Source organism: Variovorax sp. PDC80 (genome assembly GCF_900115375.1).
GTDB lineage: Bacteria > Pseudomonadota > Gammaproteobacteria > Burkholderiales > Burkholderiaceae_C > Variovorax.
Map to the genome: position 1 here is coordinate 281644 of NZ_FOWG01000005.1, position 56535 is coordinate 338178.

A 56535-nucleotide genomic window follows, 5' to 3' on the forward strand; every position below is an offset into this window, starting at 1 on the left:
TGCCGACACGCTCGAGCAGAAGCTGATCTGGGTCGAGCTCGACAAGAACAACGTCAGCGCGAGCGACCGGCAGAGCCTCAACATCCGCGTGGCGAAGAACCTCGAATGGGGCCATCGCTACATCGTGGCGATGCGCAACATGAAGGATGCCGCCGGCAAGACCATCGAGGCCGGGCCCGCGTTCCGCATCTACCGCGACCGCCACGAGAGCGCGCTGGGCTTCGTGAACGATCGCCGAGCGCACATGGAGAGCATCCTCTCGACGCTGCAGCGCGCGGGCGTGGCGCGCGAGCCGCTCTACCTGGCCTGGGACTTCACGGTGGGTTCGCAGCGCAGCATCACGGGCCGCATGCTCGCGATCCGCGATGCCGGCTTCGCGGCACTCACGGACGGCACGCCCGGCTTCAAGGTGACGACGGTGCAGGACCTGACGCCCGCGCAGGACGCGCGCATCGCGCGCCACATCGAGGGCACGCTCACGGTGCCGAGCTTCGTGGCGGCCCCCACGGCCGGCACGGCCGACATCACGCCGGTGATCGCCGCGGTGGCGCCCTACCTGGGCGGCGGCGCGCTGTCGGTGCCGGCCGTCAAGGCCGCCTTCGACACGCTCGGCGACAAGCCGCTGCCGCTGGAGACCTTCCGCTACGCCTCGGCCACGCCGGGCGTGTACGACACGCCGGTGTGGGACGGCCATTCGACGCTCACCGTGCCCTTCATCTGCAACATCCCGCGCGCCGCACTCAACCCCGACGGCAGCATCAACCCCGCGCGCATCTCGCTCTACGGCCATGGCCTGTTCGGCAAGCCGACCGAGGTCAATGCCAGCAACGTGAAGGACATGAGCAACGAGCACAACTTCGTGTTCTGCGCGACCAACTGGTACGGCTTCTCGCAGACCGAGATCGTGCCCTCGGTGTTCGGCTTCTTCGACCTGTCGAACGCACGCGTGCCCTTCGACACCACGCAGCAGGGCGTGCTCAACATGCTGATGCTGGGCCGCGCGATGCAAAGCGCCAAGGGCTTCGGCAGCAATGCCGCCTTCCAGATGGGCACCACGCCGCGCAGCGTGCTCGACACCAGCGAGCTGTTCTACGACGGCAACAGCCAGGGCGGCATCCTCGGCGGCATGCTGATGAGCGTGGCGCAGGACATCCACCGCGGCGTGCTCGGCGTGCCCGGCATGAACTACTCGCTGCTGCTCGAGCGCAGCGCGGACTTCCCCGAGTTCGCGACCATGGTCTACGCCGCCTACCCCGACAGCCTCGACCAGCAGTTCATCTTCTCGCTGTGGCAGACGCTGTGGGACCGCGCCGAGGCCAGCGGCTATGCGCAGGCGATGACCGACAAGCCGCTGCCCGGCACACCGGCGCACAAGGTGCTGATGCACGTGGCCTTCGGCGACCACCAGGTCACGATGTGGTCGGCCGAGGTCGAGGCGCGCACCATCGGCGCCAAACTCTTCTGCCCGGCCACGGCCAGCGGCCGCCATCCCGACGCGCTGCCCTACTTCCAGCTCTCGTGCATGGACCTGGGCGCCGGCGGCTACGACGGCTCCGCGATGGTGGTGTGGGACAGCGGCCCGGGCCGCCTGCCGCCACCGCCGCAGGACAACCTCGCGCCCACGGCCGGCAGCGATCCGCACGAGGATCCGCGCGCCACGCCGGCCGCGCGGCAGCAGAAGTCGGAGTTCCTGCGCAGCACCGGCAAGGTGGTCGACGTCTGCGGCGGCGCGCCCTGCCGCTCGGCGGCCTACGCGCCCTGAGCTCGCGAAGAGGACGCGGCGCGCTCAGGCCGCCGCGCCCTCGCGGTACGCGAGCGCGGTCTTCGCGGGCCTCGCCTCGCGCGCGAAGCTGCGCTCCATCGCTTCGCCCCCTTCGCGGTAGTCGCCCGGCGTGCCGCCGGTCCAGCGCCGGAACGCGCGATGGAAGGCGGCCACGCTCGAGAAACCGAGGTCCGAGGCGATCGAGATCAGCGGCTCGGAGCCGCGCGTGAGCCGCTCGATGGCGACGTCGCGGCGCAGCGCGTCCTTGATGTCCTGGAAGGTCGCGCCTTCGGCCTGCAGATGCCGCACGAGGGTGCGCGCCGACAGGCCGAAGGCACCCGCCACATGGGCGATGTCGCAGTCCTCGCCCAGCCGTGCCTGCAGCCAGCCGCGCACGCGGTGCGCGGCGCTGTCGGCGCTCGGCGGCACGAACAGCCAGTCGAGCGGCGCGCGATGCAGCAGGTCGCGCAGCTCGAGGCCGGAGCGGCGGCGCACCGGCCGGTCGAGGTACTTCGGGTCGAAGACCATGGCCGTGACGGGCTGCCCGAAGCGCGCGGGGCCGGGGAACATGAAGAGGTAGTCGGCGGCATCGTCGGGCCGCGCGAAGCCGAAGTCGATGCGCTCGAGTTCGATGCGCGCGCCGATGATCCACGAGCACAGGCCGTGCACCAGCTTCATGTGCAGCTCCTGCACCAGGCGCGCGCTGCGGGCTTGGCGCGGATAGGCATCGATGCGGATCACGGCCTCCTGCTCGTCGCGATGCAGGGTGAACACCGAGCCGTCGTCGAGCACGCGGTTGAACTGCATCCATCGCTTGATGGCGACCTGCAAGGTGGGCGCATCGAGAATCAGGATGCTCAGCACCTTGAGCGTGCCGCAGCGCAGCGGCCGCGCATAGAGCCCGGGCATCTCGTCGTCCATGTGCAGCGCCACGCTGCGGAACAGCTCGGCGAACTGCTCCTCGGTGACGCGGCCATGCCGCTGTGCGAGCAGCGTGGGCGAGATCGTGGCCAGGTGCAGCATGCCGTGCAGGGTCGGCGCATCGATCGGCAGTCCCGCGAGGAAATCCCTGACGTAGGAGATCGGCAAGGTGGGCCGGCCCGCGAAGGCCGTTGAAGCGGATCCCGCGGCGGAAGGCATGGGCATGGCGTGAGACATGGCGTGATTGGCAAATGAAGTTGGCGCGATCGGAGAACACGGGACCGCATGCGCTGCATAGAGTGAAGCCGACGCCGTGCGGCGAGGGCTCGATCAGGCCGTGCGCGTCGACATCATCCGTCCCACGAAAGAAGAACACCATGAGACAAACGCTCGGTTCGACGCGAACCGCGCCGCCGCTTGCGCGGCCGGCACGCATCCTTTCCCTCGGTATCGCCTGCGCGGCGCTGCTGGCCGCCTGCGGCGGCGATGGCGGCGGCGGCGGGGGCTTCATCCCCGTCGTGCCGGCCTCGCCGCCGCCCTCGGCGCCGGCGGCGCTCGACCAGGCCTCGATCACGGTGCTGTCGTCCAAGCCGCAGTTCGTGAGCGGCGGCGATGCGCTGGTCGAGGTGAAGGCGCCCGCGGGCGCGACGGCCTCGGGACTGGAGCTCACGCTGAACGGCAAGCCGGTGACGGCCCAGTTCGCGCGCGATGCGAACGGCAACCTGCGCGGCATGATCAAGGGCCTGGCCACGGGCGCCAATACGCTGGCGGTGAAGGCGAGCGCCGAGGGCCGCGCGTCCTCGAATGCCGAACTGGTGCTCACCAACTATCCCGACACCGGCCCGATCCTCGCGGGCGCGCTGCTCACGCCCTACGAATGCCGCACCGTCGAATCGAACATGGGCACGCCGCTCGATGCGAACTGCTCGGCGACGCGGCGCTTCGACTACTTCTACCGCACGCCGGCCGGCAGCTTCAAGCCGCTGGCCGATCCGCTCGCGCGCCCGTCCGACCTGGCGCAGACCACGACCATCGAGGGCAAGACGGTGCCCTACATCGTGCGCGTGGACTCGGGCACGGTGGGCCGCACGATCTACCGCATCGCGCTGCTCGACGATCCCACGGCCGAGACCGCGGTACCCACCGGCTACAAGCCCGCCGCGGGCTGGAACGGCCGGCTGGTGGTGAGCTTCGGCGGCGGCGCGGGCACGCAGTACAACCAGGGCGTGAACCAGGCCACCGATGCGCTGAGCGACCTGCACCTGTCGCGCGGCTTCGCCTACATGATCTCGACCGAACTCGTGAACGGCCAGCGCGGCAACGCGGTGCTGCAGGGCGAGACGCTGATGATGCTGAAGGAGCGCTTCATCGAGACCTACGGCGTGCCGCGCTGGACCGCGGGCTCGGGCGGTTCGGGCGGCGCGATCCAGCAACTGGTCATCACGCAGATCTACCCGGGCCTGCTCGACGGCCTGCAGCCCTCGCTGACCTTCCCCGACGGCAGCCTGCACGTGGCCGACTGCCGGCTGCTGGAGAACGTCTACAAGGCCGACACCGCGACCTGGACCAATGCGAAGCGCACGGCCGTCGACGGCTTCACCAACGGCACCTGCCGCGCCTGGGACCTGAGCTTCGTCAACACCATCGTCGCGACCAACGCGGCCGGCTGCGCGCTCAAGGACGTCTCGAAGGTCTACGACCCGATCAACAACCCGACCGGCGCGCGCTGCACCACCTCCGACATGCGCACCAACATCATGGGCCGCGACCCGATCACCGGCTTCGCGCGCAGCCCGCTCGACAACGTCGGCGTGCAGTACGGGCTCGAGGCTTTCAACAAGGGGGCGATCAGCGCCGAGGAGTTCGTGACGCTCAACGAGAAGGTCGGCGGCTACGACAAGGACGGCAAGCCAGTGCCGCAGCGCACCGTGGGCGATGCGCTCGCGCTCGAGCGCGCCTATGCGAGCGGCCTGGTCAACTCGGGCGGCGGCGGCCTGGCCTTCGTGCCGATCCTGCATTCGCGCACCTACAACGATGCCTCGGGCGACATCCATTCGCACGAGCGCGACCTGGTGGTGCGCGCGCGGCTGCAGCGCGCCAACGGCCGCATCGACAACCAGGTGATCTGGGTCGGCCCGCGCACCGGCTATCCGCTGGCCGCGCTGTCGCTCGACGTGATGACGCAGTGGCTCGACGGCATCGCCGCCGACCCGGCGCCGCTGACCACCGACAAGGTGGTGGCGCACAAGCCCCGGGCCGCGGTGGACGCCTGCTTCGACGGCAGCGGCACCAAGTACGAGGAATCGCCGGCCTATGGCGCCACCGGCACCTGCGCCACGATGTACCCGCTGCATGGCGAGCCGCGCCAGCAGGCCGGCGCGCCGCTGACGAACGACATCAACAAGTGCCAGCTGAAGCCGGTGCTGGCGTCGGACTACGCCCAGACCCTCACGCCCACGCAGCTCGCCCGGCTGCGGACCGTGTTCTCCAGCGGCGTGTGCGACTGGACCAAGCCGGGTGTCGGGCAGGTGCCGCTAAAGGGCACCTTCCAGAGCTACGCGGTCGCGCCGGGCTGATCGGGCCGCGGCAACGAGGCGGCGTCGATCGGGTCCGCGGGCCCGGTCAGCCGCCCTCGCCCTGCGCCGCCGCGCGCAGCACGGGGTCCGACAGCAGGCGCCCGGCCTGCTGCAGCCGCTCGAACTGCGCCTCGCTGAGACTCTGGCGCACCAGGTCGAAGTGGCACAGCGTGCCGGCCAGCCGGCCGTCGCCATGGGTCAGCGGCACGCCGTGGTAGGCGATCACCATGCCCTGGTAGGGGCTGCCGTCGAGCAGCCGCTCCTCGCGCGAATCCTCGGTGCACAGAAGGCCGTCGCGCAGCACGAACTGGCAGAAGCTGCTGCCCAGCGGCACCACGGCGAGCTGTTCGGGGCGCGCCTCGCCGAGCTTGTCGACCATGTAGAGGTTGCGCAGCAGGTCGCCGTCGAGCACGAAGACGGCGGTGTAGCGGTGCGGCACCTCGGCGTTGAGGCAGCGCAGCGCCTCCTGCACGCCGCGCTGGCGAAGCACTTCGCCCAGGTCCTGGTACGGGGCGGCCGCGGCGTCTGTCGTGAGATTCATCGACGAAATGTAGCAAAAAGAATTCATTTCCAGCCACCGACCGAGGGGTCGGGCGGCGCCGGAAGCGCGTCAGGCGCGGCGTGCGGAGGCCGCGTCCTCGGCCAGCGCGGGGCCGTCGTAGGACACGCGGTAGTTGCCCAGGCCCGTGAGGTCGAGCACGGTGAGCCCGCGCTTCTCGAGCCGGATCAGCCCCAGCGCCTGCAGCCGCTGCAGCGCGACGTTCACGCGCTGGCGCGAGACGTTGGCGAGCAGGCCGATCTCGGTCTGCCCCACCTGCAGGTGGCGCGGCGCATCGGGATAGAGCTCGGGATTGAACAGGCTCGCGAGGCAGTTGGCCACGCGCGCGTCGGTGTCGAGCAGGCGCTCGTGCGCGAGCGCGCCGATGAACAGGCTCAGCCGCGCGTTGAGCAGCTCCTGCAGGTAGTGGTTGAAGGGCACGCTGGTCTCGCGCAGCCAGTCGAAGGTGCGGCGCGGCATCAGCGCCACGCGCGTGGGCCGCAGCGCGAACACGTCGTAGCGGCGCGCCTCGTGCTTGAACAGCGAGCCCTCGCCGAACCACACACCCGCCGACACGCCCGTGAGCGTCGACACGCGGCCGTCCTCGGAGGCCACCGACATCTTCGCGAAGCCGTCGATCAGCGCCATCCAGTGCTCGACCACCTGGCCCGCGCCCGCGATGCAGGCACCGCGCGCGTACTGGCGCTCCTGCATGCCGCCCAGCACGCGCTCGAGATCGGAAGAAGAAAGACCGGCCGCCCACCGGGAGCGCCGCACCATGCCCTCGAGGCACGCCGCGGCCTGCGGGGAATCAGGGATTACCTGTAGCAATTCACGCCTCATCTGTCGTCGCAACGACCGTGGTGCCGCGTGCCGCTCCTTAATCTTTGTGGAGATCGACACCAACACAGGAGACATCATGTTCGCCATCCCCCACGCACCGCGCAAGCGGGTTTCTCCGTGGCCGGCCCTTCGCGCCGGCTCCGTCGCGGCACTGGCCATTGCCGCGGCCGCGCTGCTCGCCAGCTGCGGCGGCAGCTCGGACAGCGGCGCGGTGTTCCTGCCGGTCGCGCCGCCACCGCCCGCGCCGCCGCCCGCCCCGGCCGCCTTCGACGTGCGCACGCTGTCGTCCAGGCCCGAGATGGTGAGCGGCGGCGACACGCTGCTCGAGGTGCGCGCGCCCGAGGGCGTGGCGACCGACAAGGTGCGCGTGAGCCTCAACGGCAAGGACGTGAGCGCGCAGCTGAGCACGCGCGATGCCGCCACGCGCACGCTGCGCGGCCTGGTCACGGGCCTCGCCGAAGACCCGGCCTCGGCCACCGGCAAGGAGAACCTGATCGTCGTGACCAACGCCGACAAGCCCGAGCAGCGCACCGAGCTCAAGCTGGTCAACTACCCGATCACCGGCCCGATCCTCTCGGGCCCGCACATCACGCCCTACGAATGCCGCACGGTGCAGAACGGCCTGGGCGTGGCGCTCGACGCCAACTGCTCGGCCACCACGCAGGTGGTCTGGTACTACCGCAGCAAGACCGGCAGCTTCAAGCCGCTGGCCGACCCGACCGGCACGCGCCCGGCCGACCTGGCCGACACCACCACCAACGACGGCGTCACCGTGCCCTACATCGTGCGCGTGGAGTCGGGCACCATCAACCGCGGCGTGTACCGCCTCGCGGTGCTCGACAACCCGGCGAAGGACGCGCCCGCCACCTGGAAGCCCGGCAAGGGCTGGAACAGGAAGCTGGTGCCCTACTTCGACTGCTGCGGCTCGGCCCAATACAACCAGGGCGTGCACCCGATCGAGTCGATCCTCGACCCGATCGCCGACATCTACCTGTCGCGCGGCTTCGCCTTCGTCAACTCGACCGAGCTGTGGAACAACCAGCACGCGAACCCGCACCTGCAGGGCGAGACGCTGATGATGATCAAGGAGCACGTGATCGAGGAATTCGGCGAGGTGCCGAAGTGGACCGCGGGCATCGGCGGCTCGGGCGGCGCGATCCAGCAGTACCTGATCGCGCAGCTCTACCCGGGGCTGCTCGACGGCATCCAGCCGATCGTCTCGTTCCCCGAGACGCTGATGCCCGAGGTGATGGAGTGCCGGCTGCTCAACAACGTCTACGGACTCGACATGGCGACCTGGACGCCGGCCAAGCAGGTCGCGGTCAATGGCTTCAACCAGGGCACCTGCGGGGCCTGGGACGCGTCTTTCGCAAGCATCATCAAGTCCGACAACGCGGTGGGCTGCGGCTTCCTCGAGCCCGGCAATGCGGCCAACGTGTTCAACCGCGCGACCAACCCGAACGGCGTGCGCTGCGACCTGTTCCAGACCAACCTCAACCTGCTGGGCAAGCGCCCCGGCACGCAGGAAGCGCGTCGCCCGATCGACAACGTCGGCGTGCAGTACGGCCTGGCCGCGCTCAACAAGGGCACGATCTCGGTGAAGGAGTTCCTCGACCTCAACGAGAAGGTCGGCGGCTACGACCGCGACGGCAACGTGCAGGCGGCACGCTCGCAGGCCGATGCCGGCGCGCTCGAGGCGACCTATTCGGGCGGCTTCAAGAACAGCTTCTCGGGCCCGGGCCTCGCGAACATCCCGATCATCACGCAGCGCGGCAATGCCGATGCGACCGGCGACATCCACGACACGCTGCAGGACCTGATCATCCGCGCGCGGCTGCAGCGCGCCAACGGCCGCAGCGACAACCAGATCATCTGGACGCTGGGTTCGTCGACCTCGATCCTCAGCTACGTGGGCGATTCCATCGACCTGATGAACAAGTGGCTCGACAACATGGCGGCCGACAGCGCCGCGGCCTCGACCGACAAGGTGGTGCGCAACAAGCCCGCGGGCGCCAACGACGCCTGCTGGGACAAGAGCAACAAGCGCATCGACGAGGTCGCGTCGCAAGACCCGGCCGCGAAGTGCAACGTGGTCTATCCGCGCTTCAGCACGCCGCGCATCGTGGCCGGTTCGCCGCTCGTGAACGACGTGCTCAAGTGCCAGCTCAAGCCGGTCGCGATGGCCGACTACACGGCGACCTTCAGCGGTGCCGAGGAGACGCGGCTCAAGACCATCTTCCCGGCCGGCGTGTGCGACTGGAGCAAGCCGGGCGCGGGGCAGCAGCCGCTGAAGGGAAGCTACCTGCGCCTGCCGCTGGGCTGACAAGATGTGAATAAACCTGCTGCGCGCCCCGATCTCGCACCTGCGGTCCTCACCGTACAAGGTACGGCTCCGGTCCTCGGCGCGACCTCGGGGCGCTCGCTACGGTTTCTTCACACCTTGTGAGGGTTTCACGATGGGGATTTCGGGGCTCTTCGGAGCCCCTTTTTCGTGGCGCGGCGCGGGGCGTTCGCGCGATAGGAATTCCCCATCCGCGACGGCTTCGGGCAAGGAGTTTTAACTGTACGTCCATACAGCATTTCTCTAGAATGCCTCGTCTCCAAGAACAACTTCGAGGCGACCGCATGACCACCGCCAATCCGCCCGCAGCCGCTGCGCGCATCCTCTTCTTTTCACGCCCCACGCAGACGCAACCCGCCCCGCGGCTGCGTGCCACGGGACGCCTCTCGACCTGGCCGTTCCGCGTGCTGCGGCACAACGAACAGGGCGATCCGCACGACATCAAGGCGCAGGCTGCGCGGGTGTTACGGACGACGGCGCAGCAGTGGTGGCCGAAGGTGGACTGAATCACTCATCGTTCGAAAGTGCCAGATGACATTCGACATGACCCAGGATCACGCAACGAGCGACAACCGACTGCTGGTCGGACTGTTTCCGAACGGAGCCGTGTCAACGGCCATCGAATTGCACCGCAGGCAATGGTGGTGGCCGAAGGGCTGCCACTTTCCGCCGCTGAGCCGATTGCATCTCACGCTGGGCTATCTCGATGAGCACGAAGAGCGCTGCGAGGAACGACTGCTCGAGGCACTGTCGCAAGTGCGGATGAAGGCATTCGGTCTGATGCTCGATCAGTCCGGCACATGGTCCAACGGTGTCTCCGTGATTCAGCCTGCTCCGCACGGACAGTTGTTCGAATTGCGAGAAAGAATCTGGTCGGCTCTCCAACATGCGGACCTGATGGATCTCGCCAAGACCTCGGGATGGAAACCCCACATCACGATCGCCCGCGCTTCCGAACGCGCCGCCTGCCCTACGATGTCGCCCATCCCTTGGGCCGTGAGCGAAATCCGCGTCGTCCGCTCGCACTTCACGACACCGTTTCGTCACGAGCACCTGGCATCGATCTCCGCACGCCACGGGCTGCGCCGTCTGACTGCTTCACTTCACTGAACCGGCAACCATCGCGCCGGCTCGGCAGGCCTCACACCAGCAAGTCCTGCACGTCCTCATCGAACCCCGCCATCGGCTGCGCCTTCGCGAGCGCGAGCCACACCGCGAACGGAATCCGCTCGAAGCTGCGATGCACCGCGGCACGCGCGACCACGAGGCGTTCGCCCTCGAGCACCATCACGCCGCATTCGGCCGGCACCTCCTCGGGCGTGGCGATGCAGCGGCCGCGCGCGTCGTTGCCCAGCACGTACCAGCACTCGCCGCCGAGGTCGAGGTAGGCCGCGCGCTTGTCGGGCTTGCGCAGGTCGCCCAGCAGGTCGGCGCGGCTCACCTTCACCTCGTGCACGATCGGATGCGCATAGGCCTCGACGCTGGTGTTGCGGATCGAGAAGACATCGGGCCTGGCCATGCACCAGCGCGCCTTGCCGCCCTCTTCCGCCGGCGGCAGCTTCGCGCGCAGGCTCAGGCCGCGCCAGGCGATGCGGCCGCCGCGCGTCATCTCGCGCGCCACGCGTTCGACCAGCGCCTCGTGCGGCGACAGCGCCGCGCGGTTGATCGTGAGCGTAGTGGCGATGCGCGCGAGGCCGGCATCGGTCACGCGCAGGGTCTCGTGGCCCTGCGCCGACCGCACGCGTTCGAGGAAGCCGCCCGCGAGCAGCTCGACCTCGATCGCGTCGCAGCAGGGCCAGCCGGCCGAGCGGTACATCTCGCGCAGGCGCCGCGCATGCAGCTTGCCGAAGGGCACGCCGCCCGACGCCGATGCGATGGCCAGCGAGGCCGCGAGCGACACCGCGGTCTGCATCGGTGGTTCCTCCACCGGCGGCGGAAAACCGGGGTCGGTGACCGGCGGCATCGCGGGCGGCGGGTCGCCCTCGGGCAACGGCCCCGGCGGCATGACGGGCGGTGGCGGCACCACGGGCACGTCGGGCGCGGGTGGCGGCGGGCCGATGGGCATATCGACGATGGGATCGAGTGCGAGTGCGGACATGGTGAGGAACAGGTTAGCGAAATCCGATGGATGAGGCGAGGACTCGAACGAACGGTTGCGATCGGTTGCAGAGACGGACAGAACGCGCGGATGCCGCCGTCGCGTCAGTGGAAATCCCGGCTGCTGTTGCTCTGCGCGAGCCGGCCCATCAGCGGCGTCAGGTCCTTGAAGCCGGTGGCGATCAGGTGCTGCACCTTGCCGCCGCTGTCGTCGTCGCGCTGCCAGGTGCCCTGCACCGCGAGCAGGTGCGATTTCAGCAGCGGCTCGCGCCAGGCCTCGATCACGTGGTTCCAGACGATCACGTTGACGTTGCCGGTCTCGTCCTCGAGCGTGACGAAGATGGTGCCGTTGGCGGTCTGCGGCCGCTGCCGGCCCTTGACGATGCCGCAGGCGCGCACCACGTGGCCGCTGGGCATGCCGCGCAGCTGCTCGGCGCTCAGCAGGTTCATGCGCGCCAGCCGCGGGCGCAGCAGCGCGAGCGGATGGCGCCGCAGCGTGAGGCGCATCGACGCATAGTCGCCGACGATCTCCTCGCCCTCGGGCGCCGCGGGCAGCGCCAGCGCCTCCTCGTGGATCGGCACGCCCTTGAGCAGCCCCGGCGCGCGCCGCTGCGCCGTCGCATCCCACATCTGCTGGCGCCGATGGCCCGACAGCGAGATCAGCGCATCGGCCGCGGCCAGCGCCGCCATGTCCTTGCCGTCGAGCTCGGCGCGCAGCGCAAGGTCTTCGGTGCTGGTGAAAGGCGACTGCGCGCGGGCCTCGAGCAGGCGCTTCGCGCCGCCCTTGCTGAGGCTCGCGATGCGGTTCAGGCCCAGGCGCACCGCGGGCTGGTCGTCATGGCCCAGGCGCTCGGCATAGCGTGCGTCGGTGCCCGGCGGCACGCGTGGTGCATCGGCCGCGCGCGGCTCGAGCGTGGTGTCGATCTCGCTGCAGGTCACGTCGACCGGCCGCACCTCCACGCCATGCCGGCGCGCGTCCTGCACCAGCTGCGAGGGGCTGTAGAAGCCCATCGGCTGCGAGTCGAGCAAGGCGGCGAGGAAGCAGGCGGGCTCGTGGCACTTGAGCCAGCTGCTGACCGTGACCAGCAGCGCGAAGCTGGCGGCGTGGCTTTCGGGGAAGCCGTAGTCGCCGAAGCCGAGGATCTGCTTGAAGATGGCTTCGGCGAACTCGGCCTTGTATCCGTTTCCAGTCATGCCCTGCACGAGCTTGTCATGGAAGCCCTCGAGTCCCCCTTTGCGCTTCCACGCGGCCATGGCACGGCGCAACTGGTCGGCTTCGTCGGCGGAGAAGTCGGCCGCGATCATCGCGATCTGCATCACCTGTTCCTGGAAGATCGGGATGCCCAGCGTGCGCTCCAGCGCGGGCCGCAGTTCGTCCTTCTCGTAGACGATGGGCAGCCCCTTGGCGATTCGTTCGCGCTGCTTCAGGTAGGGATGCACCATGCCGCCCTGGATCGGTCCGGGCCGCACGATCGCGACCTCGATCACCAGGTCTTCGTAAGTGCGCGGCTTCAGGCGCGGCAGCATCGACATCTGCGCGCGGCTCTCGATCTGGAACACGCCCACGGTGTCGGCGTCGCAGATCATGTTGAAGACGTCCGGGTCGTCGTTCGGGACCTGATGCATCTGCGTGGAACAGCCCCGCCAGCGGTTCATGTGGTCGAGTCCCCGCCTGATCGCACTGAGCATGCCGAGCGCCAGCACATCGACCTTGAGCATGCCGATGGCCTCGAGGTCGTCCTTCTCCCACTGGATCACCGAGCGGTCCTTCATCGAGGCCTTCTCGACCGGCACCAGCCGCGTGAGCTTGGTGTGCGTCAACACGAAGCCGCCGACATGCTGGCTCAGGTGGCGCGGAAAGCCCCGCAGGCGCTGCGTCATCTCGATCCACTGCACCAGCTTGAGTTCGTCTTCCTCCACGCCCACGCGCGCGGCGGCGGCACGCAACTGCTCGCCGAGCACGGTGTCGTCGAACCAGTAGTGGTCCTTCGCGAATTCGTCGACCAAGCGCTCGTCGATGCCCAGGGCCTTGCCCACGTCGCGCAATGCGCTGCGCGCGCGATAGCAGATGACGACCGCGGCAATGGCGGCGCGGTCGCGGCCGTACTTGGCGTAGATGTACTGGATGACCTCTTCGCGCCGCTGGTGCTCGAAGTCGACGTCGATGTCGGGCGGCTCATGACGATGCCGGCTCAGAAAGCGCTCGAACAGCAGATGGCCCTTGTGGGGATCGATCGCGGTGATGCCGAGGCAGTAGCAGACGGCCGAGTTGGCGGAGGAACCTCGGCCCTGGCAAAGGATGGCCTGCGAGCGCGCGAAGCGCACGATGTCCTCCACCGTGAGAAAGAACATCTCGTACTCGAGCTCGAGAATCAGCGCCAGCTCCTTCTCGACCTGTTCGCACACCTTGTCGGGCACGCCGTCGGGATAGCGGACCTTCGCGCCCTCCCAGGTCTTGCGCACCAGCGTCTGCGCGGGCGATTCGTCGTGGCCGAGGGTCTCGAGCGGGTACTTGTAGTTCTCGCGGATCACCTTCGGATCGAAGCTGCAGCATGCGGCCACCTCCAGCGTGTTCGCGAGCATCTCGCGCGTGTAGAGCTCGGCCAGCCGCACGCGCTGGCGCAGATGGCGCTCGGCATTCGACTGCAGCGCGAAGCCGCATTCGGCCACCGTCTTGCCTTCGCTCACGGCGGTGAGCACGTCCTGCAGCGGCTTTCGCGCGCGCGCATGCATGTGCACGTCGCCGGCCGCCACCCGACGCACGCCAGCGCGCTCGCCGGCCTCGGTCAGCGCCACGAACCAGAGGTCGTCGTCGATCTCGTTGAGCATCTCGACGGCCAGCCAGAGGTTGTCGCCATAGAGGGCCTGCGCCGCCTTCAGGTCGCCGTGCAGCGCCTCGGCGTCGAGCATGGCGCCGGGCACGCGCTGCGGCACGAACAGCACCTGGCAGTGCTGCAGCGAGGCCACGTCGCTGCCGTCCCAGGTCACGCGGTAGTCGCCCTTGGGCAGCTCGGTGTTGCGCGCGGCGGTGATGAATTCGCAGAGGTTGCCCCAGCCCTCGGTGTCGTTCGCGATCACCACCAGCTTGAAGCGCTCGAAGCGGAACTCGCTGCCGAACAGCAGCCGGAACTCGGGATGGCGCGGGATCGGAGGCTCCTCGGGATGCTCGCGCTCGTACTCGTCGAGCTGCCCCGGCAGGTCGCGCAACGCCACGTGCGCGCGCACGATGCCGGCCACCGAGCATTCGTCGGTGATGGCGAGCGCCGCGTAGCCGAGGTGGTAGGCGCGCTGCACCAGCTCCTCGGGCGTGGAAGCGCCGCGCTGGAAGCTGAAGTGCGTGAGGCAATGCAGCTCGGCATAGCCCGGCAGGCTCGGTACGCCGACCGCTTCGCGCCGCGGCAGGGGCTGCACCGGGGCCGGCTTGCGCTGCTTGGCGCTCGAATCAGGCATACAGCCCCTGCAGGAACCAGCGCACCTCGCCCGAAGCGAAGCAGGCCGCGGAGCGCTCCCTGAAGATCCACACCAGGCCGGCCTCGGGACTCTCTGCGATGTAGTAGTCGCGCACCGCCGGCTGGCCGCCCTCGTCCACGCCGCCCCACCATCCGGTCTCGACCCGCTGCGGCCCGATCAGCTTGCTCAACGGACCCTTGTAGCAAGGCCGCTCGCCGTCCATCTCGAGGCGCAGCGGCTCGGGCAGCAGCCAGGCGGGATAGAGGGCATCGGGCTGCTGGGCCGGTGCCGCGGCGGCATCGCGTGCCCGTGCCTTGGGTGCCGTGGACTTGATGCCGCTGCGGCCCAGCGCCGGCCGCCAGACCTGCGTGTGTTCGGGTTGGTGATCCGCCCGCGCCCGCGGCACCAGCACCTGCATCGCCCCCAGCCGCACGCTCAGCCGCTCGACCATCTCGTGCAACTTGTCCCCCTTGCGGTTGTCCTCCGGCAGAAAACTGGTGCTCGCCCCGGCCCACGGATCGGTCTCGAGCGAGCGCAGCTTGAGCCAGCTCGCGGGCGCGGCGAGCGTGGCGAGAGCAAGCTTCTCGGACAGCAGGCGGCGCAGGTGCGCGAGGTCCTGCGTGGGCTCGGCGGTGCGCACCGCGATCTGCTGGGTCGGCGGCAGGTTCACGCCGTTGAAGCGCTTGAGGTCGAGCGTCCATTCCAGTTCGAGCGCGCGCGCGCCGCGCTGGCGCGCACGCAGCCAGATCTGCAGCGCCGACAGCAGCCGGTTGGCCGACCACATGAGTTCGGGCGCGGTCTCGGCCAGCGCGGGCAGCTCGAGCTTCTGCTCGAACACGTCGGGCAGCGTGAGCCAGGCATGGCTTTCGGGGCGCAGGCCCCAGGCGATGTCGAGCGCGGCGCGCAGCTCGGCGCCGAAGCGCCGCGAGAGCCCGCCGCGCGGCAGCGCCGCCACCTCGCCCCAGCTGCGGCAACCCAGCCGCGCGAGCGCATCGAGGTGCTCGCGCGCGGCGCTCAGGGTGTCGAGCGGCAGGCCGGCGGGAATCTCGGGCGGCCGCTTCTCCTCGCGCACGAACAGCCGCAGCCGCGCCAGCGCCTCGAGGCTGGTGGCGCCCTGCGCGCCGCGCAGCACGGCGGCGGCAGGCACGGGATTCTCGTTGAGCAACTGACGCATCAGCGAGGAACGCCCGCCCCACAGGCGCTCGCAGGCCGAGACCTCGAGCATCAGCGCCTCGTCGAGCCAGCACACGTGCGGCGTGTAGCGCAGCGCCCACCAGCCCAGCGCCTCGGGCGTGGGCATGGCATCGGCGGCGGCCGTGGCGGCACCGGCCTCGGCCTGCGCATCAAGCGACCACTGCAAGGCGATCCAGTGCATTGGCGCCTCCTGCCTTCCATGCGTCGATGCGCACCACGTTGGCGGCCGGCGGTGCTTCCACCGCCTCCACCGCCACGGCGCCCTGCTGCTGCGCGCGCAGCTTGCGCCGCAGCCGCGCGGCCGCGAGCAGCGCCGCCATGCGCTCGCCGCGCGCCGGCAGCATCACCGGCGCGGCCAGCGGCGGGCCGCGGCGCTTGAGGATGTGCAGCTCGATCTGCGCCGGGTCGGCCTCGCAGCGCGCGATGCGCAGCCGCAGCCGCGCGGGCGAGGCCGACTGCGCCACGGCCTCGGGCCGACAGACGAACAGCAGCGCCTCGTGCTGCGCGGCCGCGAGCTGCAGCCGCCGCAGCTCGCCCACGCGCGCCTGCGGCAGCCAGGCCAGCACCGCGCCCACCTCGGCGCAGCGCAGCGCCTGCTCGCAGGCCCACAGCCGCGCGGCCGCGGCCTCGCTGCGCACCCACATCAGCGCCTCGGGCCGCAGGCCATGGGCCGCGAGCGAGGCGCCGAAGGGTTCGCGCGGCGGACCGATCAGCACCACGGGGCCGCCGCGCGCCGCCACCGACTGCACCAGCGCCGGTAAAAGCAGCCGCCAGACATGGTCCTCGGGCGCGGCCTGCAGCAACTCGCTCATGGCGCCGACCGGCCAGCCGCCCCCGGGCAGCTGCGCGTCGAGCGCGGCATGGCCGGTGCCGATGACCTGCGCGTCGGCGCTGCCGAGCTCGTCGGCATGCCAGACGCCGCGGCCGGCGGCGGGAGAGAGGGAGGCGAGGGAAGGAAAGCCCATGATGAAACTGTTAACTGTATTTTTATCCAGTATTTCAGGGGTTCGCAATCGGGTCGGCAAATTTCTTTGCAGGGCCCCTTCTCCCATTCCAATCGCTCATGCGATGGCGCCAAGATCTCGTTTGAAGCTCCGTGCCGAAGCCGCTCCAATGGCTTCACGAAGAATGGTCCTCGTGGCCGCGGCGGATGGGCCGCCGCGGTCGCCAGCGGGCCATGTCCCAGGAGCCCCAGGAATGCACGCCACCCTTTCCCATTCCCCACCCGCCGGCTCGGCCATCGCCGCCGCGCCGCTGCCCGCCAGCGGCGACATCGAGGCCGGCCTCAACTACCTGCGGCCGACCGCGCTGCGGCCCTACAGCTACGCCTTCACGCCGCCGCCCGGCCTGCCCTGGGAGAGCGGCGAGTACGAGCGGATCGCGATGCCGATCGCCGATGCCCGCGGCCGGGCGACCCACATCGAGCGCGAGGGCTTCGAGCTGCGCGAGGCGCCCACGGCGGTCGCCGACTTCCTCGACGATGCCGAGGTCCAGGCCGTCTACTACCCCGAGCTGGCCGCGCTCGCGCTCGCGGTCACCGGCGGCGCGCGCGCCCACGTGTTCGACCACCTGGTGCGACAGCGCGAGCCCGAGCGCGCCGCGCTGAACTTCGGCCGCGGCAAGACCGACGGCAAGGCCGCCGCCAACGGCCGCATCCACAACGACTACACCGAGGAATCGGGTCGGCGCCGGCTCGCGCTGGTGCTCGCGAGCGCGGCCGAGGCCGCCGCCGTGCGGCGCTACTGCATCGTCAACATCTGGCGCTCGATCGCCGGGCCGGTGCTCGACACCCCGCTGGCCGTCTGCGATGCGCGCACGGTGATGGCGCGCGACCTGGTGAACGCCGAGGTGCGCTATCCGAAGCGCACCGGCGAGATCTACCTCGCCACCCATGCCCCCACCCACCGCTGGTCGTACTTCTCGCGCATGGACCGGCACGAGGCGCTGGTGTTCAAGCAGTACGACGCGCAGCTCGGCGGCGTCGCGCGCTTCACGCCGCACGCGGCCTTCGACCATCCGCTGGCGCCGGCCGATGCCCCGCTGCGCGAGAGCATCGAGGCGCGCTGCCTGGTGGTGTTCGAGTGAGGAGGCCATGGCCATGAACGCACCCACGCTCGACTTCTGGTTCGACTTCGGCAGCAACTACAGCTACCTCAGCGCGATGCGCATCGAGCAGGCCGCCGCCGCGCACGGCGTCGCGCTGCGCTGGCAGCCCTTCCTGCTCGGGCCGGTGTTCCGCGCGCTGGGCTGGGAGACCTCGCCCTTCGTGCTGCAGAAGGAAAAGGGCGACTACGTCTGGAAGGACATGGTGCGCCAGTGCCGCAAGTACGGCCTGGCCTGGCAGCGGCCCGGCAACTTCCCGCGTGCCGCCGTGCTGCCGCTGCGCATCGCGCTGGCCGGCGCCGGCCAGCCGTGGATCGGCGAGTTCTGCCGCCGCACGATGCAGCTGAACTTCGCCGAGGACCGCGACATCGACGCGCCCGAGACCATGGCCGCGCTGCTCGCCGACATGGACCTGCACGCGCACCGCGTGATCGACGAGGCGCTGTCGGACGCCAACAAGCTGCGCCTGCGCCGCCAGACCGAGACCGCGATGGAGAAAGGCATCTTCGGCGCGCCCACCTTCTTCGTCGGCGACGAGATGTTCTGGGGCAACGACCGGCTCGACGATGCGCTGGCGTTCGCCCGCGCGCAAGCCGGCGCCTGAACCTGACGGTCTCAGTGCGGCGCGGAGCCCTTCGCTTCCGCCACCAGCCACTCGGCCACGTGCCGCACCTCCTCGCGCGGCTGCGGCTCGGCCTGGATCAGCCAGTAGGCATGGCCCGAGGGCTGGGCCGGCAACGCGGCCTCCACGCGCACCAGCCGCCGGTCGTCGAGCAGCGGCTGGATCAGCTCGAGCCGCCCGAGCGCCACGCCCTGCCCCGCCATCGCGGCCTGGATCAGCTGGTCGTACTGGTTGAAGCGCAGCATGCCGCGCGGCTTCGCATCGGCCCAGCCGGCCGCGGCCAGCCAGTCGCGCCATTGCAGCCAGGGCCGCTGCGCATCGTCGAACTCGAGCAGGTTCAGCGCCGCGATCGACTCGGCCGAGGCCAGCGGCGGCAGCGCCAGCGAGGGATGCGCCACCGGCGCCACCGTTTCGCCGAACAGCCGCACCGCGCCCGCCGGCGCCAGCGCGGGCGTGGTGTAGCGGATCGCGAGGTCGATGCCTTCGTTGCGCAGGTCGGCCACGCGGTTGTTGGCCGACACCCGCACGTCCACGCCCGGATGGATGTCCTGCACCCGGCTGAGCCGCGGCAGCAGCCACAGCCCCGTGACGCCGATGCTCGCGCTCAGCGTCACCGGCCGCTGCGCGCCGGTGCGGCCGATCTCGCCCATCACCTCCTGCAGCTGCTGCACCACCGCATCGGCGCTGCGGAACAGCCGCTCGCCCTCGGGCGTGAACGAGATCGAACGATGGCCGCGCACCAGCAGCTTCACGCCGAGCTGCGCCTCGAGCGCATGCACCTGCTTGCTGACCGCCGACTGCGTCACGCACAGGTCCTGCGCCGCCAGCGAGATGCTCATGCGCCGCCCCACCGCGACGAAGCCGCGCACGAGGTCGAGCGAGGACAGGCGGACGAGCGGGAGCGGCAAGCCCATGGCGGATGCGGCGGGATGGCGAGGGTGGAATGGGATTGGAGCACAGGCACCGCCGCGTGTCTTCGCGCGGAATGAGCCGGCCGGCTACCGCCCGGCCGCCGACACCCCGTCCGCCACCGCCTTCAACGACTGCGAGAACGCCCGCGCCGCCGGCGTGAGCGCCGCGGGATCGCGCATCAGCAGCGACACCCGCACCTGGGGCAGCCTGTCCGCGACCTGCAGCGCGACCAGCCCGCGCGCCGCCACGGCGTGCTTGAACAGCGAGGCCGCGGCCAGGGTCAGCGCGCCGGATTTCTTCACCAGCGTGATGCCGAGCTGCCACGAATGGCAGATCACGATGTCGCGCGGCGGCGGCAGGCCGGCCGCGGCGAAGTGGCGGCGCAGCAGCTCGACGCCGTACCAGGGCACCACCCACATGGCCTCGTGCAGCTTCGCCATCGAACGCACGCGCGCCAGCGGATGCTTCGCACCGGCCACCACCGCGAGCGGGAACTCGAGCAGCGTCTCGCGATGCACGCCGTCGCCGGCATCGGGCTCGAGTTCGCCGAGGATCGCGAAGTCGAAATCGCCGCGGCTCCAGAGGCCCTTCACGTCGGCGCCGCTGAGCTCCTGCAGCTCGAGCGCGACGCCCGGCCACTTGCGGCGGAAGTCCTGCAGCGCGTCGGGCAGCAGCCGCTCGACCGCGAAGGAGCTGAAGGCGACGCGCAGCAGGCCGCCGGCGCCGTCGCGCAGCTGCGCGATCTCGTCCTCGGCGCGGCGCACCTCGTTGGCCAGCAGCCGTGCGCGCTGGAGCAGGGCCTCGCCGATCACGGTGAGCGACACGCCCTGGGCGCTGCGCACCAGCAGCTGCGCGCCCACGTTCTGCTCGAGCTCGCGCATCGCGTAGGTCATGGCGGGCTGCGTGAGGCCGGCCACGCGCGCCGCGGCGCGGATGCTGCCGGCCTCGGCGATCGCTTCGAAGATCTTCAGATGGCGCAGGTTCATGGGAGGACGAGGAAATGGGGTGATCAGGGATTTTGATCGCCCTGGAGTTTTTCGAGTCTTTTCCGATGCGCCGGCTTTCGCTAAGGTCGACCCGCCTCGACACCTCCCTTCACCCTTCCTTCTTCAGCCACCCATGAAACTCCGCTCCCGCTTCGCCCTGCTGATGCTCTCCGGCAGCCTCCTCCACGTCGCGGCCTCGGCCCAGACCGCGCCGGCCGCCGATGCCGGCAACGCGCTGACGGCGCGCGCGCTGGCGCTCGCCGATGCCTCCGAGGCGCAGGTGATCGAATGGCGCCGCCATGTGCACCAGCATCCGGAGCTGTCGTACCAGGAGGTGCAGACGGCCGCCTACATCGCCGCGGCGCTCGCGAAGATGCCCGGCATCGAGGTCCAGACCGGCGTCGCCAAGACCGGCATCAAGGCGGTGCTGCGCGGCGGCAAGCCCGGGCCGGTGGTGGCGCTGCGCGCCGACATGGACGCGCTGCCGGTGGCCGAGCGCAACGAGCTGCCGTTCCGCTCGACCGTGAAGGCGCCCTGGCTCAACAGCGACGTGCCGGTCTCGCACGCCTGCGGCCACGACACGCACGTGGCGATGCTGCTGGGCGCGGCGCAGGCGCTGTCGAAGGTGCGCGACGAGCTGCCGGGCACGGTCGTGTTCCTGTTCCAGCCCGCCGAGGAACAGGGCCCGGGGCCGGTGGCCAGCGGCGCGCCCGCGATGGTCAAGGCCGGCGTGCTCGACAACCCGAAGGTCGACGTGGTGATGGGCCAGCACATCAGTGCGCGCGCGCCCTCGGGCACCATCAGCTACCGGCGCGGCAGCCTGATGGCCAGCGGCGACGTGTTCAAGATCGCGCTCAAGGGCAAGGGCGGCCACGGCTCCTCGCCCTGGACCGCGAAGGACCCCACGCTGGCCGCGGCCGAGATCGCGCTGGCGCTCCAGAACATCGTGAGCCACCAGATCGATCCGCTCGATGGCCCGACCGTGGTGACCGTGGGCCTGCTGCAGAGCGGCAACCGCGTCAACATCCTGCCCGACACGGCCGAGATCGCGGGCACGGTGCGCTCGCTGTCGCAGAAGAACCAGAAGACCGCGCACGACGCCATCCGGCTCAAGGCGCAGAAGATCGCCGAGAGCCACGGCCTGACGGCCGAGGTCACGATCGACACCGGCTACGAGGTGCTGGTCAGCGATCCGGCCGCCACGCAGGCCGTGACGCAGGCGCTCGAGACCGCGGCCGGCCCCGGCAAGGCGCGCGAGTCGCAGCCGAGCATGGGCTCGGAGGACTTCGGCTCCTTCGGCAAGAACATCCCGATCGTGTTCTGGCACCTCAATGCCTCGCCCTTCGCCGACCGCAACGGCGCGCCCAACCATTCGTCCGAGTTCGTGATCGACGAGTCGGCACTGCGCGTGGGCGTGCGCGCGCTGGTGGGCAGCACGCTGGCGTACATGAACCGGCCGGCCGGTGGGGCCGCGGGGGTCAAGGTCTCGCAAACGCAGTGAGGACCGCGCGGCGCTTCAGTTGTCCTTGACGATCTTCCAGCTCTTGCCCTCGTCCGCGGAGCGCAGGATCAGGTTGTCGGGCAGGAAGGCGATCAGGGAGCCGTCGGAGCGGTCCACCATCATCTGGCGCACGGCCTGCGGCCCCGTGATGCTCGGCGAGCCGCCGGTGTGGGTCCAGCTCTTGCCGCCGTCGCGCGTGGTCATCAGCCCCATCGCACCGGGCATCAGCCCGGGTGCGATCGGCGCCACCGCATAGGCCGTCTGGCGGTCCTTGAAGGCGATGGTCACGACGAAGCGGCTGGTGTTGAGGTCGCTCCAGGTCTGCCCCCAGTCCGGCGACAGCATGGTGGACTTGGTGAAGATCGCCGTCTGCGACACCAGGGTGCCGTCGGGCAGCGCGTTCACGTCGAGGGTGGACTGGCCATTGCTCGAGCGCGTCAGCGTGCGGCCGTCGGTGGCGTGGAGGTCGCCGTTGGGCATCATCACGCCCACCCGGTCGGGCGTGCCGAAGGCCATGCTGCGCATCCACGGCATGTTGATCGAACGGCTGTCGGAGAACTCGCCGAGCTTGCGCCACCCGACGCCCGGATCGGCCGACGCGTAGACGCTCCAGAGGCTGTCGCTGCGCGAGACCACCACCAGGCTGCCGTCGCGCATCGGCTGCGCCACCTGGATCAGGCCGTCGTCGGGCGGCAGCAGGTCCTTCCAGGTATCGCCCTCGTCGGTCGACAGGCGCAGCAGGCCTTCCTCGCCGGCCACCAGCAGGCCGCCGCGGTACGGCCGCACCGACAGCACCTCGCGCCAGGTCTTCGCGTCGATCTCGCGCCAGCGGCTCTCGCCGCTCTTGCGCCACAGCACCTTGCCGAGCTTGGCGCCGGCCATGAACTCGCCGTCGGCGGTCTGTGCCAGGCCATGCCAGGCGGAAGCGAGCCGCTTGAGCTGCGGCGCCAGCGCGGCGCGGCGATGCAGGTCGGGCGTGAAGATGAAACCGTGCTGCGGGCGATCGCGCGTCTGCGCCGCCAGCGCGGGATAGAGGGTCTCGAAGGTCTTCTGCAGTTCTTCCTCCGGCCGCACGTAGGCGACGACGAAGCGCGAGCCCCCGCGCGGCTGGATCAGCAAGGTGCCGAGCAGCGTGACCTCGTCGCGCACCACGTCGAAGCTGCCGAACTTCGCATCGATGGGGAAGGTGTAGCTCATGTTGCCCGAGCCGCCCGCCGCGTGCTTGATGATGTAGCGGCCCGGCGCGACCATGCCGCTGAAGACGGCCGTGGTGTAGGTGGAACGGCGCGTGCGCTGCAGCACCACCATGTCCTGGCCGGTCTGCTTCTCGCCGGGCCCGAGCACGCGTTGGAGATGCAGGGTCCACAGCGTTTCGGCCGGGTCGTTCTCGCCGGGGCTGTTGGTGATCAGCTTCATCACCACGGCGCCTTCATGGCCCGTCAGGGTCTGCTCGGGCGCGATCGGCGGCGCGACGCAGGCGGCCAGCAGGGCCGCGGCCAGCAGCAGCACGAACCCGCGCAGCAGGCGGACGATGGGTCGGGGAAACGGGGTCACGGTCGTGGCTCTCTTGTTGGAATGGTTTTGCGGGATGGCTCCGGCGGATCGCTCGACGGCCGGACGGCAGGCCCTCCACCTGCGGACGCGCACGATACATTCGGGAACATCCGCGGGCAATCCACCGGACGAAGGTGTTGCATCGGCGCCAACCCGCGGCCCGCCCCCGCGAGCCGCTGCGCGATGCAGGGGCCGGTGCTATCGTCGATTCCACCCTTCCCATGAAGACCCCCGGCCCGACGCCCTCCTCCCGGCCCGCGCTTGCGGCGCCGATGCATCGCGCGCAGTTCCTGCGGCTCGCAGCGGCCCTGCCCGCGAGCGCCGCGCTGAGCGCGTTCGTGCAGCGGCCGGCCGGGTCCACGCCTGCGCCGACCATGAACACCCGCCCCATCCCCTCCACCCAGGAAGCGCTGCCCGCGATCGGCTGCGGCACCTGGATCGGTTTCGACCAGCGTCCCGGCAGCGAGGAATACCAGCGCCTCGCGGGCGTGCTCGAGGCGCTGTTCGCCGCGGGCGGCACGGTGATCGACAGCTCGCCGATGTACGGCCGCTCCGAGGAGAGCACCGGCGAGCTGCTGGCCGCCACGGCGGCGGCTCGCGGTACTCGGCGCCCCTTCCTCGCGACCAAGGTCTGAACCTCGGGCCGCGAGGCCGGCATCGCGCAGATGGAACAGTCCTTCGCGCGGCTGCGCACCGAGCGCGTGGACCTGATGCAGATCCACAACCTGGTCGACTGGCGCACCCAGCTCGCGACCTTGCGCGAATGGAAGACGCAGGGCCGCGTGCGCTACCTGGGCATCACGCACTACACGGCCTCGGCCTACGACGAGGTCGAGGCGGTGCTGCGCGCGCAGCCGCTCGACTTCCTGCAGATCAACTACTCGCTCGATGCGCGCGCTGCCGGCGAACGGCTGCTGCCGCTGGCGGCCGAACGCGGCGTGGCGGTGATCGTCAACATGCCCTTCGGCGGCGGCGGCCTGCTGCGCCGGCTGCGAGAGCGCGCGCTGCCGGGCTGGGCCGCGGAGATCGGTTGCGCGAGCTGGGCCCAGGTGCTGCTGAAGTTCGTGCTGAGCCATCCGGCCGTGACCTGCACCATCCCCGGCACCAGCCGCGCGGCGCACATGGCCGAGAACGCCGCGGCCGGCGCGGGGCCGGTGCCCGACGCGGCCTTCTGGAAGCGGCACGCGGCCGAGGTGCTGGGCTGACGCCGCTCAGCGGTCGAGGAAGTTGGCCACGCGCCGATTGAATTCCTCGGCCCGCTCGTACTGCACCCAGTGCCCCGCGCCGTCGACCACGGCGCCCTCGCGCTGCGGTCCTTCGGCCACGAGCCGCGCGACCAGCGCGCGCGAATCGGCGGTCACGTCGAACTCGCCCCAGAGAAAGAGCTTGGGCCCGGGAATCTCGGCCAGCGCCGCCTGCAGGCCGCCGCGGCGCGACACCTCCTTGCTGCGAAAGCGCGTGCCATGGCAGGCGATGTCGTGGATCTCGAAGGCCAGCGGGTCGGCGCGCGACATGTCGTGCAGCATCAGCGCGCCGAGGTTGTGCAGCAGCGCGGCGCGCTCCGCCTCGCGGTCCCGCGCGAGGCGCCAGTTGATCATCTCGACCGCCATGCGCCGCATCGTGCCGTGGCCGCCGCTGCCCACCAGCAGCATGCGGCGCACCGCGCGCCGGTGCAGCGCGAACTGCGAGGCCACCACGCCGCCGAAGGAGAAGCCGCCGAGGTCGATCGGCGTGCCGGCGCCGATCAGCGCATCGAGCGAGCCGGCCAGTGCCGCGAGCGAGGGCGCGAGCGGATGTTCGTCGGGCGCCGGCGGGGGCGGCGTGCCCGAATCGTTGAAGCCCGGCATGTCGGGCAGCCACAGCGCGCGCTCGGCCGACAGGGCTTCGGCATTGCGCAGCCAGTGCATCCAGCTGCCGTGGCCGCCATGCAGCAGCACCAGCGGCGGATGGGCGCCGCCGTCGGCGGGGCCGAAGCGGCGCCAGCGGACGCGCACACCGGCCTGCTCGATGTCGTGATGGGTCGACAGCGCGTCGACGCGCGCGATGACGGCGCGGGCTTCGTCCTCGGTCGTGGCCGAGAGTCCGGACAGGCCCGCGCTCATGGCAGCATCCTCTGCAGCTCGGCCTCGCCATCGAGGAACTGGTGCTTGAGCGCACCGATCAGGTGCAGCGCGAACAGCACGTAGAGCACATAGCCGGCCCAGGTGTGCACGCCGCCCAGCACGGTGTGGAGGTTCTCCTTGGCGGCGGCCTCGATGTCCATGATCCAGCCGATGCGCGGCCATTCGAACAGACCGAACAGCTGCATCGGGTGCGTGGCCGCGTCCTTCCAGGCCGAGTCGTGCATCCAGCCCGACAGCGGCAGCGCGATCATCACGAGGTACAGCGCGCCATGGGCCGCATGCGCGCCGATGCGTTCGAGCCGGCCGTAGCTGCCGGGCATGGCCGGCGGCCGGTGGGTGGCGCGCCACAGGATGCGCAGGATCACCAGCCCCAGCACGGTGATGCCGATCGACTTGTGGGTGTCGATGGCCGGGCGCACCCAGTCGTCGGGAAAGCGGTCGACCGAGAGGATCAGCGCGATGTTGACGATCATCAGCAGTGCGATGATCCAGTGCAGCGCGATGGCGGTGCGTGTGTAGCGATGGTGAGGGGGCATGCGGGAATTTTCGGCGGGAGTCCGACTCAGCCTGTCAGGCGCGCGATTGTCCGGTCTTCGGCCTCGGACATTCGAAACCGCCGGCCCGTTCCGTGCGTACACCTTCCCATCGCCCTGGCGCCCCTGTCTTGAACGACCTGCTCCGCTCCGCCTTCGTCGCCGCATCGCCGCGACTCTCGCCCCCCGCCACGCCGCTGCGAAGCTGGCTCATCCATGGCGGCGTGCTGCTGCTGTGGGGCCTGCTGTTCGCCATGGCCTTCCGCCTGGGCAACGTGCAGGCCTGGTCGGTGGGCGTGGCCTACGTGCTCTACGACACCGTGCTGCTGCTGTTCGTGGGCTGGCAGACGCTCGCGATCCTGCGCCCGCGCGGCATCGCGCTGGCCTCGGCGCCCCTGCCGCATCCCGCCGTGGCACCACACCGCGCCACGCTGGGCGTGATCGTCGCCGCGCACGACGAGGCCGCGGTGCTGCCCGTGACCTTGGCCGCGCTGCTGGGCCAGACCGATGCGCCCGACCGCATCGTGATCGCCGACGACGGCTCGACCGACGGCACGGCCGAACTGCTGACCACGCGCTACGGGCTCGAGGCGCCGGAGCCGGGGCAGCTCAGCGCCGCGAGCACCCTGCATCCCAACCTGCACTGGCTGCGGCTGCCGCACGGCGGCAAGGCGGTGGCCTTGAACGCCGCGGTGCTGTGCATAGACACCGAGACCGTGCTCACCGTCGACGGCGACACCCTGCTCGACGCGCGCGCCATCGCCGCGGTGCGCCGCGCCTTCTCGGACGAGCCCGCGCTGGTGGCGGCCACCGGCGTCATCACGCCGGTGTGCAGCCGCACGCTGGGCGGACGGCTGCTGCAGTGGTTCCAGACCTACGAGTACATCCGCAACTTCCTCTCGCGCTATGCCTGGATGCGCGTCGACGGCCTGCTGCTGATCTCGGGCGCCTTCGCGGGCTTCCGGCGCGACGCGGTGCGCGCGGTGGGCGGCTTCGATACCGATTGCCTGGTCGAGGACTACGAGCTCATCCACCGGCTGCACCGCCATGCCCAGGCGCACGGCCTCGACTGGCGCGTGCGCGTGCTCGGCGACGCGCAGGCGCGCACCGACGCGCCCAGCAGCGTAGGCGCCTTCCTGCGCCAGCGCCGGCGCTGGTTCGGCGGCTTTCTGCAGACCCAGTACTGGTACCGCGCGATGGTGGGCGACCGCCGCTACGGCTGGCTCGGCACCGCGATGCTGCCGGTCAAGGCCATCGACACCCTGCAGCCGCTGTACGGCCTCGCGGCCTTCGGCCTGCTCGTGATGTACCTGGTGCGCGGCGACTTCGGCGTGCTGCTGCCCGCAGCCGGCGTGATCGCCGCCAAGATCGTGCTCGACCTCGTCTTCCACCTGTGGTCGGTGCACTTGTACCGGCGCTGGGTCGGCCACGACGGCGAGACCGGCATGCTGCAGGCCTTCGCGGCGGCGCTGATCGAGCCCTTCACCTTCCAGCTGCTGCGCCACACGGGCGCGGCCTGGGGCTGGTGGACCTTCCTGACCGGGCGCGGCACCTGGGGCCGGCAGCAGCGCGTCGGGCTGGTCGATTCAGACGGCGCCGAGCGCCGGGTCGATCAGAAGTAGCCGGCGCCGCCGAAGCGGTAGCTCGACACCACGAGGCCGCCCATGAAGGCCTCCTCGTGATAGACGCGCTCGCCCGCCTCCTGCTCGGCCGCGCCCACCGCCACCATCAGCGGAATCAGGTGCTCCTCGCGCGGATGCGCCATGCGCGCCGAGGGCGCGGCGGCCCAGTCCTGCAGGCGCTGCACGCGTTCCGCCGGTGCGGCCTCGACCGAGGTGGCGTCGAGCCAGTCGCCGAAGGCCTTCGACACGCCATGCGCCTGTGGCCCGAAGTTGCGCAGGTTGTGATAGCTCAGGCCGCTGCCGACGATCAGCACGTCCTCGTCGCGCAGCGGCGCGAGCGCGCGGCCCAGCGCGATGTGCTCGGCCGGATCGAGGCCGCGGCGCAGCGACAGCTGCACCACCGGCACCTCGGCCTGCGGATAGATCGCGGCCATCGGCGAGAACATGCCGTGGTCATAGCCGCGCTCGGGATCGATGGCCGCCGGCAGGCCGGCCGCGGCGATCAGCGACTGCACGCGCTGCGCGAGTTCGGGCGAGCCGGGCGCGTCGTAGTGCACCTCGTAGGTATGGGCCGGGAAGCCGCCGTAGTCGTAGATCATCGGCGGGCGCGGGTTGCCCTGCACCGTGAACACCGGCGCCTCCCAGTGGGCCGACACCATGAGGATGGCCTTGGGCGTGCGGCCGAGCTGGCGCGGCATGTCGGCCAGCGCGGCGGCGAGCCGGTCGTAGGTGGCGCCCATCTCGCGCTTCATCCAGGGCCAGGGGCCGCCACCGTGCGAGATGAAGTAGGTGGGCAGGCGGTTCGGGTTGTCGTGGGTCATGTCGTTGCTTCCTTGAAGGCGTTGCAGCGACTGTAGATATTTCCTGCGAGGAAATCGACAGGCTACGATTCATCGAATCGTTTCTCCAGAGGAAATCATCGATGGACCGCATGACCAGCCTGCGCGTGTTCCGCGAGGTCGTCGAATCGGGCAGCTTCGTGGCCGCCGCCGAGCGGCTCGGGCTGTCGGCGCCGATGGCCAGCAAGCACGTGGCGCAGCTCGAGAAGTCGCTGGGCGCGCGTCTCTTGCACCGCTCGAGCCGCCACCTGAGCCTGACCGAGGCCGGCACTGCCTGGTACGAGCAGAGCCGGCGCGCGCTCGACCTGCTCGACGCCGCCGAGGCCGCGATCGGCCAGACCCGCGAGGCGCCGCGCGGCCAGCTCAAGCTCAGCGCGCCCGTGTGGTGCGCCACCGCGCGCTTCGCGCAGGTGCTGGCCGACTACCGCGCGCGCTATCCCGAGGTGCTGCTCGACATCCACCTCGAGAACCGCAAGGTCGACCTCGCGGCCGACGGCTACGACCTCGCGCTGCGCGCCACGCAGGAGCCCTCGCCCGCGCTGATCGCGCGGCCGCTGTGTCGCGTGCCCTTCTTCCTCGCGGGCACGCCCGACTACCTCGCGCGCATGGGCGGCAGCCCCGCGGTGCCGGCCGAGGTGGCGCGGCTCGGCGCGATCGTGCCGAGCTACGTGGCGCTCGACCATCTCGCGCTCACCGGGCCGGGCGGGCGCCTGTTCCCGCTGCGGCTCACGCCGGTCATGCGCTCGGACGACACCACGCTCACGCTGCATGCGGTGCGCGCGGGCATGGGCGTGGCGTTCATGCCGGGCTGGCTGCTCGAGGACGACCTCGCGCAGGGCCGACTCGTGCGCCTGTTGCCCGACCACGCACCGCATCCGGTGACGCTGTTCGCGGTCTACACCAGCCGCCAGTACATGGCGCCCAAGCTGCGTACTTTCATCGACTTCCTCGGCGAGCGGCTCGCGGCGCTCGAACCAAAGACCGCGCCCGTTCCCGCCACTTCGTCGCGCAAACCACGCAGAAGCTGAAGAAACGCACCTTTTCAGGGCAAGGTCATGCGCTCGCGGCTACAGTCTTCGGCTCTTCGGGAGAGTCAGTCCTTGTTCCGTTTCTTCGAAAAACTTCTACACCCCTACCCCGCCGCCGAACCTCCGCTGCCGCCGCAAGGCTTCTTCGCCTTCCTCTGGGCCTGCACGCAGGGCGTGCGCGGCAAGATCCTCGCGATGGCGGTGCTCACCGCCGTGATGTCGACCTTCGAGGCGCTGCTGTTCGCGCTGCTCGGACGCGTGGTCGACTGGCTCGGCGGCCAGGCGCCCTCGCGCCTGTGGGAAGACCGCGGCACCACGCTCGCATGGATGGCCGGGCTGCTGGTTGCCAGCATCGCGGTGGTCGCGCTGCAGACCATCGTCAAGCACCAGACGCTCGCGATCAACCTGCCGATGCGGCTGCGCTGGAACTTCCACCGCCTGATGCTGGGCCAGAGCATGGCCTTCTACCAGGACGAGTTCGCGGGCCGCATCACGGCCAAGGTGATGCAGACCGCGCTCGCGGTGCGCGAGACCGTGTTCGTGCTGGCCGACGTGCTGGTGGCGATGGGCGTGTACGTCGCCACCATGATCGTGCTGGTGGGCGTGCTCGACGCGCAGCTGATCTGGCCGTTCGTGATCTGGCTGGCCTTCTACATCGGCGCGCTGATCTACTTCGTGCCGCGCCTGGGCGCGGTCGGCAAGGCGCAGGCCGATGCGCGCGCGCTGATGACCGGCCGCGTGACCGATGCCTACACCAACATCGCGACGGTGAAGCTGTTCTCGCACACGCAGCGCGAGGCCGGCTTCGCGCGCGACGCGATGCGCGAGTTCATGCACACGGGCTACGGCCAGATGCGGCTGGTGAGCGCCTTCGAGATCGTCAACCACACGCTGAGCATGGGCCTGACCGCCGGCATGGCGGGCACGGCGTTGTGGCTGTGGTCCACCGGCGCGGTCGGCGTGGGCGCGGTGGCCGCGGCCACCGCCATGGCACTGCGGCTGCAGGGCATGTCGCACTGGATCATGTGGGAGATGACCAGCCTGTTCGAGAACATCGGCACGGTGCAGGACGGCATGAAGACGCTGTCGCGCCCGCGCGCCGTGCTCGATGCGCCGGGCGCCAAGCCGCTCGAGGTGCCGCGCGGCGAGGTGCGCTTCGAGCATGCGAGCTTCCGCTACGGCGCGGCCGGCGGCCGGCGCGTGATCGAGGACCTCACGCTGACCGTGGCGCCCGGCGAGAAGATCGGCCTGGTGGGCCGCTCGGGCGCCGGCAAGTCGACGCTGGTGAACCTGCTGCTGCGCTTCCACGACCTGGAGAGCGGCCGCATCCTGATCGACGGCCAGGACATCGCGCTGGCCACGCAGGATTCGCTGCGCAGCCACATCGGCATGGTGACGCAGGACACCTCGCTGATGCACCGCTCGGTGGCCGACAACATCGCCTACGGCCGTCCCGACGCGACGCCGGCGCAGATCGAGGCCGCCGCGCGCCGCGCCGAGGCGCACGACTTCATCGGCACGCTCGGCGACGCCAGCGGGCGCCACGGCTACGAGGCCCACGTGGGCGAGCGCGGCGTGAAGCTCTCGGGCGGCCAGCGCCAGCGCATCGCGATCGCGCGCGTGATGCTCAAGGACGCGCCGATCCTGCTGCTCGACGAGGCCACCAGCGCGCTCGACTCCGAGGTCGAGGCCGCGATCCAGCAGAGCCTCTACACGCTGATGGAAGGCAAGACCGTGATCGCGATCGCGCACCGGCTGTCGACCATCGCGGCGATGGACCGGCTGATCGTGCTCGACGAGGGCCGCGTGGTGGAGGAAGGCGACCACCGCACGCTGATGGCCAAGGGCGGGCTCTATGCGCGGCTGTGGGCGCACCAGAGCGGCGGCTTCCTGGGCGACGCGCTCGACGAGGAAGAGGCGGCGCTGGCCTGAGCCCCGCCGCCGCCCGGCCTGATCGATCAGGTCGGCAGCGCCCCCGCCTCGTACTGCGCCACGAACTCCCCGCTCGGCTGGATCGGCTTGATGATGTCGATCAGCACCCCGTTCGGGTCGCTGGTGATGAAGTGGCGCTGGCCGAAGGCCTCGTCGCGCAGCGGCAGCAGCACCGGCAGGCCGGCCGCGGCCAGGCGGTCGTGCACCGCGTCGGGATCGTCCACCTCGAAGTTCAACAGCAGCCCGCCCGCCACCTTGCCGCGGCCCGCGGCGGGAATGGTCTCGTGCCGGCCGTCGAGCACCGCGAGGTTGACCGAGGGCTCGCCCTCCAGTTGCAGGTGCACGTACCAGTCGCTCGTGAACAGCGGCGCGAAGCCGAAGTGGCGCTGGTAGAAGTCCGCCGTGCCGGCGACGTCATTGGTCATGATGACCGGGTAGTAACTCGTGACTTTCATGAGGGCTCCTTGGGATGGCTGGAACTGACATACAGTCTGTATGTTTGATTGAATATACATACATACAGTCTGCATGTAAATGACCTCCAAGATCATCCGGACCAACAAGGAGCGCACCGAGACCACGCGGCAGGCGCTGACCGAGGCGGCGCGCGCCCTGTTCGTCGACCAGGGCTATGGCCAGACCTCCACGCCCGACATCGTGGCCGCGGCCGGCATCACGCGCGGCGCGCTCTATCACCACTACGCCGACAAGCGCGACCTGTTCCGCCATGTGCTCGAACAGGAATCGCGCGCGGTGGCCGCCGAGATCGCGGCCGCCACGCCCGAGGCGCTGGCGCCGCGCGAAGCGCTGCTGATCGGCAGCGATGCCTACCTGCGCGCGATGACCGTGCCGGGCCGCACCCGGCTGCTGCTGATCGACGGGCCGGCCGTGCTCGGCATGGCGGAGATCATGGCGATGGACGATGCGAACGCGGCCCGTTCGCTGCGCCAGGGACTGGCCGAGGCCGGCATGGGCCGCGGCGAGGTCTCGCTCGACGCGCTCTCGCAGCTGCTGTCGGCCGCCTTCGACCGCGCCGCGCTCGAGATCGAGGCGGGCGCCGATGCCGCCGAGGTGCGTGCCGCGATGCGCTGGCTGCTGCAGCAGGCGCTCGGGCCCGAGGCGCCCTCGAAGCCGGCGCGCAAGACGAGGTCCTAGGCCGACCCGGGGCAGCGGAAGGTATGTCACGACCGGCCCTGCAAGTCCTACAGAACCCGCCGCCCCCCGCCGACACCCTGGGTACCCCTCGCGCCGTGATGCTGGGACCATCGTCAACAACGTGGAGTGCTCGCGGTGAATTCCATCATCTACATCGTCGGTCTGGTCGTCGTGGTCGTGGCCGTGCTTTCGTTCTTCGGCCTGCGCTGAAAGACGTCAGTCCCCCTCGAACCATCCACACGCCAGAGAGGAACGGGGCCGCGCTGCGGCCCCGTTTTGCTTTGGGGGCGCCGGGCATAATCCGCGCGCTGAGCCGCCCTCGGCCGAGGGCTCATCGTCGGCTTTCCGCCGGCCCTGCCTCTGTTCGCGAAGGGACGCTGTTGACCACCACCGCACTGCGCGAGAACCCCGACTTTTCCGATGCGGTGATCACCGAGGCGATCCGATGGGCCGAGCAGAACGGCCCGCTCGACGACGCGCAGGCCATGCGCATCGCCGCGCAGGCGCCGCACACGCCGGCACGCATCGCCGAACGCGCGCGCCAGCTCGGCGAACGACTGGGACTGCAGGCCGAACTGCGGCGCGCGCGCCAATGGTCGCCCTGGGTGCTGCTCGGGCTCGTGGCCCTCATCGTCATGGCCGGCCTCGCGCTCGCGGGCAACGTGGTGGGCGGTGGCGAGCGCCACATCAACGTGATCGTCGCGCTCGTGAGCCTGCTCGGCGTGCACCTGCTGACGCTGCTGCTGTGGCTGCTCGGGCTGTGGCTGCCACTCGCCTCTTTCAGTTCGGCCTCGCTGGGCTGGATCTGGCTCTCGCTGACCGCGCGCGTGGCCGGCGGCCGGCATGGCCAGGCACCGCTGCTCGTGCGCGCCACCACCGGCCTGCTGGGCCGCGCGAGGCTGCTGCCCTGGGCCTTCGGCATCGTGAGCCACGGCATCTGGTCGCTGTCCTTCGCGGTGGTGCTCGCGGCGATGCTGTTCGCGCTGGCCTTTCGCAGCTACACGCTGAGCTGGGAAACCACCATCCTCGATCCCGCCTTCTTCGTGCGCGCGGTCGATGCGCTGGGCTGGGCGCCGTCGCGCCTGGGCTTCCCGGTGCCCGACGCCGCCACCGTGCTCGCTACCGCGCCACCGGCCTCGGGCCAGCGCACCTGGGCGCTGTGGCTCACGGGCTGCATCCTCACCTACGGGCTGCTGCCGCGCCTCGTGCTGCTGCTCTGGAGCACCGCTGTGTGGCGCCATCGGCGCCAGGCGCTGCAGCCCGCGCTCGACGCGCCCTACTACCGCCAGCTCGCGGCCCGCTTCGCGGCGCTCGCGCCCAGCGCCATCGTCGATGCCGATCCGGGCCGCCGCGCGCGCGAGGCGCCCGTGGGCCTCGCGCCTGCGGACCTGCGCGACCTGCGCGTGCTGGTCGGCTTCGAACTGCCGCCCGACATCGGCTGGCCGCCCGAGGGCCTGCCCGCCGACCTGCAGCTCGAACGCATCGACGGCAGCGCGCCCGAGCGCCGCGCGCTGCTCGACCGGCTCGCGCTCGCGCGGCCGCGCAGCGTGGTGCTGGCCTGTCGCGCGGCCGCGAGCCCCGACCGTGGCACCGAGCGCTTCGTGCGCGACCTGCTCGCGCACAGCGGCGAATGCCGCCTGTGGCTGATCGCCGAGGGCGGCAACGACGGCTTGGCGATCGCGCGCTGGCTCGCATGGCTGCGCGACGCCGGCCTCGAACGCGTGGCCGCGGGCACCTCGCTCGGCGAGTTGCTGGGCTCCACCGACACCGTTGCGCCATGAGCGAGCCGATCCGCATCGCCGTCGTCGGCCACACCAATGCCGGCAAGACCTCGCTGCTGCGCACGCTCACGCGGCGCATCGACTTCGGCGCGGTGTCCGACCGCCCCGGCACCACGCGCCATGTCGAGTCGGTCGACCTCGAGATCGACGGCCGCCCCGCCGTGCGCTTCTACGACACGCCGGGCCTGGAGGATGCGGTGGCCTTGCGCGAGCACCTCGCGCGCATCGATCCCGCGGGCCAGGCCACGCCGCCCGAGCGCATCCGCCGCTTCCTGCAAGGCCCCGAGGCGCACGGCGCCTTCGAGCAGGAGGCCAAGGTATTGCGCGCCATGCTCGACATCGACGCCGCCTTCCTCGTGATCGACGTGCGCGAACCGGTGCTGCCCAAGTTCCGCGACGAGATCGAGCTGCTCAATGCCTGCGCGCGGCCGGTGCTGCCGGTGCTCAACTTCGTGCGCGACGCGGCCAGCCGCGAAGCCGCGTGGAAGGAACTGCTCTCGGCCTACGGCCTGCACGTGCAGGTGCGCTTCGACGCGGCCGCGCCCTTCGTGGGCGCCGAGCGCGATCTCTACGGCGACCTCGCGACGCTGTTGCGCGACCGGCGCGAACTGCTGCGCGGCGTGGCCGACGCGCTCGAGGCCGAGGCCGCGGCGCGGCGCCGCGCGGCCGCCGCGCGCGTGGCCGAGCTGCTGGTCGATGCCACCGCGCTGCGGCGCAGCGTGCCGGCCACCGAGTTCGCCGATCCCGCGCGCCGCGACGCGCTGGTCGCCGCGCTGCGCAAGACCGTGTTCGACAAGGCGCAGCGCTGCGCCGACGACCTGCTCGCGCTCTACGGCTTCCGCCAGGGCGACGCGGCCGAGGCGCCGCTGCCGATGATCGAGGGCCGCTGGGCGCTCGACTTCTTCAATCCCGAGGCGATGAAGGACGCCGGCCTGCGCCTGGGCAAAGGCGCGGCCATCGGCGCCGCGGTCGGCGCGGTGGCCGATCTCGCGGTGGCCGGTCTCTCGCTCGGCGCCGGCGTGGCGCTGGGCGGCGCGATCGGCAGCGCGGTCTCGCAGGGCTGGGGTCCGCTGGGCCGCAAGCTCGCGAACAAGCTGCGCGACGTGCACGAGCTCACGGTGGAGGACGGCGTGCTGTTCACACTCGCGGCCTGGCAGCTGCAGCTCGCGCGCGCGCTCGAGCGCCGCGGCCATGCGGCCACGCGGCGCATCGAGGCGGTGGACGGCGGTGCCGACGCGGCCGGCGAGTCCATCGCCGCCGCGCTGCGTGCCGCGCAACCGGCGCGCAGCCATCCCGAATGGGAGAGCGGCCAGGGCGCGGCCGGCGCGCTGCAGGCGGTGCGCGCGCTGTGGCGGCCCGCGCCGCAGCGCGAGGCACTGGTGGCCACGCTCGCCGGGCTGCTGCAGGCCGGCTTCGAAGCCTGAGCCTCGCCCGGCACGCGCCGTCGCCTCCTTCCTACGCGGGGCGCCGCGCGGCTGGTCCAGGGTTTCCTGATCGATGACACGAAAGGAGAACCCATGACCGTCGAATGCAAGCTGCTCGAGACCCCGCTGATCGGGCGCATCTGGGAAGGCCGCACGCCGATCGCGCGCGCCGACGACTACCTGCACTACAGCCTGGAGCACGGCATCCGCGAGATCGCGCGCAAGCCCGACTGCCTCGGCGTGCAGTACTTCCGGCGCCTGCGCGGCAACGTGGCCGAGTTCCGCACCGTGTCGTTCTGGCGCTCGGTCGAGGACATGCACGCCATGCACGACAAGCGCGGCGATCCGCTGCGCGTGGCGCCGCTGGCGCGCGACCCCGAATTCCTGCTCGAGCTGCCGGAGTTCGTGGACCTGGTCGAGGTCCACGTCAACAGCTTCGACCGACGCTAATCGAGCAGGTCCTCCAGCCGCAGCGGCAGCCGCCGCAGCCGCTTGCCCGTGGCATGGAACACCGCGTTCACGATCGCGGGCGCCACGCCCACCATCGCGACCTCGCCGAGCCCCTTCGCGCCGAGCGCGTTGAAGCGCGTGTCGGGCTTGCCGACGAAGCCGACCTCGATGCGGCCGATGTCGGCCGCCACCGGCAGCACGTACTCGGCCAGGTCGGCATTGAGGAAGCCGCCATGGCGCGGATCGACCTCGCTGGCCTCGCGCAGCGCGGCGCCGATGCCCCAGACCACGCCGCCCTCGACCTGGCTGCGCGCGGTGCGCGGACTCGCGACCGCGCCGCAGTCGGCCACGCTCACCACGCGCGGCACGCGGATGCGGCGCGTGGTCGGCTCGATGCGCACCTCGACGAAGTGCGCGATGAAGCTGAAGCCGACGTAGTCGGGATAGACCGGCCCGGCCGCGGCCGGCAGCCCGCCCGTGAGCCGGCCGTAGACCTGCTCGGGCTGGCCGGGCGCGCGACGCCGGCTCTCGGCCTCGGCCTGCGCGCGGCCCGAGGCGCGCAGCAGTTCGAGCGCGGTGGCGTTCGCGCCCGCGCCGGGGGCGTGGGTGCGCAGGTCTTCCATCAGCCGCTGCGCCGCCTCCTGCACCGGCGGCAGCGCGGTCGCGGTGCCCCAGGAGCCGGCCGTCAGGTGCTGCGGCGCGGCGCCGGTGTCGCCGAGCGCGATCTCCACCGCGGCCACCGGCGCGCCGAGCACGCGCGACACGGTGAGCGCGATCGCGGTGCGCATGCCCTGCCCCATCTCGTGCCCGCCCACGGCCACGCGCACGCGGCCGTCGCCGGCCAGCCGCACGGTAGCGAAGGCCGGCGCCATCGCGGCCTTGTAGGCGCCCACGGCCACGCCCCAGCCGACGCGGCTGCCATCGGCGGCGCGCATCGAGCCCGGCGCCATGTCGCGGCGCGCCCAGCCGAAGGCCTCGCTGCCCTGCACCAGGCATTCGGCAAGGTGGCGCGAGGAGAAGGGCTTGCCGGTCAGCGGATCGGCCGCGGTGTCGTTGGCGAGCCGGAAGGCCACCGGGTCGCGGCCCAGCAGGTACGCCATCTCGTCGACCGCGCTCTCGAAGGCGAAGGCCGCCGGATGCTCGAAGGGCGCGCGCATGTAGCCCGGCGTCTGCACGTCGGTGCGCACCAGCCGGTCGCGGCCGAGGAAGTGCTTCACGCCGTACAGCCGCGAGGTGATCTCGCTGCCGCTCGAGGGAAAGAGGTCGTGGCGCGAGGTCTGCTGGTCGATGTCGTGCACGGCCGCGACCAGTCGGCCCTCGCGGTCCGCGCCCAGGCGCACGTGATGGCGGCTCGCGGGCCGGAAGCTGGCGTTGTGGAACAGCTGCGCGCGCGTCAGCACCAGCTTGACGGGACGGCCGAGCTCGCGCGCGGCGATCGCCACCGCCGCGGTGTGCGACTGCAGCGAGTTCTTCTGGCCGAAGCCGCCGCCCAGCGTGGGCGAGAGCACGCGCACGCGCGCCGGCTCGATGCCGAGCTGCTTCGCGAGGCCGTGGCGCACGCCCTCGGCGTTCTGCGTCGGCTCGCGCACGGTCAGCACGCCCTCGTTCCATTCGGCCACGGTCGCGATGATCTCCATCGGGTTCTGGTGCTGGATCGGCAGCTCGTAGCGCGCCTCCACCGTGAAGGCCGCCGCGGCCAGCGCGGCCTCGGCATCGCCCACGCGGCGGTCGGCGAACATCGGCTGCGGCAGCAGCGCGGACTGCGCCTGCGGCTGCGCGTCGGGCGCGTCGATGCCGGCGACGAAGGGCTGGGCCTCGTAGCGCACCTCCACCAGCGCCGCCGCCTCGCGCGCGGCCTCGAGCGTGTCGGCGACCACCATCGCGACGGTCTGACCGCGGTAGGCGATCTGCGCCGAGCGCAGCGGATAGAAGCTCTGGAAGCCGAAGCCGCCGCCCATCAGGAAGCCGCCCGATTCGAAGGCGCCGATGTTCTGGTGCGTGTAGACCTTGCGCACGCCGCGCACGCGCTCGGCGGCGCCGGTGTCGATGCGCGCCACGCTGCCGCGCGCGATGCGCGATGGCACGAGCGCGGCATGCAGCAGGCCGGCGCGCGCATCGTCGGCCGCATAGCGGGTGGCGCCGCGCACCTTGTCGTGCGCATCGACGCGCTCGGCGCCGGACCGCGCGCCGCGTGGGGGATTGCTTGTCGTGGTTGCCATCGTTCAGCTCCTGTCCCGGGCCAGCATCAGCGCGTCGGTCACCGTCTCGATGCCGAGCGCCACCTTGAAGCCGTTGTGCGCGAGCGGCTTCGCCTGCGCGAACGCGATCTCGGCCGCGCGCCGCGCCGCGGCCTGCGTGAAGGGCCGCCCGACCAGGCTGCGCTCGGCCTCGAGCGCGCGCCACGGGTGCGTGGCCACGCCGCCGAGCGCGATGCGCGCATCGACCACGCGGTTGGCGCGCAGGTGCAGGCCCACGGCGGCAGAAGCCAGCGCGAAGGCATAGGACTCGCGGTCGCGGATCTTGTGGTACGTGGAGGCCCTGCCCGCCGGCGTGCGCGGCACGCGGATGCGCACGATCAGCTCGTCGGCCGCGAGCACGGTCTCGAGGTGCGGCGTGGCTCCGGGCGCGCGGTGCAGTTCGCGCACCGCCACCGTGCGTTCGCCGCGCGGGCTCAGCGTGTCGACCTGCGCATCGAAGGCCGCGAGCGCCACCGCCCAGTCGCCCGGGTAGACCGCCACGCAGGCCTCGCTGCCGCCGAGCACCGCATGGCCGCGGTTCACGCCGGCCAGCGCCGCGCAGCCGCTGCCGGGCACGCGCTTGTTGCAGGCGAACTCGGGGCCGCCGCGGAAATAGGCGCAGCGCGTGCGCTGCAGCAGGTTGCCGCCCACGCTCGCCATGTTGCGCAGCTGCTGCGAGGCGGCCTTCCACAGCGACTCCGACAGCGCGGTGAACTCGCGCTGCACGACCGGATGCTCGGCCACATCGCTCATCGCGGCGAGCGCGCCGATGCGCAGCTCGGCCCGGTCGCTGGCGTCGATCTCGCGCAGGCCCTCGACGCGGCCGATGTCGACGACGGTGGCCGGCGCTTCCACGCCGAGCTTCATCAGGTCGAACAGGGTGGTGCCGCCCGCAAAGTAGCGCGCGCCGGGCTGGCTGCGCGCCAGCAACTGCACGGCCTCGGCGCTGCTGCGCGGCCGGTGGTAGGCGAAGTCATGCATGGCGGCGGCCCTCCATGGCTTCGGTCTCGGCGCGCATGCGCGGGGCGGCATCGCGGATCGCCTCGAGGATGCCCGCGTAGGCGCCGCAGCGACAGAGGTTGCCGCTCATGTACTCGCGGATCTGCGCCTCGCTGGTGGCGTGGCCCTCGCGCACGCAGGCGATGGCGGCCATCACCTGGCCCGGCGTGCAGTAGCCGCACTGCAGCGCGTCGTGGTCGACGAAGGCCTGCTGCATCGGATGCAGCGTGCCGTCGGGCGCGGCGATGCCCTCGATGGTGGTGACGGCGCAGCCGTCGGCCTTCACGCCCAGCGTGAGGCAGGAGGCGACGCGCCGGCCGTCGAGGTGCACGGTGCAGGCGCCGCACTGGCCGTGGTCGCAGCCCTTCTTGGCGCCCGTGAGGCCGAGCTGCTCGCGCAGCACGTCGAGCAGCGAGGCGCGCGGCTCGAGCTGCAGCGCGTGCGGCTGGCCGTTGATGACGACGCGGGTGTCGATGCGCGGCGGCGCGGGCGCGGGTTCCTGCGCGTTCACGAGGCCAGTGCTCGCGGCACCGGCGGCACCGGCCGCGGTGCTCATCATGAAGGTGCGGCGGCTCAGCGCGGGCGCGCCGGTGCCGGAGGATGGGGTGGGGTTCATCGTGGCGTCCTTTCTTTTTTCTTCTTCTGCTCAGACCTCGCGCCCGATGCGCGCATCGAGCGACAGCCGGCCGCCGCCACGCGCCAGCAGGCACAGCGCGATGAAGAACAGCATCAGCGGGTATTCGAAGCCGCGGTCGATCCACGGGAAGGTCGGGCCCATCACGTAGCAGATGACCAGCATCTGCACCGCGACCATCGCGGCGACCACGCGCGTGAACAGGCCGGCCGCGAGCATCAGCCCACCCACGCCCTCGAGGATGGCGACGAACCAGCCCAGCAGTTCGGCGCCCGGCAGGTGCAGCACGTTGGCGATCAGGTTGACCGAGCCCTTCATCGGGTCGGCCATGCTGCCGTGGCTGCGGCCCAGCAGCTTGGGCAGGCCGTGGGTCACGAGCATCAGGCCGAAAGCCAGGCGCAGCAGCGCGTAGCTCAGCGGCTCGAAGCGGTCATAGGTGCCGCGCAGGTGCGGAAAGATCAACTGCATGGGGGTCGCTCCTCGGGGGGAAAAGGTGACGAGGCGCGGCGGGATGGCCGCGCGCTGGCAGTCTCTCTGTTCTGTATTGGCGAATAAATATGCAAATTTCGTCAATACAATTCAACACAGGCCAACAATCTTCCGAGCTCATTCCATGGACCGCTTCGATGCCATGCGCCTGTTCACCCGCATCGTGGAGCTCGGCAGCTTCACGCAGGCCGCGGCCGCGCTCGAGCTGCCGCGCGCCACGGCCACCCATGCGATCAAGGAACTCGAGGCCCGGCTGCAGGTGCGCCTGCTCGAGCGCACCACGCGCCAGGTGCGCACCACGGTCGACGGCCAGGCCTACTACGAGCGCTGCCGCCACCTGCTGCTCGAACTCGAGGACGCCGAGTCCTCGCTCGCGCAGCTCGCGGTCAATCCGCGCGGGCGGCTGCGCATCGACATCCATGGCGCGGCCGCCAACGACATCGTGCTGCCGCGCATCGGCGACTTCCATGCGCGCTATCCGAACATCGTGCTCGCCGTGGGCAGCGGCGACCGGCTCGTGGAGCTGGTGCGCGAGGGCGTCGATTGCGTGGTGCGCGCGGGCGAGCCCAAGGACTCCTCGCTGGTCACGCGCCGGCTCGCGCTGCTGCCGCAAGTGACCTGCGCGAGCCCGGCCTACCTGGCCGAACGCGGCACGCCGCTGACACCGGCCGACCTGCTGAGCCAGCAGCACCTGGCGGTGAACTTCTTCTCGTCCTCGCGGCCCGACCACTTCCCCTACCTGTTCGAGGTGAACGGGCGCGTGGAGCAGGTCGTGCTGCCCGACTGGCTCAGCGTGAACAACGCCGACAGCTACAAGACCTGCGCCGAGCAGGGCTGCGGGATCATCCAGGTGCCGCGCTATCACATCGAGCGCCAGCTGCGCGCCGGCACGCTGGTCGAGATCCTCGCCGGCACGCCCTGCCCGCCGATGGTCTATTCGGTGCTCTATCCGCAGCACCGGCTGCTGTCGCCGCGCGTGCGGGTGTTCGTGGACTGGGTGACGGCGCTCTATGCCGAGCGCTTCGGCGCGCTCAGGTAGCGGCGCCCTCGTGCGCCTACACGACCGGCACCGTGCCGCCGTCGATCACGTACTCGCTGCCATGGATCGAGGCCGCGCGCCGCGACACCAGGAAGGCCACGAGTTCGGCCACTTCCTCGGGCAGGCCGGGCCGGCCGATCGGGATGCCGCCGAGCGCATCCATCACGCCCTGGCGCGCGCTCGCGTAGTCGCTGCCCGCGCCCGCCGCGAGCCGCTCGACGAAGGCGCGCGCGGCACCGGTCTCGATGTAGCCCGGCGCCACCGTGTTCACGCGCACGCCGCGCGGGCCGAACTCCTTCGACAGGCCCTTGCTGTAGGTGGTGAGCGCCGCCTTGGCCGCGGCATAGGCGAGCGTGGATTCGTACAGCGGCAGCCGGCGCTGGATCGAGGAGATGTGCACGATGCTGCCCTCGCCCTGCGCGAGCATCGAAGGCAGGAAGGCGCGGTCGAGCCGCACGGCCGCGAGCAGGTTGGTGTCGAGCGCCGCCTGCCATTGCGCATCGTCGAGCGCGAGCGCGCCGCCGGGCGAGGCGCCCGAGCCACCGACGTTGTTGACGAGGATGTCGAGCCCGCCGAAGGCCGCGAGCGTGCGCTCGGCGACCCGCGCCACGCCCGCGGGCGTGGCGATGTCGGCCGCGACGAAGAGCTCGGCGCCGTCGCTGTCGCCCGCCTCGGGAGCGCTGCGCGCGGTGGCGGCAACGCGCGCGCCGCTCGCGGCGAGGCGACGCACGATGGCCTGGCCCATGCCCTTGGTGCCGCCCGTGACGAGCACGCGGCGGCCCGCGAACTCCGCGGGATCGAACGAGAAAGGCAGGGAGGAAGGCTGATGCATGTCGGTCATGGGAAAGGTCCTTGTTGGCGATGCATCGAGGCTAGGGATACCCTCGGGCCATGACAAGAACGCACGAAGAAGTAAGGCCCGTACTCGCAGGTAACCCCGTCGCCTACACGCCGGCCAGCGCGGCCGCGCAGGTCGAGCGCACGCTGGGCTGGATCGAGGGCCGCTGGAAGCTGGTGATCCTGTTCCAGCTCTTCGGCGGCAAGGTGCTTCGTTTCTCCGAACTCGAGCAAGCGATACCCGCGGTGTCGCAGAAGATGCTGACGCAGCAGCTGCGCCAGCTCGAGGCCGACGGCCTGGTGCTGCGCACCGTGCATTCGCAGGTGCCGCCGAAGGTCGAGTACCGCCTGAGCGACTGGGGCCAGTCGCTGTGCCCGGTGCTCGACGGACTGCTCCAGTGGTCCGAGGCGCGACCGCGCTTCGACTAGGACACAAAGTCTTCGATGACGCCGCGGTGACGCTCGATGTCACCGCGCTTCGGGCGCATGGACGCCCGTGTTGCTTGCGCGCCCACGGTCACCGTACCGTCATCCGCCAAACCTAGCATCCGCCGGCCTTCGGCACCCCTCAACGCAACGCAACGCGAAACTCCAACATGAAGAAAACAGCCGTTCCTGCACCCGCACCTCGTCCCCTGCGTGCCGCCTTCGTCGCGCTCGGCGGCAGCCTCGTCATCGCCGCCTGCGGCGGTGGTGGTGGCGGCAGCGCCTTCGTTCCCGTCATTCCGCCCGCTCCGGCGCCGGCACCCGCCCCGGCACCGACCCCGCTGGGCACGCTCGACGGCTCGGTGCCCCTGGTGATCGGCCACCGCGGCCTGCCCGGCCTGTTCCCGGAGGAAACCCAGAAGGCCTACGAAGCGGCCGCCGATGCCGGCGCCGATTCGCTCGAGACCGACCTGCACCTGACCAAGGACTGCGTGCTGGTCGCGCGCCACAACCCCTGGCTCAGCGACAACACCGACATCACCGACGTCGCCAAGACCAACGCCACCGTGGCCGCGCGCAAGCGCACCGTGCCCGGCGTGCGTGTCGACGTGACCTACCCGGCGATTCCCGCCAACGGCCCGGCGAAGTACCTGAGCGACCTGACCGATCCCAAGGATCCGAAGTCGGTGCTCAAGTCGCTGGTCGTCGACGGCGAGGACCACACCGGCGACTGGTCGATCACCGACTTCACGCTGGCCGAGCTCAAGCAGTGGATCCACGGCACCACCTTCGACGCGAAGGACGAGCGCCCGACCGATCTCAACGGCAAGCTGCCGATCCTGAGCTTCCAGGAAGTGATCGACATCATGCGCGCCAAGGCCAAAGCCACCGGCCGCACGATCACCGTGTATCCGGAAACCAAGAACCCGATCTGGAACAACGCCCAGGCGATCGCCAACGGCTGCGGCCCGGCCGGCAGCCACCCGCTGGAAGACGCGTTGCTCAAGGCGATGAACGCCAACGACCTGAACCGCAAGGACGCACCGATCTTCGTGCAGAGCTTCGACCCGGTGAGCCTCAAGTACCTGCGCTCGGCCGGCCTGAAGGCGCGCGCGGTGCAGCTGGTCGACGGCAACGACATCGACTTCAAGACCGGCGAGATGATCTACGTCACCACCGACGACTACACCTTCGTCGACGGCCGTCCCTACAGCTGGACCCTGGCGGGCGACCCGCGCTGGTTCGGCGCGATGCTCACGCCGGCCGGCCTGGCCGAGGTCAAGACCTATGCCGACGGCATCGGCCCGTGGAAGCCGCAAGTGATGGCGCACACGATCGTTCCGTTCAAGACGCCCAACAAGGGCATGGTCGAAGCCAACACGATCAAGCCCACCAGCCTGATCGCCGACGCCCACAAGGCCGGCCTGTTCGTGCACAGCTACACCTTCCGCAACGAGTCGCGCTACCTGGCCGCCGTCTACAAGGGCGACCCGAAGGCCGAGTACCTCGCGTACTTCCGCGCCGGCATCGACGGCGTGTTCTCGGACTTCGCGAACACGGCCTTCGCCGCGCGCCAGGACTACCTGAAGGAAACCGGCCGCTGAGCCGGCACGCGGCAGACTGACCGAAGCAAGCAGGCGGCACACCATGTACCCGGGCGAACGACTCAACGGGTACAGCCACCTGCTCGGCCTGCTGCTCGCCCTGCCGGCGGCCGTGCTGCTGCTGGCCAAGACCCTGCCCACGGGCGACCCGGCGAAGATCGCCGGCTCGCTCGTGTTCTCGCTCTCGGCGGTCGCGCTCTACGCGGCCTCCACCCTGTTCCACAGCACGCGCGGCCGGCGGAAGCGCCTGTGGGAATGCGCCGACCATTGCGCGATCTACCTGCTGATCGCCGGCACCTACACCCCGTTCGCGCTGGTGATGCTCGAAGGCGCCTGGGCCTGGGTGCCGCTGCTGGCGATGTGGGGCGCGGCCGCGGTCGGCATCCGGCGCGAGCTGATGGCCGCGCGCGGCGCACCCGTGAAGCCCTCCCTGCCGCTGTACATCGGCATGGGCTGGCTCGCGATCGCCGCGGCCGTGCCGCTGGCGATGCAGCTCGAGGGCGGCGGCCTCGCATGGCTCTTGATCGGCGCCGTGCTCTACACCGCGGGCACGGTCTTCTATCGCAACCGCCGCGGCTTCCGGCATGCGCATGCGGTGTGGCACCTGTTCGTGCTCGCGGGCACGGTGAGCCATTACGTGGCGGTGGGCTGGTTCGTGCTGTAGCGCGGTCGCGAGGCGCGCGCGGCTTCGTCAATGACCGCGGCGGTCATCGCGCCGCGCGAGCTCGCGGCGACACACTGGCCGCCCGCCGTTGCGCTTCACGAGCCCGCATGACCTCCACCACCTCTTCCCCGGCGAGCGAGGATCTCCGCGCCAGCTTCCTCGCATTCCGCCACGCGGTGTTCGAACGCCACGAATTCGACGCGATCGCCCGCTTCCTGCACCCCGACTTCAGCAGCAGCTCACCGATGCTGCGCGGCCGCGGCCCGGCCATGTATGCCGACTTCGCGCGCCTGCTGCTCGCGGGCCTGCCCGACCTGCGGCCGCTCGAGCAGGTGGTGCTGGTCGAGGGCACGCAGCTGATGGCGATGACCCGATGGGCCGGCACCCACACCGGCAACTTCCTCGGCGCGCCGCCCACCGGCCGCGCGCTGCGCTTCGCGACCGCGGACCGCTATGACACGAAAGACGGGCTGCTGCTGCGCCACTGGGACGTGGTCGACCGGCTCGAGGCCTCGATCGAGGCCGGGCTGCTGCGGCGCGCGGCGCCGTGAAACACGGCGGCCGGAACGCTCACAAGGTGTGAAGAAACCGTAGCGAGCGCCCCGAGGTCGCGCCGAGGACCGGAGCCGTACTTTGTACGGTGAGGACCGCAGGTGCGAGATCGGGGCGCGCAGTAGGTTTATTCACACCTTGTCACTCCTCGCTGGTCCACTCCACCTGCACGCCCAGGCTGCGCAGGTTCTCGACGAAGCGCGGGTGCGCGCGGCGGATCGGCGTGGCGTTGCGGATCTCGGAGCGGCCCTCGATGCTCGAGGCCACCATGAACAGCGCGATCGCCACGCGGATGATGTAGGGGCTCTCGACCACCGCGGGCACCAGCGGGGCACCGCCGAAGGTGATGAGCCGGTGCGGGTCGGACGAGAACACGTGGGCGCCGAACTTCGAGAGCTCGCCGGTCCAGCCCAGCGCGCCGTCGTAGACCTTGTTCCAGAACATCGCGTTGCCCTGCGCGCGCACGCCCAGCGCGATGAAGATCGGCAGCAGGTCGACCGGGAAGTACGGCCAGGGCGCGGCCTCGACCTTGGTCAGCACGTTGGCGGTGAACGGGGTCTGCACCTTGAGCGGCCCCGAGCGCACGGCGCGCGACCAGCCGTCCTCGTGCACGATCTGCACGCCGAACTTGGCGAAGGTGCGGTCGATCAGCGGGAAGTTGGCCGGCGCGCTGTTGCGCACCACCACGTCGCCGCCGGTGATGGCGCCGAGCGCGAGGAAGGTGGTGATCTCGTGGAAGTCCTCGTCGAAGCGGAACTCGCCGCCACCTAGCGCGTGGCCGCCATGCACCGTGAGGCGCGAGGTGCCGATGCCGTCGATGCGCGCGCCGATCATGGCCATGAAGCGGCAGAACTCCTGCACGTGCGGCTCGGAGGCGGCGTTGGTCAGGGTCGAGGTGCCCTCGGCACCGACCGCGCACAGCACGAAGTTCTCGGTGGTGGTGACCGAGGCGTAGTCGAGCCAGTGGTCGGTGGGCACCAGGCGCCCGTCGGTGCGCACCAGCAGCGAGCCCTCGGCGCGCTCGACCTGACCGCCGAAGCTGCGGAACACCTCCACGTGCGGATCGATCTCGCGCACGCCCAGGGTGCAGCCCTTGACGTTGTCCTCGAGCCGTGCCACGCCGAAGCGCGCCAGCAGCGGCGGCACCAGCATGATCGAGGAGCGCATCTCCTCGGGCAGCCGGTGGGCGGCGGCGTCGAACACGGTGTCGCGGTGGTGCAGCGCCAGCGTGCCGGTGGCGTGGTCGAGCTGCACCTCGCTGCCCAGCGTGCGGAAGATGTCGAGGATCTTGCGCACGTCGGTGATGTCGGGCACGCCGTGCAGGCGCAGCGGCTCGCGCGTGAGCAGGGTGGCGCAGAGGATCGGCAGCACCGCGTTCTTGTTGGCCGACGGCGTGATGCGGCCGCGCAGCGGCGTGCCGCCGTGGACGATGAGATTGGACATGTGTGAGAGACCCCTGTATGGGGTGAATGATAGGCCGCGACAGCCTTCGCTAGGCCTCGTGGCCCGGCGTGCGGCGCGGAATCCAGTGGGCCAGCACGCCGGCCGCGGCGAAGGCGAGCCCGCCCGTGACCGCGATGCCCGCGGCCAATGACAGGCTGCCCGCGAGGAAGGACAGCAGCGCCGGCCCGCAGGAGGCGCCGATGTCGGACATCAGCCGCCACACGCCGAGGAAGTGCGCGCGGCCATGGCGCGGCGAATGGTCGGCGCCCAGGGTCATGATCATTCCCGAGCCGATGCCGTTGCCGAAGCCGATCGCCAGCGCCGCGACCAGCAGCGTGGCGGCGCCCGTGGTCAGCGGCATCAGCAGCATCGCGAGCCCCATGATCAGCATCGAGGGCACCGCGACCCAGCGCCGGCCCTTCTGGTCCATCACCTTGCCGGCCGGGTAGAACACCAGCATGTCGATGCCGCCGGCCATGCCGTAGATCAGCGAGGCCACCGAGGGCGCGAGCGCGAGATGGTCGGCCCACAGCGGGATCACGGCCTGGCGCGAGGCGCGCACCGCGCTGACCAGGGTCACGGCGATGCCCAGCGTGAGGAACACGCGGCGATGGTCGCGCAGGGTCGAGACGATGGTGGGCCTGGCGGGCGCGGCCTGGCCCGGCGGCGCGGGCGGCAGCTCGAGGTCGGGAATGCGCGCGCCCAGGATGGCCGCGCCGGCCACCGCCACGATGCCGAGCACATAGGCCGCCATCAGGCCGAAGAAGTGCACCGCGCCGGCCGCCAGGAAGGGGCCGATGAACATGCCGATGCGCATCACGCCGCCCAGCGTGGACAGCGCCCGCGCGCGGTACTCGACCGGCACCGCCTCGCTCATGTAGCTCTGACGCGCGAGGTTGTAGACCGCCTGCGACATGCCGACCATGAAGCAGCCGAGCGCGAACAGGCCCAGGTGCGAGGTCCACACGCACAGCGCCATGCCGAGCGCGCTCCAGGCGCCGGCCGCCACGATGGCCCAGCGCTCGCCCCAGCGCATGGTGATCATCGAGGCCGGGATGTTGTTGAGCAGCGAGCCGATGCCGATCAGCGCCATCACCAGCGCCGCCATCGGCACCGAGGCGCCGAGCTCGCGCGCCGTGAGCGGCACGATCGGCAGGATCGCGCCCTCCCCGATGCCGAACAGCAGCGAGGGGCCGAAGGCCGGCACCGCGATGCGCCACAGCGAGAACGGGGCCTGGGGGGTGGACGAGGAGGTGGAGACGGCGGGCGGGGACGACATGCGGGCGGGGGCTCTGGCTGGATGCCCTGGCCGCGCGGGGCGCGCAAGGCGCGGCCATTGTCCCGCCGATGGCGCGCGGGCGCAGGCGCACCGCGCAGTGCCCGATGGGGCGGGTACGGCATTGCGGCCCCGGGGCAGCGCGGGCGCTCAGCCCCGCATCGCGTTCGCCACGATGCGCACCGCCGAGGCCACCACGTCGTTGCGCGTCTTGGCGCCCTTGTCGCCCGGGAAGGTCAGGTACACCGCGAGCACCAGCGGCGCGCCCGAAGCCGGCCACAGCACGCCGACGTCGTTGTTGGTGCCGTAGTCGCCCGCGCCGGTCTTGTCGCCCACGGCCCAGCCGGCCGGCACGCCGGCGAGGAAGCGCTCCTTGCTGGTCGTGTTGCCGCGCAGCCAGCCATCGAGCCGCGCGCGCTGCGGCGCACCCAGCGCATCGCCGAGCACCAGCCGCTGCACGCTGGCGGCCATCGCGGCCGGGCTGGTGGTGTCGCGCGGATCGCCGGGGATGGCGCTGTTGAGCTCGGTCTCCCAGCGGTCGAGGCGGAACACCGTGTCGCCGATGGAGCGCGCATAGGCCGTGACGCCGGCCGGCCCGCCGAGCTGGTGCATGAGCAGGTTGGCGGCGGCGTTGTCGCTGTACTGCAGCGTGGCGGCGCACAGCTCGGCCACGGTCATGCCCTCGGCCAGGTGCTTCTCGGTGATCGGCGAGTTCGGCAGCAGGTGGGCGCGGGTGTAGCTCAGGCGGCGCTCGAGCAGCGCCGGTTCCTGCGCGGTGCCGCGCTGCAGGATCGCGGCCGCGAGCATCAGCTTGAAGGTGCTGCACATCGGAAACAGCTCGTTGCCGCGGTGCGCGATGCGCGCGCCGCTGCCGGTGTCGAGCGCGTGCACGCCCAGGCGGCCGCCGCAGTCGCGCTCGAGCGCCGCGAGCCGGGCCTCGGCGTCCGGGCCGGCGGCGGCGGACCAGGCGGCGCAGGCGCTCGCGAGCGGGACCGCGCTGGCGGCGGCGAGGAGCGTACGGCGTCGGATCGGTGTGTTCATGGGTGTCTTGGTGCGAAGAGAGTGGTTGGATGAGACCGCATCGTAGGAACGGGGGCCCCGCGCCACCAGCGCGAAGGGGGCGCGGGGCGTCCCGGCTGTATCGGGTGTAACGGCGCTTTCCCCTTTCAAATTCAACCAAATGGTTGAACGAAAACCGGAACCGATCTATATTCAACCTCATGGTTGAACTTGAACTACCGGCCGAGCGCCAGGACCAGCGGCTCGACGCCATCTTCCACGCGCTGGCCGACAGCACGCGGCGCACCATGCTGCAGCTGCTGGCCCAGGGCGACTGCAGCGTGGGCGAACTCGGCGCGCCGTTCCGCATGAGCTTCGCCGGTGCTTCCAAGCACGTGAAGACGCTAGAGCGCGCGGGGCTGGTGTCGCGCACGGTGCAGGGCCGCGCCCACGTGTGCCGGCTCGAACCCAGGGCGCTGGCCACGGCCGACGCCTGGCTGCGCTACTACGAGGGCTTCTGGGGCGGCCGCCTCGATGCGCTCGAGCAGGCGCTGCGCGACGACGCCGCCGGCTGATTGCTTTTTCTCATCCGACACAAGGAGCAGCACCCATGACCACCACCGAACGATTCGGCCGGCTCGTCGAGCCCGGCACCCTGCGCATCGAGCGCCTGCTGGCCGCGTCCGTGGAGCGCGTCTGGTCCTACCTGATCGACCCCGAGAAGCGCGCGCGCTGGCTCGCGGGCGGCACCATGGCGCCGCAGCCCGGCGCGGTGTTCGAGCTGCGCTTCGAGCACACCACCCTCTCGGGCGAGGCCGCGCCCGAGCGCTACGCGGCCTACCGCGCGCCGCACCTGCAGAAGTCGCGGCTGCTGCGCATCGAGGCGCCGAGGCTGCTGGTCATCAGCTGGGGCAGCGAGGCGGACAGCGCCTCCGAGGTCACTTTCGAACTCGCGCCGCAGGGCGATTCGACCCGTCTCGTGCTCACGCACCGCCGGCTGCCCGATCGCAAGGAAACCGTCAGCGTGGCCAGCGGCTGGCATGCGCACCTCGAGGTGCTCGAGGCGCTGCTCGAGGGCCGCGCGCCCGCGGGCTTCTGGACCTCGCTGGCGGCGATCGAACAGCACTACGAGGCGCAGATCCGCTGAAGCGCACACGCTCGACCACCACGGGGCCTTCGGGCCCCTTTTCTTTTTCGGCCGGCGCTGTCGCGGCGCTGTCATGCGGCTCGCGCAGCATTCGAGGCATTGGTTGTATTTGTGGATTTTGTTGTAAATCACATTCATCTGCCCAAGTGCACATGAATGCATCGATCGCCGGCAAGCCACGCACGACCGCGAATGCCTTCGTGCCGGGGCGGGTTTGAGTGCCCGCCCCGGCGTTCTTGACCTGCCGGAGTTCCCCGATGACAACGCCGAGAGGCCGCCTCGCGCGCGCCGCCCTGTGCCTGACCCCCGTGCTACTGCTGGCCGCCTGCGGCGGCGGTGGCGGTGGTTCGACCCCCTTCCTTCCCGTTCCGCCGCCCGCGCCGGCCCCCGCGCCCGCGCCCTCCCCCGCGCCGGCACCGCGTCCCAAGGCGCTGGTCATCGGCGTCGACGGCGTGCAATACGCGGCCCTGCAGCAGGCGCTCGGCGATGCGCGCATGCCCGCGCTGCAAGGCCTGGGGACCTTGCTGCCTTCCTACACCGGCGGCGTGCTCGGCCAGCGCACGCAGCAGCAGGCCACCGACGGGCCGTCGTGGGCCACGCTGCTGACCGGCGGCTGGGCCGACCGGCACGAGATCCGCTCCAACTACGAGGGCCAGGCCTTCGGCGCCGACACCGTCTTCAAGCTGCTCAAGCAACGCCGCGCCGACACCCGCAGCGCGGTGGTCGCGAGCTGGAGCGGCCTGCCGCAACTGCTGCGCACCGACAAGGCCGCGGGCTACCTCGAGCTCGCGAAGGACTGCGACGGCAGCGACGACTGCGTCTCGACCGAGGCCGCGGGCGCGCTCGAGAGCGGCGGCTACGACCTCGTGGTGGCCGACTACCAGGGCCCGGCGCAGGTCGCCGACGTGGCGGGCTACGGCACCGACTACCAGAACGCGCTCGCGCAGGTCGACAAGCAGATCGCCACGCTGCGCTCCGCGCTGGCGCGGCGCCGCGCGGCTCAGCCGCAGGAGGACTGGCTGGTGGTCGTCGCCACCACCCACGGCCTGGGCGCCACCGGCGTGGCCGACGGCATTCCGGTGCCGTCGAACCTCGCGACCGCGCTGGTGCTCGACCGCCGCGCCAACCTCGACGCAGCAGCGCCCGCCGGGCTGCCCGCGAACATCGCGGACTGGTACGGCTACGCCTCCACGGCCGACATCGCGCCCACCTTGCTGACCCACCTGTCGGCGCTGCCCGCGGCCGACAAGTACGCGATCGACGGCGCACCGCTGCTGGGCGCGCCCGGCGTGCGCCGGCTCGCCGCGGTGGCCAACGACAAGCGCAACGGCATCCGCCTGAGCTGGACGCTGCCGGCCCCCGTGGCCTCGATCACGGTGCTGCGCGACGGCGCCCCCGTGGCCACGCTGCCCGGCACCGCCCTCGGCTTCGAGGACACCACCATGCCCTTCGACGCCAGCGGCACCTATGCCTACGACTACACGGTGGTGGCCGACAAGACGCCGGTCTCGCTGCGCGCCTCGCTCGACTACGTGAAGCCGATCGTGCTGCTGCCCAGCGTGGCCAACGGCCTCACGCACCTGTTCCCGCTGAACGGCGCGCTCGGCGACCGCATCGCCGGTGGCCAGGTCTTCGCGCCCTGGGTCAAGGGCGCGGCCGCGGTCTATGCGGCGGCCGGCGACGGACCGCTGGGCAGCGGCACCCGCGCGCTGCTGTCGACCGACTACACCGGCACCAAGGTCTGCACGGCCTGCGACGGCGGCTACTCGATCCCGACCGCCAGCGTGACCAGCACCACGGCGCCCTTCAGCTTCGGCTTCTGGTTCCGCTCCGACGCCACGCGCTCTGGCATGCCGGTGATCTCGAACAAGGACTGGGGCAGCGGCTCCAACCCGGGCATCGCGATCGGCCAGTACGGCAGCGCGCTGCGCTTCAACATCGGCCGCGGCGGCGAGCGCGTCGGCGACAAGGACCTGGGCTTCAGCGCCAACACCTGGGCCTATGTGGTGATGACGGTGGACGTGTCGGCGCTGAAGGCGAACTACTACGTGTTCGACCCCTCGCTGGGCCTGCAGAGCAGTTCCGTGACGCTGACCAGCGCCTTCGCGGCCGCGCTCAACGGGCTGAACAAGGGCTTCTCGCTCAACGAGGACGGCGACGGCGGCTACGGCCCGAACTACCGCAACGGCAATGCGAGCAACACCATCGCCGGGCGCTTCGACTTCGCCGAGTTCGCGACCTGGAACCGCGTGCTGAGCGCGGCCGAGATCGAGTCGATCGCGCGCTCGCGCGGTTCGCTGACCACGCTGGTGCCCTGAGGAGAGACACGCATGCGCAACCCAACGATGCAACGCGCGGCCTGCGCCCTGGCGCTGCTCGCCGCCACCGTGCTCACGGCCTGCGGCGGCGGCGGAGGGGGTGGCGGCGCCATCGCCCTGCCGCCGGCCACGGGCCTCGTGCCCAACGACCCGGCCACCGCCGGCCCGCCGGCCGAGGCGCTGACCCCGCCGGGCGGCACGCCCGATTCCCAACTGCCGCCGCGCCGTCCCGAGTCGGTGCGCTGCGCGCCCTGAGCCCGAACACCATGAGCGACAAGCAAGCATCCCCTTCCCGCCGCGGCTTCCTGCGCGGCGCCGCCACCACCGCGGGCGCGGCCGCCGCGCTCGGCCTGCTGCCGCCCGGCATCCGCCGCGCGCTGGCGATCCCCGCCACGCAGGAGACCGGCACCATCAGCGACGTCAAGCACGTCGTGATCTTCATGCAGGAGAACCGCTCCTTCGACCACTACTTCGGCACCCTGCGCGGCGTGCGCGGCTTCGGCGACCGCTTCCCGGTGCCGCTGGCCAACGGCAAGCCGGTGTGGCAGCAGCCGCCGACCTCGGGCAGCGGCACCTGCGTGCCCTTCCGCTACGACACCACCGCCACCAGCGCGCAGCGCACCACCGGCATGGCCCACAGCTGGTCCGACGGCCAGCAGGCCTGGAACGGCGGGCGCATGAACCAGTGGGTGGCGGCCAAGACGGCGCGCGCGCTCGGCTACTACACGCAGAGCGACATCGCCTACCAGTTCGCGCTGGCCGATGCCTTCACCTTGTGCGACGCCTACCACTGCAGCGAGCTCACCGGCACCAACTCCAACCGCCTGTTCCTCTGGAGCGGCACCAACGACCCGCTGGGACAGGGCGGCGGTCCCGCGATCGACAACTCGAACGACGACCTCGCGAACGCGCCCGGCTACGACTGGACCACCTACCCTGAACGCCTGGAACAGGCCGGCGTGAGCTGGCAGATCTACCAGGACATGGCCGACAACTACACCGACAACCCGCTCGAGGGCTTCACCAGCTTTCGCAAGGCCTACTACGCGGCCGAGCCGACCGAGGCACAGCGCTCGCTCAAGGCGCGCGGCCTGTCCACGCGCTCGCTCGACGCCCTGGCCGACGACGTGAAGGCCGGCCGCCTGCCGCAGGTGAGCTGGATCGTGGCGCCCGAGAAGTACTCGGAGCATCCCGGCCCCTCGTCGCCGCTGTGGGGCGCCGAATACACCGAGCGCGTACTGAACGCCCTCACGGCCGATCCCGCGGTCTGGAGCCAGACCGTGCTGTTCATCATGTTCGACGAGAACGACGGCTACTTCGACCACATGCCGCCGCCCTCGATCCCCTCGCTGAACGCCGACGGCAGCGAGGCCGGCATGAGCACGGTGTCGACGCTGGGCGAGCGCAACGACCTGAAGGCGCCCTACCGCGGTTCGCCCTTCGGCATGGGCTGGCGCGTGCCGATGTACGTGGTGTCGCCCTGGAGCCGCGGCGGCTGGGTCAACTCGCAGGTGGCCGACCACACCTCGGTGGTGCGCTTCCTCGAAACGCGCTTCGGCGTGATGGAGCCCAACATCAGCCCCTGGCGGCGCGCGGTCGCGGGCGACCTCAGCACCTGCTTCGACTTCGCCACGCCCAATGCGGCGCTGCCCGCGCTGCCGCACATCGACGGCAAGGCGGCCGACGATGCCATCGCGAAGCAGCTGCTGCTGCCCACCCCGGTCGCGCCCGCGCCCGGCACCGGCACGCTGCCGCAGCAGGCCACCGGCGTGCGCTACTCGCGCGCCCTGCCCTACGAGCTGCACACCAGCGGCCGGCCCGACGTGGCGCAGCAGAAGTTCTGGCTGGTGTTCGGCAACACCGGCGGCGCCGGCGCGGTGTTCCATGTCTACGACCATCTCGCGCTCGACAAGGTGCCGCGCCGCTACACGGTGGAACCCGGCAAGCTGCTCAACGACGCCTGGGCGGTGGCGGCCGGCGGGCGCTACGACCTCTCGGTGTTCGGCCCCAACGGCTACTTCCGGCGCTTCGGCGGCAAGCTGCCGGCCGCGCTCGCGGGCGGCACGGCGCTGCCCGAGGTGCGCGTCTGCTACGACGCCGCCAACGGCGACGTGCACCTGGAAATGCACAACCTCGGCAACATCAGCTGCACCGTCACGGTGGCGCCGAATGCCTACCGCACCGACGGCCCGTGGTCCTTCGCGCTCGCGCCGGGGCAGGTGGTCGTGCAGAAGTGGGACCTCGCGCCCGCGAAGCACTGGTACGACTTCAGCGTGACGGCCAACGTGGACGACGGCACCAGCTACCTGCGCCGCTTCGCGGGCCGCGTGGAGAACGGCAGCCACGGCATCAGCGATCCGGCGATGGGCCAGGCGGCCTGAGCGTCACGCGCCGCCCGCACGCCTCCCGCACAATGGCGCCGGTCCGCCACCGGCGCCATCGCTCCCTCTCCCATCGGCATCCCATGCTCCAAGAAGAACGATTCCTGCGCATCCGCAGCCTGCTGGCCACCTTCTCGCGCCTGAGCGTCGAGCGGATCATGCAGGACCTCGCGGTCTCGCGCGAAACCGTGCGCCGCGACCTGCTCGAGCTCGAGGGCCTGGGCGAGCTGCGGCGGGTGCATGGCGGTGCCGTGGCCACGGGCGCGGAGCCCGAGCCGCCGCTGGCGGTGCGGCTGGTGGCGCGGCAGCGCGAGAAGCGCGCCATCGCCAAGGCCGCGATCGCGCTGCTCGAACCGGGCCAGACCGTGTTCCTCGACACCGGCAGCACCACCGCGCTGCTGGCCGAGGCGCTGGCCACGCTCAGCGGCATGACGGTCATCACCAACTCGCTGAGCATCGCGCTCAAGCTGGCGGGCGCGGCCGAGGGCCGCGACACCGGCGGGCGCACCGTGCTGCTCGGCGGCGAGATCGACGTCAAGACCCAGGCCACCTGCGGCGCCGGCACGGTCGAGGAGATCCGCCGCTACCGCGCCGACGTGGCGCTGCTGTCGCCGGTGGCGATGCATCCCAAGCACGGCGCGATGAGCTTCGAGCACCACGAGGCGGCCATCGCGCGCGCCATGGCCGAGCAGGCGCAGCAGCTCGTGATCCTGGCCGACCACGCCAAGATCGGCCAGGCCAGCCGCGTCACCTATGCGCGCAGCGCCGACATCGACGTGGTCGTCACCGATGCCGCCTCGCGCGACATGCCGGCGCTGCCGGCGCTGCGCCGGGCCTGCGAGCGCGTGGTGCTGGCCTGAGGCTTTGGCATCATCGCGGGATGGAAATCCAATCCCGTCCCCTGGTCATCGTCAAGCTCGGCGACACCTTCGACGCCCTGCGCGAGACGCACGGCGACTTCGAGCACTGGATCGCCGACGGCCTGGCCAGCGACACGCTGCCCATCGCCGTGATCGATCCGCGCCGCGGCGACACGCTGCCCGATCCCGCCGCCATCGCGGGCGCGGTGCTGACCGGCTCGCATGCGATGGTGTCGCACCGCGAGGACTGGAGCGAACACACCGCCGGCTGGCTCGCGCGCGCCGTGGCGCAGGGCACGCCGGTGCTCGGCATCTGCTATGGCCACCAGCTGCTCGCGCATGC

Annotated in this window: 49 protein-coding genes and 1 pseudogene (2 of these 50 cut by a window edge); 28 read left to right on the top strand and 22 right to left on the bottom strand. The window is 71.1% G+C overall.

The features are described 5' to 3' along the window. A protein-coding gene (locus tag BM109_RS17055; RefSeq protein WP_093344597.1) for a hypothetical protein crosses the window boundary here: on the top strand, positions 1 to 1762 show its 3' portion. The gene continues 590 nt to the left of window position 1, outside the view; only the last 1762 of its 2352 coding nucleotides appear in the window; its start codon lies beyond the left edge, outside the window; it ends in the stop codon at positions 1760 to 1762. A 24-nt stretch (positions 1763 to 1786) separates the two neighbouring features. Here BM109_RS17055 and BM109_RS17060 read toward each other — a convergent pair whose 3' ends face one another. Continuing rightward, positions 1787 to 2908 carry an AraC family transcriptional regulator gene (locus BM109_RS17060; protein ID WP_177239367.1) on the bottom strand — a complete coding sequence of 374 codons (1122 nt, stop codon included), beginning with the start codon at positions 2906 to 2908 and terminating at the stop codon, positions 1787 to 1789. A gap of 152 nt (positions 2909 to 3060) precedes the next feature. Between BM109_RS17060 and BM109_RS17065 the strand changes: the two genes are divergently transcribed. Next, positions 3061 to 5259 carry a DUF6351 family protein gene (locus BM109_RS17065; RefSeq protein ID WP_093344603.1) on the top strand — a complete coding sequence of 733 codons (2199 nt, stop codon included), beginning with the start codon at positions 3061 to 3063 and terminating at the stop codon, positions 5257 to 5259. A 46-nt stretch (positions 5260 to 5305) separates the two neighbouring features. Here the strand turns inward: BM109_RS17065 and BM109_RS17070 are convergent, their stop codons facing one another. Together BM109_RS17070 and BM109_RS17075 are read right to left on the bottom strand one after the other, a co-directional pair. Then, the gene (locus BM109_RS17070) at positions 5306 to 5800 is read right to left on the bottom strand and encodes a GAF domain-containing protein (RefSeq protein ID WP_093344606.1); all 495 of its coding nucleotides are present in this window, start codon (positions 5798 to 5800) and stop codon (positions 5306 to 5308) included. A gap of 69 nt (positions 5801 to 5869) precedes the next feature. Continuing rightward, entirely contained in the window at positions 5870 to 6577 is a 708-nt protein-coding gene (locus BM109_RS17075; RefSeq protein ID WP_256222614.1) for a Crp/Fnr family transcriptional regulator, read from the bottom strand. A gap of 139 nt (positions 6578 to 6716) precedes the next feature. On the opposite strand from BM109_RS17075, the gene BM109_RS17080 reads away from it, so the two are divergent. The 3 genes from BM109_RS17080 to BM109_RS17090 all read left to right on the top strand — a co-directional run bounded on the left by BM109_RS17080 (position 6717) and on the right by BM109_RS17090 (position 10091). After that, a complete protein-coding gene (locus BM109_RS17080) occupies positions 6717 to 8963 on the top strand; it encodes a DUF6351 family protein (RefSeq protein WP_143129184.1) in 2247 nt (748 codons plus the stop codon). Positions 8964 to 9265: 302 nt separating this feature from the next. Next, a complete protein-coding gene (locus BM109_RS17085; protein WP_093344614.1) occupies positions 9266 to 9487 on the top strand; it encodes a hypothetical protein in 222 nt (73 codons plus the stop codon). 25 nt (positions 9488 to 9512) lie between these two features. Then, a complete protein-coding gene (locus tag BM109_RS17090; RefSeq protein WP_256222615.1) occupies positions 9513 to 10091 on the top strand; it encodes a 2'-5' RNA ligase family protein in 579 nt (192 codons plus the stop codon). Positions 10092 to 10122: 31 nt separating this feature from the next. Here the strand turns inward: BM109_RS17090 and BM109_RS17095 are convergent, their stop codons facing one another. From BM109_RS17095 to imuA, 4 genes are all read right to left on the bottom strand, one after another. Beyond that, the gene (locus BM109_RS17095; protein ID WP_093344616.1) at positions 10123 to 11079 is read right to left on the bottom strand and encodes a hypothetical protein; all 957 of its coding nucleotides are present in this window, start codon (positions 11077 to 11079) and stop codon (positions 10123 to 10125) included. A gap of 104 nt (positions 11080 to 11183) precedes the next feature. Continuing rightward, positions 11184 to 14528 (bottom strand): error-prone DNA polymerase, encoded by a 3345-nt coding sequence (locus BM109_RS17100; RefSeq protein WP_093344619.1) that lies wholly within the window; start codon positions 14526 to 14528, stop codon positions 11184 to 11186. Then, positions 14521 to 15903 (bottom strand): Y-family DNA polymerase, encoded by a 1383-nt coding sequence (locus tag BM109_RS17105; protein ID WP_093344621.1) that lies wholly within the window; start codon positions 15901 to 15903, stop codon positions 14521 to 14523. Before BM109_RS17105 ends, BM109_RS17100 begins: the two co-directional genes overlap by 8 nt. Next, entirely contained in the window at positions 15872 to 16687 is an 816-nt protein-coding gene (imuA, locus tag BM109_RS17110; RefSeq protein WP_093344624.1) for a translesion DNA synthesis-associated protein ImuA, read from the bottom strand. Before imuA ends, BM109_RS17105 begins: the two co-directional genes overlap by 32 nt. A gap of 232 nt (positions 16688 to 16919) precedes the next feature. Here imuA and BM109_RS17115 point away from each other — a divergent pair, with 232 nt between their 5' ends. Then, a complete protein-coding gene (locus tag BM109_RS17115; RefSeq protein ID WP_256222617.1) occupies positions 16920 to 17807 on the top strand; it encodes a CmcJ/NvfI family oxidoreductase in 888 nt (295 codons plus the stop codon). Positions 17808 to 17820: 13 nt separating this feature from the next. Next, the gene (locus BM109_RS17120) at positions 17821 to 18429 is read left to right on the top strand and encodes a 2-hydroxychromene-2-carboxylate isomerase (RefSeq protein ID WP_093345049.1); all 609 of its coding nucleotides are present in this window, start codon (positions 17821 to 17823) and stop codon (positions 18427 to 18429) included. 11 nt (positions 18430 to 18440) lie between these two features. On the opposite strand, the gene BM109_RS17125 is transcribed toward BM109_RS17120, so the two are convergent. Both BM109_RS17125 and BM109_RS17130 read right to left on the bottom strand, forming a co-directional pair. Then, complete coding sequence (locus BM109_RS17125; RefSeq protein WP_093345056.1) at positions 18441 to 19355, bottom strand: LysR substrate-binding domain-containing protein; 915 nt, start codon at positions 19353 to 19355, stop codon at positions 18441 to 18443. 90 nt (positions 19356 to 19445) lie between these two features. Next, complete coding sequence (locus tag BM109_RS17130; RefSeq protein ID WP_093344626.1) at positions 19446 to 20345, bottom strand: LysR family transcriptional regulator; 900 nt, start codon at positions 20343 to 20345, stop codon at positions 19446 to 19448. Between the two features lie 133 nt (positions 20346 to 20478). Here BM109_RS17130 and BM109_RS17135 point away from each other — a divergent pair, with 133 nt between their 5' ends. Continuing rightward, positions 20479 to 21846 carry a M20 metallopeptidase family protein gene (locus BM109_RS17135; RefSeq protein ID WP_093344629.1) on the top strand — a complete coding sequence of 456 codons (1368 nt, stop codon included), beginning with the start codon at positions 20479 to 20481 and terminating at the stop codon, positions 21844 to 21846. Between the two features lie 15 nt (positions 21847 to 21861). Here the strand turns inward: BM109_RS17135 and BM109_RS17140 are convergent, their stop codons facing one another. Beyond that, positions 21862 to 23400: a WD40/YVTN/BNR-like repeat-containing protein gene (locus BM109_RS17140; protein WP_093344632.1), complete on the bottom strand. Its 1539-nt coding sequence runs from the start codon at positions 23398 to 23400 to the stop codon at positions 21862 to 21864. A gap of 272 nt (positions 23401 to 23672) precedes the next feature. Here BM109_RS17140 and BM109_RS17145 point away from each other — a divergent pair. Next, positions 23673 to 24605, top strand: a pseudogene (locus BM109_RS17145) (aldo/keto reductase). Positions 24606 to 24611: 6 nt separating this feature from the next. Here BM109_RS17145 and BM109_RS17150 read toward each other — a convergent pair. After that, positions 24612 to 25502, bottom strand: coding sequence for an alpha/beta fold hydrolase (locus tag BM109_RS17150; RefSeq protein WP_093344634.1), 891 nt, complete (start codon positions 25500 to 25502; stop codon positions 24612 to 24614). Next, positions 25499 to 26059: a cytochrome b gene (locus BM109_RS17155; RefSeq protein ID WP_093344637.1), complete on the bottom strand. Its 561-nt coding sequence runs from the start codon at positions 26057 to 26059 to the stop codon at positions 25499 to 25501. The genes BM109_RS17150 and BM109_RS17155 overlap by 4 nt, the downstream gene beginning before the upstream one ends. A 128-nt stretch (positions 26060 to 26187) precedes the next feature. Between BM109_RS17155 and BM109_RS17160 the strand changes: the two genes are divergently transcribed. After that, a complete protein-coding gene (locus BM109_RS17160) occupies positions 26188 to 27678 on the top strand; it encodes a glycosyltransferase family 2 protein (RefSeq protein WP_093344639.1) in 1491 nt (496 codons plus the stop codon). On the opposite strand, the gene BM109_RS17165 is transcribed toward BM109_RS17160, so the two are convergent. Further along, the gene (locus BM109_RS17165; protein ID WP_093344642.1) at positions 27669 to 28499 is read right to left on the bottom strand and encodes a DODA-type extradiol aromatic ring-opening family dioxygenase; all 831 of its coding nucleotides are present in this window, start codon (positions 28497 to 28499) and stop codon (positions 27669 to 27671) included. The two genes, BM109_RS17160 and BM109_RS17165, sit on opposite strands and share 10 nt — an antisense overlap. A gap of 101 nt (positions 28500 to 28600) precedes the next feature. Between BM109_RS17165 and BM109_RS17170 the strand changes: the two genes are divergently transcribed. Then, positions 28601 to 29545 carry a LysR family transcriptional regulator gene (locus BM109_RS17170; protein WP_093344644.1) on the top strand — a complete coding sequence of 315 codons (945 nt, stop codon included), beginning with the start codon at positions 28601 to 28603 and terminating at the stop codon, positions 29543 to 29545. Positions 29546 to 29617: 72 nt separating this feature from the next. Next, positions 29618 to 31477, top strand: coding sequence for an ABC transporter ATP-binding protein (locus BM109_RS17175; RefSeq protein ID WP_093344647.1), 1860 nt, complete (start codon positions 29618 to 29620; stop codon positions 31475 to 31477). Positions 31478 to 31503: 26 nt separating this feature from the next. Here BM109_RS17175 and BM109_RS17180 read toward each other — a convergent pair whose 3' ends face one another. Then, positions 31504 to 31932 carry a VOC family protein gene (locus BM109_RS17180; RefSeq protein WP_093344649.1) on the bottom strand — a complete coding sequence of 143 codons (429 nt, stop codon included), beginning with the start codon at positions 31930 to 31932 and terminating at the stop codon, positions 31504 to 31506. A 79-nt stretch (positions 31933 to 32011) separates the two neighbouring features. Between BM109_RS17180 and BM109_RS17185 the strand changes: the two genes are divergently transcribed. From BM109_RS17185 to BM109_RS17200, 4 genes are all read left to right on the top strand, one after another. Continuing rightward, on the top strand, positions 32012 to 32632 hold the full coding sequence (locus BM109_RS17185) for a TetR/AcrR family transcriptional regulator (protein ID WP_093344651.1): 621 nt from the start codon (positions 32012 to 32014) through the stop codon (positions 32630 to 32632). Positions 32633 to 33012: 380 nt separating this feature from the next. Further along, positions 33013 to 34413 (top strand): DUF2868 domain-containing protein, encoded by a 1401-nt coding sequence (locus BM109_RS17190; RefSeq protein WP_093344654.1) that lies wholly within the window; start codon positions 33013 to 33015, stop codon positions 34411 to 34413. Further along, on the top strand, positions 34410 to 35837 hold the full coding sequence (locus BM109_RS17195) for a GTPase/DUF3482 domain-containing protein (protein ID WP_093344656.1): 1428 nt from the start codon (positions 34410 to 34412) through the stop codon (positions 35835 to 35837). The genes BM109_RS17190 and BM109_RS17195 overlap by 4 nt, the downstream gene beginning before the upstream one ends. A 93-nt stretch (positions 35838 to 35930) precedes the next feature. Further along, positions 35931 to 36287 (top strand): hypothetical protein, encoded by a 357-nt coding sequence (locus BM109_RS17200; protein ID WP_093344659.1) that lies wholly within the window; start codon positions 35931 to 35933, stop codon positions 36285 to 36287. Here BM109_RS17200 and BM109_RS17205 read toward each other — a convergent pair. The 4 genes from BM109_RS17205 to BM109_RS17220 are packed head-to-tail and all read right to left on the bottom strand — an operon-like array spanning position 36284 to position 40625. Continuing rightward, positions 36284 to 38506, bottom strand: coding sequence for a xanthine dehydrogenase family protein molybdopterin-binding subunit (locus BM109_RS17205; protein ID WP_093344661.1), 2223 nt, complete (start codon positions 38504 to 38506; stop codon positions 36284 to 36286). The two genes, BM109_RS17200 and BM109_RS17205, sit on opposite strands and share 4 nt — an antisense overlap. Before the next feature lie 3 nt (positions 38507 to 38509). Further along, positions 38510 to 39505 (bottom strand): FAD binding domain-containing protein, encoded by a 996-nt coding sequence (locus BM109_RS17210; protein ID WP_093344664.1) that lies wholly within the window; start codon positions 39503 to 39505, stop codon positions 38510 to 38512. Continuing rightward, positions 39498 to 40139, bottom strand: a complete 642-nt coding sequence (locus tag BM109_RS17215; protein WP_093344666.1) for a (2Fe-2S)-binding protein — start codon at positions 40137 to 40139, stop codon at positions 39498 to 39500. The genes BM109_RS17210 and BM109_RS17215 overlap by 8 nt, the downstream gene beginning before the upstream one ends. Positions 40140 to 40169: 30 nt before the next feature. Continuing rightward, positions 40170 to 40625: a DoxX family protein gene (locus BM109_RS17220; protein WP_093344667.1), complete on the bottom strand. Its 456-nt coding sequence runs from the start codon at positions 40623 to 40625 to the stop codon at positions 40170 to 40172. 145 nt (positions 40626 to 40770) lie between these two features. Between BM109_RS17220 and BM109_RS17225 the strand changes: the two genes are divergently transcribed. Beyond that, positions 40771 to 41685: a LysR family transcriptional regulator gene (locus tag BM109_RS17225; protein ID WP_093344669.1), complete on the top strand. Its 915-nt coding sequence runs from the start codon at positions 40771 to 40773 to the stop codon at positions 41683 to 41685. Positions 41686 to 41701: 16 nt separating this feature from the next. Here BM109_RS17225 and BM109_RS17230 read toward each other — a convergent pair whose 3' ends face one another. Next, positions 41702 to 42526 (bottom strand): SDR family oxidoreductase, encoded by an 825-nt coding sequence (locus tag BM109_RS17230; RefSeq protein WP_256222618.1) that lies wholly within the window; start codon positions 42524 to 42526, stop codon positions 41702 to 41704. Positions 42527 to 42576: 50 nt separating this feature from the next. Between BM109_RS17230 and BM109_RS17235 the strand changes: the two genes are divergently transcribed. From BM109_RS17235 to BM109_RS17250, 4 genes are all read left to right on the top strand, one after another. After that, a complete protein-coding gene (locus BM109_RS17235; protein ID WP_093344671.1) occupies positions 42577 to 42951 on the top strand; it encodes a winged helix-turn-helix transcriptional regulator in 375 nt (124 codons plus the stop codon). 167 nt (positions 42952 to 43118) lie between these two features. After that, on the top strand, positions 43119 to 44552 hold the full coding sequence (locus BM109_RS17240) for a glycerophosphodiester phosphodiesterase family protein (RefSeq protein WP_093344674.1): 1434 nt from the start codon (positions 43119 to 43121) through the stop codon (positions 44550 to 44552). 43 nt (positions 44553 to 44595) lie between these two features. After that, on the top strand, positions 44596 to 45216 hold the full coding sequence (locus tag BM109_RS17245) for a PAQR family membrane homeostasis protein TrhA (RefSeq protein WP_093344676.1): 621 nt from the start codon (positions 44596 to 44598) through the stop codon (positions 45214 to 45216). 107 nt (positions 45217 to 45323) lie between these two features. Next, the gene (locus BM109_RS17250; RefSeq protein WP_093344678.1) at positions 45324 to 45767 is read left to right on the top strand and encodes an ester cyclase; all 444 of its coding nucleotides are present in this window, start codon (positions 45324 to 45326) and stop codon (positions 45765 to 45767) included. A gap of 142 nt (positions 45768 to 45909) precedes the next feature. On the opposite strand, the gene BM109_RS17255 is transcribed toward BM109_RS17250, so the two are convergent. The 3 genes from BM109_RS17255 to bla all read right to left on the bottom strand — a co-directional run bounded on the left by BM109_RS17255 (position 45910) and on the right by bla (position 49528). Continuing rightward, entirely contained in the window at positions 45910 to 47211 is a 1302-nt protein-coding gene (locus BM109_RS17255) for a UDP-N-acetylglucosamine 1-carboxyvinyltransferase (protein ID WP_093344681.1), read from the bottom strand. Between the two features lie 49 nt (positions 47212 to 47260). After that, positions 47261 to 48490 (bottom strand): MFS transporter, encoded by a 1230-nt coding sequence (locus BM109_RS17260; protein WP_093344683.1) that lies wholly within the window; start codon positions 48488 to 48490, stop codon positions 47261 to 47263. Between the two features lie 147 nt (positions 48491 to 48637). Next, positions 48638 to 49528 carry a class A beta-lactamase gene (gene bla / locus BM109_RS17265; protein WP_093344686.1) on the bottom strand — a complete coding sequence of 297 codons (891 nt, stop codon included), beginning with the start codon at positions 49526 to 49528 and terminating at the stop codon, positions 48638 to 48640. Positions 49529 to 49707: 179 nt separating this feature from the next. On the opposite strand from bla, the gene BM109_RS17270 reads away from it, so the two are divergent. From BM109_RS17270 to BM109_RS17300, 7 genes are all read left to right on the top strand, one after another. Next, positions 49708 to 50061 (top strand): ArsR/SmtB family transcription factor, encoded by a 354-nt coding sequence (locus tag BM109_RS17270; protein WP_093344689.1) that lies wholly within the window; start codon positions 49708 to 49710, stop codon positions 50059 to 50061. 35 nt (positions 50062 to 50096) lie between these two features. After that, the gene (locus tag BM109_RS17275; protein ID WP_093344691.1) at positions 50097 to 50633 is read left to right on the top strand and encodes an SRPBCC family protein; all 537 of its coding nucleotides are present in this window, start codon (positions 50097 to 50099) and stop codon (positions 50631 to 50633) included. A gap of 257 nt (positions 50634 to 50890) precedes the next feature. Next, positions 50891 to 52951, top strand: coding sequence for a LamG domain-containing protein (locus tag BM109_RS17280; RefSeq protein WP_143129185.1), 2061 nt, complete (start codon positions 50891 to 50893; stop codon positions 52949 to 52951). Positions 52952 to 52963: 12 nt separating this feature from the next. Further along, a complete protein-coding gene (locus BM109_RS17285; RefSeq protein WP_093344696.1) occupies positions 52964 to 53206 on the top strand; it encodes a hypothetical protein in 243 nt (80 codons plus the stop codon). A gap of 11 nt (positions 53207 to 53217) precedes the next feature. Next, a complete protein-coding gene (locus tag BM109_RS17290) occupies positions 53218 to 55332 on the top strand; it encodes a phosphocholine-specific phospholipase C (RefSeq protein ID WP_093344699.1) in 2115 nt (704 codons plus the stop codon). Between the two features lie 83 nt (positions 55333 to 55415). Further along, entirely contained in the window at positions 55416 to 56192 is a 777-nt protein-coding gene (locus tag BM109_RS17295; RefSeq protein ID WP_093344701.1) for a DeoR/GlpR family DNA-binding transcription regulator, read from the top strand. A gap of 20 nt (positions 56193 to 56212) precedes the next feature. After that, on the top strand, positions 56213 to 56535 hold the beginning of the coding sequence (locus BM109_RS17300) for a glutamine amidotransferase (RefSeq protein WP_093344704.1). 415 nt of this gene lie beyond the right edge of the window; 323 of the gene's 738 nt are visible here — the first part of the coding sequence; the start codon lies at positions 56213 to 56215; the stop codon falls past the right edge of the window.

Excerpts from the sequence above, each read along its gene's own strand:
- BM109_RS17060 (WP_177239367.1), bottom strand. The coding sequence starts at position 2,908 with ATGCCCATGCCTTCCGCCGCGGGATCCGCTTCAACGGCCTTCGCGGGC.
- BM109_RS17065 (WP_093344603.1), top strand. The coding sequence starts at position 3,061 with ATGAGACAAACGCTCGGTTCGACGCGAACCGCGCCGCCGCTTGCGCGG.
- BM109_RS17070 (WP_093344606.1), bottom strand. The coding sequence starts at position 5,800 with ATGAATCTCACGACAGACGCCGCGGCCGCCCCGTACCAGGACCTGGGC.
- BM109_RS17075 (WP_256222614.1), bottom strand. The coding sequence starts at position 6,577 with ATGGTGCGGCGCTCCCGGTGGGCGGCCGGTCTTTCTTCTTCCGATCTC.
- BM109_RS17080 (WP_143129184.1), top strand. The coding sequence starts at position 6,717 with ATGTTCGCCATCCCCCACGCACCGCGCAAGCGGGTTTCTCCGTGGCCG.
- BM109_RS17085 (WP_093344614.1), top strand. The coding sequence starts at position 9,266 with ATGACCACCGCCAATCCGCCCGCAGCCGCTGCGCGCATCCTCTTCTTT.
- BM109_RS17090 (WP_256222615.1), top strand. The coding sequence starts at position 9,513 with ATGACATTCGACATGACCCAGGATCACGCAACGAGCGACAACCGACTG.
- BM109_RS17095 (WP_093344616.1), bottom strand. The coding sequence starts at position 11,079 with ATGTCCGCACTCGCACTCGATCCCATCGTCGATATGCCCATCGGCCCG.
- BM109_RS17100 (WP_093344619.1), bottom strand. The coding sequence starts at position 14,528 with ATGCCTGATTCGAGCGCCAAGCAGCGCAAGCCGGCCCCGGTGCAGCCC.
- BM109_RS17105 (WP_093344621.1), bottom strand. The coding sequence starts at position 15,903 with ATGCACTGGATCGCCTTGCAGTGGTCGCTTGATGCGCAGGCCGAGGCC.
- imuA (WP_093344624.1), bottom strand. The coding sequence starts at position 16,687 with ATGGGCTTTCCTTCCCTCGCCTCCCTCTCTCCCGCCGCCGGCCGCGGC.
- BM109_RS17115 (WP_256222617.1), top strand. The coding sequence starts at position 16,920 with ATGCACGCCACCCTTTCCCATTCCCCACCCGCCGGCTCGGCCATCGCC.
- BM109_RS17120 (WP_093345049.1), top strand. The coding sequence starts at position 17,821 with ATGAACGCACCCACGCTCGACTTCTGGTTCGACTTCGGCAGCAACTAC.
- BM109_RS17130 (WP_093344626.1), bottom strand. The coding sequence starts at position 20,345 with ATGAACCTGCGCCATCTGAAGATCTTCGAAGCGATCGCCGAGGCCGGC.
- BM109_RS17135 (WP_093344629.1), top strand. The coding sequence starts at position 20,479 with ATGAAACTCCGCTCCCGCTTCGCCCTGCTGATGCTCTCCGGCAGCCTC.
- BM109_RS17150 (WP_093344634.1), bottom strand. The coding sequence starts at position 25,502 with ATGAGCGCGGGCCTGTCCGGACTCTCGGCCACGACCGAGGACGAAGCC.
- BM109_RS17155 (WP_093344637.1), bottom strand. The coding sequence starts at position 26,059 with ATGCCCCCTCACCATCGCTACACACGCACCGCCATCGCGCTGCACTGG.
- BM109_RS17165 (WP_093344642.1), bottom strand. The coding sequence starts at position 28,499 with ATGACCCACGACAACCCGAACCGCCTGCCCACCTACTTCATCTCGCAC.
- BM109_RS17170 (WP_093344644.1), top strand. The coding sequence starts at position 28,601 with ATGGACCGCATGACCAGCCTGCGCGTGTTCCGCGAGGTCGTCGAATCG.
- BM109_RS17180 (WP_093344649.1), bottom strand. The coding sequence starts at position 31,932 with ATGAAAGTCACGAGTTACTACCCGGTCATCATGACCAATGACGTCGCC.
- BM109_RS17185 (WP_093344651.1), top strand. The coding sequence starts at position 32,012 with ATGACCTCCAAGATCATCCGGACCAACAAGGAGCGCACCGAGACCACG.
- BM109_RS17195 (WP_093344656.1), top strand. The coding sequence starts at position 34,410 with ATGAGCGAGCCGATCCGCATCGCCGTCGTCGGCCACACCAATGCCGGC.
- BM109_RS17200 (WP_093344659.1), top strand. The coding sequence starts at position 35,931 with ATGACCGTCGAATGCAAGCTGCTCGAGACCCCGCTGATCGGGCGCATC.
- BM109_RS17205 (WP_093344661.1), bottom strand. The coding sequence starts at position 38,506 with ATGGCAACCACGACAAGCAATCCCCCACGCGGCGCGCGGTCCGGCGCC.
- BM109_RS17210 (WP_093344664.1), bottom strand. The coding sequence starts at position 39,505 with ATGCATGACTTCGCCTACCACCGGCCGCGCAGCAGCGCCGAGGCCGTG.
- BM109_RS17215 (WP_093344666.1), bottom strand. The coding sequence starts at position 40,139 with ATGAACCCCACCCCATCCTCCGGCACCGGCGCGCCCGCGCTGAGCCGC.
- BM109_RS17220 (WP_093344667.1), bottom strand. The coding sequence starts at position 40,625 with ATGCAGTTGATCTTTCCGCACCTGCGCGGCACCTATGACCGCTTCGAG.
- BM109_RS17225 (WP_093344669.1), top strand. The coding sequence starts at position 40,771 with ATGGACCGCTTCGATGCCATGCGCCTGTTCACCCGCATCGTGGAGCTC.
- BM109_RS17230 (WP_256222618.1), bottom strand. The coding sequence starts at position 42,526 with ATGACCGACATGCATCAGCCTTCCTCCCTGCCTTTCTCGTTCGATCCC.
- BM109_RS17235 (WP_093344671.1), top strand. The coding sequence starts at position 42,577 with ATGACAAGAACGCACGAAGAAGTAAGGCCCGTACTCGCAGGTAACCCC.
- BM109_RS17240 (WP_093344674.1), top strand. The coding sequence starts at position 43,119 with ATGAAGAAAACAGCCGTTCCTGCACCCGCACCTCGTCCCCTGCGTGCC.
- BM109_RS17245 (WP_093344676.1), top strand. The coding sequence starts at position 44,596 with ATGTACCCGGGCGAACGACTCAACGGGTACAGCCACCTGCTCGGCCTG.
- BM109_RS17250 (WP_093344678.1), top strand. The coding sequence starts at position 45,324 with ATGACCTCCACCACCTCTTCCCCGGCGAGCGAGGATCTCCGCGCCAGC.
- BM109_RS17255 (WP_093344681.1), bottom strand. The coding sequence starts at position 47,211 with ATGTCCAATCTCATCGTCCACGGCGGCACGCCGCTGCGCGGCCGCATC.
- BM109_RS17260 (WP_093344683.1), bottom strand. The coding sequence starts at position 48,490 with ATGTCGTCCCCGCCCGCCGTCTCCACCTCCTCGTCCACCCCCCAGGCC.
- bla (WP_093344686.1), bottom strand. The coding sequence starts at position 49,528 with ATGAACACACCGATCCGACGCCGTACGCTCCTCGCCGCCGCCAGCGCG.
- BM109_RS17270 (WP_093344689.1), top strand. The coding sequence starts at position 49,708 with ATGGTTGAACTTGAACTACCGGCCGAGCGCCAGGACCAGCGGCTCGAC.
- BM109_RS17275 (WP_093344691.1), top strand. The coding sequence starts at position 50,097 with ATGACCACCACCGAACGATTCGGCCGGCTCGTCGAGCCCGGCACCCTG.
- BM109_RS17280 (WP_143129185.1), top strand. The coding sequence starts at position 50,891 with ATGACAACGCCGAGAGGCCGCCTCGCGCGCGCCGCCCTGTGCCTGACC.
- BM109_RS17285 (WP_093344696.1), top strand. The coding sequence starts at position 52,964 with ATGCGCAACCCAACGATGCAACGCGCGGCCTGCGCCCTGGCGCTGCTC.
- BM109_RS17290 (WP_093344699.1), top strand. The coding sequence starts at position 53,218 with ATGAGCGACAAGCAAGCATCCCCTTCCCGCCGCGGCTTCCTGCGCGGC.
- BM109_RS17295 (WP_093344701.1), top strand. The coding sequence starts at position 55,416 with ATGCTCCAAGAAGAACGATTCCTGCGCATCCGCAGCCTGCTGGCCACC.